Source organism: Intrasporangium mesophilum (assembly GCF_054783095.1).
The window spans coordinates 1-54884 of sequence record NZ_BAAGRF010000001.1; the positions used below are offsets into that span (position 1 = coordinate 1).

The 54884-nt window shown below is 69.0% G+C and carries 57 protein-coding genes (1 of these 57 running past the window's edge); 25 read left to right on the plus strand and 32 right to left on the minus strand.

The window, feature by feature from the left end:
* Window positions 1-164 precede the first annotated feature (164 nt).
* Window positions 165-332 (minus strand): hypothetical protein, encoded by a 168-nt coding sequence (locus ACYVLP_RS00005; RefSeq protein WP_460625296.1) that lies wholly within the window; start codon window positions 330-332, stop codon window positions 165-167.
* A 390-nt stretch (window positions 333-722) separates the two neighbouring features.
* On the opposite strand from ACYVLP_RS00005, the gene ACYVLP_RS00010 reads away from it, so the two are divergent.
* The 4 genes from ACYVLP_RS00010 to ACYVLP_RS00025 all read left to right on the plus strand — a co-directional run bounded on the left by ACYVLP_RS00010 (window position 723) and on the right by ACYVLP_RS00025 (window position 4494).
* The gene (locus tag ACYVLP_RS00010) at window positions 723-911 is read left to right on the plus strand and encodes a hypothetical protein (protein ID WP_460625297.1); all 189 of its coding nucleotides are present in this window, start codon (window positions 723-725) and stop codon (window positions 909-911) included.
* 225 nt (window positions 912-1136) lie between these two features.
* The gene (locus ACYVLP_RS00015) at window positions 1137-2528 is read left to right on the plus strand and encodes a DUF6884 domain-containing protein (RefSeq protein ID WP_460625298.1); all 1392 of its coding nucleotides are present in this window, start codon (window positions 1137-1139) and stop codon (window positions 2526-2528) included.
* Between the two features lie 223 nt (window positions 2529-2751).
* Window positions 2752-3969, plus strand: coding sequence for a hypothetical protein (locus ACYVLP_RS00020; protein WP_460625299.1), 1218 nt, complete (start codon window positions 2752-2754; stop codon window positions 3967-3969).
* A 75-nt stretch (window positions 3970-4044) separates the two neighbouring features.
* Window positions 4045-4494: a hypothetical protein gene (locus ACYVLP_RS00025; RefSeq protein WP_460625300.1), complete on the plus strand. Its 450-nt coding sequence runs from the start codon at window positions 4045-4047 to the stop codon at window positions 4492-4494.
* A gap of 423 nt (window positions 4495-4917) precedes the next feature.
* Here ACYVLP_RS00025 and ACYVLP_RS00030 read toward each other — a convergent pair whose 3' ends face one another.
* The 9 genes from ACYVLP_RS00030 to ACYVLP_RS00070 all read right to left on the minus strand — a co-directional run bounded on the left by ACYVLP_RS00030 (window position 4918) and on the right by ACYVLP_RS00070 (window position 14039).
* The gene (locus tag ACYVLP_RS00030; protein WP_460625301.1) at window positions 4918-5676 is read right to left on the minus strand and encodes a sortase domain-containing protein; all 759 of its coding nucleotides are present in this window, start codon (window positions 5674-5676) and stop codon (window positions 4918-4920) included.
* A gap of 28 nt (window positions 5677-5704) precedes the next feature.
* Window positions 5705-6490 (minus strand): hypothetical protein, encoded by a 786-nt coding sequence (locus ACYVLP_RS00035; protein WP_460625302.1) that lies wholly within the window; start codon window positions 6488-6490, stop codon window positions 5705-5707.
* 262 nt (window positions 6491-6752) lie between these two features.
* Entirely contained in the window at window positions 6753-7040 is a 288-nt protein-coding gene (locus ACYVLP_RS00040; protein ID WP_460625303.1) for a hypothetical protein, read from the minus strand.
* Between the two features lie 200 nt (window positions 7041-7240).
* A complete protein-coding gene (locus ACYVLP_RS00045) occupies window positions 7241-7825 on the minus strand; it encodes a type IV toxin-antitoxin system AbiEi family antitoxin domain-containing protein (RefSeq protein ID WP_460625304.1) in 585 nt (194 codons plus the stop codon).
* A 202-nt stretch (window positions 7826-8027) separates the two neighbouring features.
* The gene (locus ACYVLP_RS00050; RefSeq protein ID WP_460625305.1) at window positions 8028-11333 is read right to left on the minus strand and encodes a family 78 glycoside hydrolase catalytic domain; all 3306 of its coding nucleotides are present in this window, start codon (window positions 11331-11333) and stop codon (window positions 8028-8030) included.
* A gap of 263 nt (window positions 11334-11596) precedes the next feature.
* Window positions 11597-12655: an FUSC family protein gene (locus ACYVLP_RS00055; protein ID WP_460625306.1), complete on the minus strand. Its 1059-nt coding sequence runs from the start codon at window positions 12653-12655 to the stop codon at window positions 11597-11599.
* A gap of 37 nt (window positions 12656-12692) precedes the next feature.
* Window positions 12693-12866, minus strand: coding sequence for a hypothetical protein (locus ACYVLP_RS00060; protein WP_460625307.1), 174 nt, complete (start codon window positions 12864-12866; stop codon window positions 12693-12695).
* Window positions 12867-13146: 280 nt separating this feature from the next.
* Window positions 13147-13719, minus strand: coding sequence for a hypothetical protein (locus ACYVLP_RS00065; protein ID WP_460625308.1), 573 nt, complete (start codon window positions 13717-13719; stop codon window positions 13147-13149).
* Window positions 13716-14039, minus strand: a complete 324-nt coding sequence (locus ACYVLP_RS00070; protein WP_460625309.1) for a PadR family transcriptional regulator — start codon at window positions 14037-14039, stop codon at window positions 13716-13718. The genes ACYVLP_RS00065 and ACYVLP_RS00070 overlap by 4 nt, the downstream gene beginning before the upstream one ends.
* 67 nt (window positions 14040-14106) lie before the next feature.
* Between ACYVLP_RS00070 and ACYVLP_RS00075 the strand changes: the two genes are divergently transcribed.
* A complete protein-coding gene (locus tag ACYVLP_RS00075; protein WP_460625310.1) occupies window positions 14107-14658 on the plus strand; it encodes a hypothetical protein in 552 nt (183 codons plus the stop codon).
* Here ACYVLP_RS00075 and ACYVLP_RS00080 read toward each other — a convergent pair.
* Window positions 14601-14942 (minus strand): ArsR/SmtB family transcription factor, encoded by a 342-nt coding sequence (locus tag ACYVLP_RS00080; protein WP_460625311.1) that lies wholly within the window; start codon window positions 14940-14942, stop codon window positions 14601-14603. The two genes, ACYVLP_RS00075 and ACYVLP_RS00080, sit on opposite strands and share 58 nt — an antisense overlap.
* Before the next feature lie 85 nt (window positions 14943-15027).
* Here ACYVLP_RS00080 and arsM point away from each other — a divergent pair, with 85 nt between their 5' ends.
* Complete coding sequence (gene arsM / locus ACYVLP_RS00085; protein WP_460625312.1) at window positions 15028-15894, plus strand: arsenite methyltransferase; 867 nt, start codon at window positions 15028-15030, stop codon at window positions 15892-15894.
* 42 nt (window positions 15895-15936) lie between these two features.
* Here arsM and ACYVLP_RS00090 read toward each other — a convergent pair whose 3' ends face one another.
* Genes ACYVLP_RS00090 through ACYVLP_RS00100 form a run of 3 tightly spaced genes read right to left on the minus strand, consistent with a single transcriptional unit; the run spans window position 15937 to window position 17810 of the window.
* Window positions 15937-16371 carry an arsenate reductase ArsC gene (locus tag ACYVLP_RS00090; protein ID WP_460625313.1) on the minus strand — a complete coding sequence of 145 codons (435 nt, stop codon included), beginning with the start codon at window positions 16369-16371 and terminating at the stop codon, window positions 15937-15939.
* Between the two features lie 60 nt (window positions 16372-16431).
* Window positions 16432-17049, minus strand: coding sequence for an arsenate reductase ArsC (locus ACYVLP_RS00095; protein ID WP_460625314.1), 618 nt, complete (start codon window positions 17047-17049; stop codon window positions 16432-16434).
* Entirely contained in the window at window positions 17046-17810 is a 765-nt protein-coding gene (locus ACYVLP_RS00100) for an aquaporin (protein ID WP_460625315.1), read from the minus strand. The genes ACYVLP_RS00095 and ACYVLP_RS00100 overlap by 4 nt, the downstream gene beginning before the upstream one ends.
* A 46-nt stretch (window positions 17811-17856) precedes the next feature.
* Here ACYVLP_RS00100 and ACYVLP_RS00105 point away from each other — a divergent pair, with 46 nt between their 5' ends.
* A complete protein-coding gene (locus ACYVLP_RS00105) occupies window positions 17857-18543 on the plus strand; it encodes an arsenate reductase/protein-tyrosine-phosphatase family protein (RefSeq protein WP_460625316.1) in 687 nt (228 codons plus the stop codon).
* A 132-nt stretch (window positions 18544-18675) separates the two neighbouring features.
* Here ACYVLP_RS00105 and ACYVLP_RS00110 read toward each other — a convergent pair whose 3' ends face one another.
* Window positions 18676-21489, minus strand: a complete 2814-nt coding sequence (locus ACYVLP_RS00110) for an ATP-binding protein (RefSeq protein ID WP_460625317.1) — start codon at window positions 21487-21489, stop codon at window positions 18676-18678.
* Window positions 21490-21604: 115 nt separating this feature from the next.
* On the opposite strand from ACYVLP_RS00110, the gene ACYVLP_RS00115 reads away from it, so the two are divergent.
* From ACYVLP_RS00115 to ACYVLP_RS00125, 3 genes are all read left to right on the plus strand, one after another.
* Window positions 21605-22297 carry an alpha/beta fold hydrolase gene (locus ACYVLP_RS00115; RefSeq protein ID WP_460625318.1) on the plus strand — a complete coding sequence of 231 codons (693 nt, stop codon included), beginning with the start codon at window positions 21605-21607 and terminating at the stop codon, window positions 22295-22297.
* Window positions 22298-22337: 40 nt separating this feature from the next.
* The gene (locus ACYVLP_RS00120; protein ID WP_460625319.1) at window positions 22338-23186 is read left to right on the plus strand and encodes an alpha/beta fold hydrolase; all 849 of its coding nucleotides are present in this window, start codon (window positions 22338-22340) and stop codon (window positions 23184-23186) included.
* A 270-nt stretch (window positions 23187-23456) separates the two neighbouring features.
* Window positions 23457-24353, plus strand: coding sequence for an alpha/beta fold hydrolase (locus ACYVLP_RS00125; RefSeq protein ID WP_460625320.1), 897 nt, complete (start codon window positions 23457-23459; stop codon window positions 24351-24353).
* 120 nt (window positions 24354-24473) lie between these two features.
* Here the strand turns inward: ACYVLP_RS00125 and ACYVLP_RS00130 are convergent, their stop codons facing one another.
* The 5 genes from ACYVLP_RS00130 to ACYVLP_RS00150 all read right to left on the minus strand — a co-directional run bounded on the left by ACYVLP_RS00130 (window position 24474) and on the right by ACYVLP_RS00150 (window position 28320).
* Complete coding sequence (locus ACYVLP_RS00130; protein WP_460625321.1) at window positions 24474-25112, minus strand: HdeD family acid-resistance protein; 639 nt, start codon at window positions 25110-25112, stop codon at window positions 24474-24476.
* A gap of 17 nt (window positions 25113-25129) precedes the next feature.
* Window positions 25130-25564: a hypothetical protein gene (locus ACYVLP_RS00135; protein WP_460625322.1), complete on the minus strand. Its 435-nt coding sequence runs from the start codon at window positions 25562-25564 to the stop codon at window positions 25130-25132.
* A gap of 304 nt (window positions 25565-25868) precedes the next feature.
* The gene (locus ACYVLP_RS00140) at window positions 25869-26705 is read right to left on the minus strand and encodes an alpha/beta fold hydrolase (protein ID WP_460625323.1); all 837 of its coding nucleotides are present in this window, start codon (window positions 26703-26705) and stop codon (window positions 25869-25871) included.
* 21 nt (window positions 26706-26726) lie between these two features.
* Entirely contained in the window at window positions 26727-27515 is a 789-nt protein-coding gene (locus tag ACYVLP_RS00145; RefSeq protein WP_460625324.1) for an SDR family NAD(P)-dependent oxidoreductase, read from the minus strand.
* 4 nt (window positions 27516-27519) lie between these two features.
* The gene (locus ACYVLP_RS00150; RefSeq protein WP_460625325.1) at window positions 27520-28320 is read right to left on the minus strand and encodes an alpha/beta hydrolase; all 801 of its coding nucleotides are present in this window, start codon (window positions 28318-28320) and stop codon (window positions 27520-27522) included.
* 207 nt (window positions 28321-28527) lie between these two features.
* On the opposite strand from ACYVLP_RS00150, the gene ACYVLP_RS00155 reads away from it, so the two are divergent.
* The 6 genes from ACYVLP_RS00155 (at window position 28528) to ACYVLP_RS00180 (ending at window position 35159) form a co-directional block, all read left to right on the plus strand.
* Window positions 28528-29520 (plus strand): LysR family transcriptional regulator, encoded by a 993-nt coding sequence (locus ACYVLP_RS00155; protein ID WP_460625326.1) that lies wholly within the window; start codon window positions 28528-28530, stop codon window positions 29518-29520.
* Between the two features lie 137 nt (window positions 29521-29657).
* Window positions 29658-29975 carry a three-helix bundle dimerization domain-containing protein gene (locus tag ACYVLP_RS00160; protein WP_460625327.1) on the plus strand — a complete coding sequence of 106 codons (318 nt, stop codon included), beginning with the start codon at window positions 29658-29660 and terminating at the stop codon, window positions 29973-29975.
* A 66-nt stretch (window positions 29976-30041) separates the two neighbouring features.
* The gene (locus ACYVLP_RS00165) at window positions 30042-30881 is read left to right on the plus strand and encodes a nuclear transport factor 2 family protein (protein WP_460625328.1); all 840 of its coding nucleotides are present in this window, start codon (window positions 30042-30044) and stop codon (window positions 30879-30881) included.
* A gap of 172 nt (window positions 30882-31053) precedes the next feature.
* Entirely contained in the window at window positions 31054-31743 is a 690-nt protein-coding gene (locus tag ACYVLP_RS00170) for a VOC family protein (protein WP_460625329.1), read from the plus strand.
* Between the two features lie 91 nt (window positions 31744-31834).
* Window positions 31835-32305, plus strand: a complete 471-nt coding sequence (locus ACYVLP_RS00175; RefSeq protein ID WP_460625330.1) for a hypothetical protein — start codon at window positions 31835-31837, stop codon at window positions 32303-32305.
* A gap of 67 nt (window positions 32306-32372) precedes the next feature.
* Window positions 32373-35159, plus strand: coding sequence for a helix-turn-helix transcriptional regulator (locus ACYVLP_RS00180; RefSeq protein ID WP_460625331.1), 2787 nt, complete (start codon window positions 32373-32375; stop codon window positions 35157-35159).
* A 57-nt stretch (window positions 35160-35216) separates the two neighbouring features.
* On the opposite strand, the gene ACYVLP_RS00185 is transcribed toward ACYVLP_RS00180, so the two are convergent.
* Window positions 35217-35669 carry a COG4315 family predicted lipoprotein gene (locus ACYVLP_RS00185; protein ID WP_460625332.1) on the minus strand — a complete coding sequence of 151 codons (453 nt, stop codon included), beginning with the start codon at window positions 35667-35669 and terminating at the stop codon, window positions 35217-35219.
* Window positions 35670-36195: 526 nt separating this feature from the next.
* Between ACYVLP_RS00185 and ACYVLP_RS00190 the strand changes: the two genes are divergently transcribed.
* Together ACYVLP_RS00190 and ACYVLP_RS00195 are read left to right on the plus strand one after the other, a co-directional pair.
* The gene (locus ACYVLP_RS00190; RefSeq protein WP_460625333.1) at window positions 36196-37140 is read left to right on the plus strand and encodes a hypothetical protein; all 945 of its coding nucleotides are present in this window, start codon (window positions 36196-36198) and stop codon (window positions 37138-37140) included.
* A gap of 123 nt (window positions 37141-37263) precedes the next feature.
* A complete protein-coding gene (locus tag ACYVLP_RS00195) occupies window positions 37264-38964 on the plus strand; it encodes an alkaline phosphatase family protein (protein WP_460625334.1) in 1701 nt (566 codons plus the stop codon).
* A gap of 143 nt (window positions 38965-39107) precedes the next feature.
* Here the strand turns inward: ACYVLP_RS00195 and ACYVLP_RS00200 are convergent, their stop codons facing one another.
* From ACYVLP_RS00200 to ACYVLP_RS00210, 3 genes are read right to left on the minus strand one after another with little or no spacing between them, the layout of a single operon-like run.
* Window positions 39108-39431 carry a hypothetical protein gene (locus ACYVLP_RS00200; protein WP_460625335.1) on the minus strand — a complete coding sequence of 108 codons (324 nt, stop codon included), beginning with the start codon at window positions 39429-39431 and terminating at the stop codon, window positions 39108-39110.
* Window positions 39432-39471: 40 nt separating this feature from the next.
* Complete coding sequence (locus ACYVLP_RS00205; RefSeq protein WP_460625336.1) at window positions 39472-40854, minus strand: DUF4331 domain-containing protein; 1383 nt, start codon at window positions 40852-40854, stop codon at window positions 39472-39474.
* A 1-nt stretch (window position 40855) separates the two neighbouring features.
* Entirely contained in the window at window positions 40856-41101 is a 246-nt protein-coding gene (locus tag ACYVLP_RS00210) for a hypothetical protein (RefSeq protein WP_460625337.1), read from the minus strand.
* Window positions 41102-41421: 320 nt separating this feature from the next.
* Between ACYVLP_RS00210 and sigK the strand changes: the two genes are divergently transcribed.
* Window positions 41422-42024, plus strand: coding sequence for an ECF RNA polymerase sigma factor SigK (sigK, locus tag ACYVLP_RS00215; RefSeq protein WP_460625338.1), 603 nt, complete (start codon window positions 41422-41424; stop codon window positions 42022-42024).
* Complete coding sequence (locus ACYVLP_RS00220; RefSeq protein WP_460625339.1) at window positions 42021-42881, plus strand: anti-sigma factor; 861 nt, start codon at window positions 42021-42023, stop codon at window positions 42879-42881. Before sigK ends, ACYVLP_RS00220 begins: the two co-directional genes overlap by 4 nt.
* 39 nt (window positions 42882-42920) lie before the next feature.
* Here ACYVLP_RS00220 and ACYVLP_RS00225 read toward each other — a convergent pair whose 3' ends face one another.
* Window positions 42921-43658: a phosphotransferase family protein gene (locus ACYVLP_RS00225; protein ID WP_460625340.1), complete on the minus strand. Its 738-nt coding sequence runs from the start codon at window positions 43656-43658 to the stop codon at window positions 42921-42923.
* A 183-nt stretch (window positions 43659-43841) separates the two neighbouring features.
* Between ACYVLP_RS00225 and ACYVLP_RS00230 the strand changes: the two genes are divergently transcribed.
* Window positions 43842-44732, plus strand: a complete 891-nt coding sequence (locus ACYVLP_RS00230; protein ID WP_460625341.1) for a hypothetical protein — start codon at window positions 43842-43844, stop codon at window positions 44730-44732.
* A 104-nt stretch (window positions 44733-44836) separates the two neighbouring features.
* Here the strand turns inward: ACYVLP_RS00230 and ACYVLP_RS00235 are convergent, their stop codons facing one another.
* The 3 genes from ACYVLP_RS00235 to ACYVLP_RS00245 form a co-directional block, all read right to left on the minus strand.
* Complete coding sequence (locus ACYVLP_RS00235) at window positions 44837-45235, minus strand: SHOCT domain-containing protein (RefSeq protein WP_452270748.1); 399 nt, start codon at window positions 45233-45235, stop codon at window positions 44837-44839.
* A 141-nt stretch (window positions 45236-45376) separates the two neighbouring features.
* A complete protein-coding gene (locus tag ACYVLP_RS00240) occupies window positions 45377-46567 on the minus strand; it encodes a threonine synthase (RefSeq protein WP_460625342.1) in 1191 nt (396 codons plus the stop codon).
* Between the two features lie 119 nt (window positions 46568-46686).
* On the minus strand, window positions 46687-47442 hold the full coding sequence (locus ACYVLP_RS00245) for a hypothetical protein (RefSeq protein WP_460625343.1): 756 nt from the start codon (window positions 47440-47442) through the stop codon (window positions 46687-46689).
* Between the two features lie 181 nt (window positions 47443-47623).
* Between ACYVLP_RS00245 and ACYVLP_RS00250 the strand changes: the two genes are divergently transcribed.
* Entirely contained in the window at window positions 47624-49423 is a 1800-nt protein-coding gene (locus ACYVLP_RS00250) for an SLC13 family permease (protein WP_460625344.1), read from the plus strand.
* Window positions 49424-49607: 184 nt separating this feature from the next.
* Window positions 49608-49907: a hypothetical protein gene (locus ACYVLP_RS00255; RefSeq protein ID WP_460625345.1), complete on the plus strand. Its 300-nt coding sequence runs from the start codon at window positions 49608-49610 to the stop codon at window positions 49905-49907.
* Between the two features lie 28 nt (window positions 49908-49935).
* On the opposite strand, the gene ACYVLP_RS00260 is transcribed toward ACYVLP_RS00255, so the two are convergent.
* The 3 genes from ACYVLP_RS00260 to ACYVLP_RS00270 form a co-directional block, all read right to left on the minus strand.
* Window positions 49936-50592 (minus strand): hypothetical protein, encoded by a 657-nt coding sequence (locus ACYVLP_RS00260; protein WP_460625346.1) that lies wholly within the window; start codon window positions 50590-50592, stop codon window positions 49936-49938.
* 146 nt (window positions 50593-50738) lie between these two features.
* Window positions 50739-51416, minus strand: coding sequence for a nucleoside/nucleotide kinase family protein (locus tag ACYVLP_RS00265; RefSeq protein WP_460625347.1), 678 nt, complete (start codon window positions 51414-51416; stop codon window positions 50739-50741).
* A 6-nt stretch (window positions 51417-51422) separates the two neighbouring features.
* Window positions 51423-52106 (minus strand): DNA alkylation repair protein, encoded by a 684-nt coding sequence (locus ACYVLP_RS00270; RefSeq protein WP_460625348.1) that lies wholly within the window; start codon window positions 52104-52106, stop codon window positions 51423-51425.
* A gap of 68 nt (window positions 52107-52174) precedes the next feature.
* Here ACYVLP_RS00270 and ACYVLP_RS00275 point away from each other — a divergent pair, with 68 nt between their 5' ends.
* Both ACYVLP_RS00275 and ACYVLP_RS00280 read left to right on the plus strand, forming a co-directional pair.
* Window positions 52175-52819 carry a class I SAM-dependent methyltransferase gene (locus tag ACYVLP_RS00275; protein WP_460625349.1) on the plus strand — a complete coding sequence of 215 codons (645 nt, stop codon included), beginning with the start codon at window positions 52175-52177 and terminating at the stop codon, window positions 52817-52819.
* 174 nt (window positions 52820-52993) lie between these two features.
* Window positions 52994-53281, plus strand: a complete 288-nt coding sequence (locus tag ACYVLP_RS00280) for a hypothetical protein (RefSeq protein WP_460625350.1) — start codon at window positions 52994-52996, stop codon at window positions 53279-53281.
* Between the two features lie 88 nt (window positions 53282-53369).
* Here the strand turns inward: ACYVLP_RS00280 and ACYVLP_RS00285 are convergent, their stop codons facing one another.
* Window positions 53370-54884 carry the 3' portion of a phosphoketolase family protein gene (locus tag ACYVLP_RS00285; protein WP_460625351.1) on the minus strand. It continues 867 nt past the right edge of the window, so the window shows 1515 of its 2382 coding nt (coding positions 868-2382); its start codon lies off the right edge, out of view; its stop codon occupies window positions 53370-53372.

A 54884-nucleotide genomic window follows, 5' to 3' on the forward strand; every position in this document is an offset into this window, starting at 1 on the left:
ACTGAACAGATTCGAGTGTCAAGGATCAACCGGCATCGAACTGTCAACCATCAGCCGGAGGTCAACAGGCCCACCACACGTTTCCGCACGTCATCCAAGGCATCGGCGGTCGACGCAGGCCGAGGCGGTTGGTGTTCTGCGACAGATTTGCTAACGGCACCTGGTCACGGACCCCAGACGACTCGTGCGAATGCCGCGACCGCTCGGCCGTCGTCGTCCGGAATCGCGTCTGCGTAGACGTTCAATGTCACCGAGGGATCCTTGTGTCCAAGCCGCTTGGCCACCACATGCACGGGCACACCCTCGCGCAGCAACCGGAGCAAGTGCGACATGACCGAACTTGTCACCGTGCGACACGCCCGAGTGGCCGGACTGTCGTGGACCGAAATCGCCGCAACGCTCGGAGTAACCCGTCAATCCGCCTGGGAGGGGTGGCATGAACTCGACGAGCAGAACCACGCTGCGGGTCAGCCCCAAGGGCGTTCCTGACGAGAGCGGGACGTACGACCTACGGTCGCCTTGCTGCTTGAAAGTGCTTGCGGACCTGTTCGGCCTGGTCGGATGAAAGTCGCCAGCGCGCGTAGGGCACGGACTGCCAGCCTTGTTCGCGCAGCCACTGCCGGATGGCGCGGTCGCTGACATGGAGCTCAGCTGCGAGCTCCCGGGGTGTGACATCGCCTGGCACCTGGTCAGGATATAGGCCTAGGGATAGGGAGGTTCTCATGGAGCCAACGGGAAAGTGCTTCTGCGGATGTGGGCAAGAGACGACCAAGCAGGCCTACTTTGTTCAGACTCACGACCGGCGCGCCGAGACCAAGGTGATCAAGGCCGAGTACGGCAGCATTGCAGCCTTCGTGGTGGCACATGGGTACGGGCCGGACTACCCGGACGGTGGCGGACCACGGTCATAGGCGGCGGTGCCGCTGAAGGAGTCGTCGAGCTCTAGTCCCCCGTCGGCTTGAGCTGCTCTGATCAGCTTCGGCGATGTCCGGGCTGAGCTCGCCGACGCCCATATGTCGAGTCGCAGTCATGGTCGACCGTGTCATCCGACAGGCGGCCACACCCGCGGCCGCACCCAGTACTGAGATCGTGCTCACCGCCGCGCGGCCAAAGCGATGGGGGTGGAGACTGACCCGGTGGCCAACTGGAACTTGCTGACCGCGTGGCTGGGCCAGACCGGCGATACTGTCACGCTGACGTGGTCCGAGCTCGACGAGATCGTCGGCGGGCTGCCACCATCCGCGTCGAAACACCGCGCCTGGTGGTCGGGAGATCGGACACACGTACACGCCTGGCGCTCGGTCGGGTTCAGGGTGACCAACCTGGTCATGGGCCGAGACGTGACGTTCGCCCGAGATCCCGACGCCAACGTCAGCATCGCGGCCGTGTCCTCGACTGCCCCATCCAGCGTCGTGCCCGAGTCAGCCACTCCGACTACGGACGAGCGGCCGCATGCCGACGTATTGCTGGTTACGTGCGTGAAGAGCAAGCTCAAGGTGCCCGCGGCTGCGAAGAACCTGTACGTCTCTGCGCTCTTCCACAAGGAGCGGTCCTACGCCGAGCGGCTAGGCAGGCCCTGGTTCATCCTCTCGGCAGAGCACGGGCTCGTGGCCCCCGACGAGTGGCTCGCCCCCTACGAGAGATACCTTCCCGACACACCCCGGACGTACCGCACAGCGTGGGGAGCCTGGGCGGCCGAGCGGCTTGAGCTTCTCGTCGGATCCCTCGCCGGTAAAGTCATCGAGGTTCACGCATCGGCCCCGTATGTGGACGCCGTCAGAGCGCCTCTCGAAGCCAAGGGCGCTGTGATCCGAGCTCCTCTCGACGGGCTGACCCAGGGCCAACGGCTGCACTGGTACGACGAGCAGGACCTCACACGACAGTCCCCCGTTGGCCTGACTGCCAGCCGACAGAGTTACGAGGACGCCGCCCGCTTCGCGGCGCTACTGATGGACGAATCCAGCGCGGCCTCCCCCGACGAGTTCATCGCAGGGGGAAGCGCCGACATGAAGCAGCCTGGCCTGTACAGCTGGTGGGTCGACGCAACAGGTGCTGCCCACCTGACCAAGGGCCTGGACCTGCTGATCCACCCCGGGCTGATCTACGCCGGTCTCGCGGGGGCAACCCGGTGGCCCAGTGGCCGACGATCGCAGAACACGCTCTGGTCCCGGATCACCGGAATGCACCTCGGCGGACGACACGAGTTCTCCACCTTCCGACGGACTCTCGGGTCCATCCTGGCCCACGCCCATGGAAGCCCGACCATCGACGAGACGGCCCTAAGCCAATGGATGGAGGCGCACCTGAAGGTGGTCGCGATCCCCTACAAAGATGCTGACACGCTGGGGCGGCTCGAACGCGAGGTGCTCGAGGCAATTGACCCGCCCCTCAACCTCCAAGGAATGGACTCCTCATCCGTCCGACGTCGCATCACGGAGCTGCGCCGACCCCACTCCGTAGGACGTCGAAACGTCGTCACTGGCTCGGCTGTCTTGACGAGGCGACCCAGCCGCGGACGGGCGATCTAGCATCTACAAACCCTCGTCGGACTCCCGCTGCTGGGATGGACATCGCCACTGACCATGGAGTTGCTGGTCACCGACACCTGTCTCACCCCTCGCGCAGGCCTCAACCGCGGTTCCGCGAAACCTCCGCAGAGCAGGGTCTCGCTGGCTATATTCGCTGCTGATTCTCTGACTGACCGGGGCGCTTTGCTGGTCAGACGCCTTGACCCAGACCTCCGGAGAGACCATGGCTGAAGACGGGCGGTCCCCGGACGGGGCCGTTGTTCCGCTCGACCCCGACGGGTCTGGGGACGGCACGACGAGCCCGTGGGAGTTGCTGGCCACCGGGCGGGGGGCGCTGATCGAGTGGAGCGCCTCGACCACGGACGGGGGTGAGGGGTGGGGGCCCGCGCTGAACGCCACGAGCGAGCTGGCGCGTCAGTTGACGACGATAGCGTCACGGGCAGGAGCGTCGTCGGCCGTCCTGAATGGTGCATCGCTGTTCACGCTGGAGCTGCCAACGGGATCAACTCTGCAGAACCTTGTTCCCGCCCTGGGCGGAGGCTTCCGCGGGATGGTCCGATCCGGTGGCAGTGCGATTAGCGGCCACGCACGGCTCGTCCCTGTCACCGGTGTCGGTGTCGGGGCTGGGGCGGGTTTGGCGCTCGGTCCGCTCGTTGCGCTGCTCGGTCTTGCGGTCGGAGCAGAGATGCTGGCTCGACACCAGCAGGACAAGAAACTGGACGCGATCCTCCAGACTGGCTTGCGAATCGAGCAAGCCGATTATGAGCGTACTGATGCCCAACTTGCCAGTGCTGTCGAAGCGTTGGAGCAAGGACGCGCGGCGCTGCTCGACAAGATCAGTATCCCGTCTTCCATCGGGCTTGGCACGGCCCGCAACAACCTTCGCGATATCCGACACCGCGCCATGAAGTGGCTCGACGAGTGGGAACGCGGCTTGCGGAAGTTGCCGCCCCGCAAAAACAGGGTTGTCGATCTTGAGGTCATGGACCGTGTCCTTGGCGGCGGGTCAGGACAGCTCAATACTTTTCCGAGACGCGTGGCGATTCTGTATGAATCGCTGTGCCTGGATTCTCGCGCTCAAGTTCTGACGTCTATCGAGTCCGCCCTGGCCAACCCTGAGGTTCACGTCCACCATCTTGAGTCAGAGCTCCACAAGGCCCTCAAGCAGAATGCCGAAGCCCAAGAACGACTGCGTGGGTTGCTCTGGCGTATAGCGGAGCGGCCGGTCCGGCCTGCGTCGTTCTTCGCGTCCGGTAGTAGGGAAGAGCAGGCTGATCGACTGAGCGCCACCTTGTCGCGCTTGGCCGAGGCGGCGGCGCGCCTCCCGGACGCGCCAGCGATCTTGACACAGTCGAACCGCCAGGTGATTCAGCTGCGTCGAACGCCGGATGGTGGAGTCCAAGTCCTTCAGCCTCAGGCCCAGGCCGCGGCCCTCGCCTAGCGGCGATCACGTCGGCCTCGATCCGTTGAGGCCGACGCTGGGCATCGCTGATGTGGTCGGCGCTAGCCTCGGGAGATGAACACGCAGCACATCGGCGCTGCGGGCGAGCTACTCGTGCAGTATCAGTTGCTCAAGTCCGAAATCGACAGCGCTCGGATGACTACTGATGCGGGCATCGATCTGGTGGTCTACGCCCCGAGGGACCGATCTGCCAGCACAGTACAGGTGAAGACCAACGTTGGACCCAGGCCTGCCGGGGGGCGTGGCCCACTGGTGCGGGGCTGGTACTTCCCGCATCTGCTTCCAGCCCAGCTACTTGCGCTCGTCGCGCTCGACACGGACACCGTGTGGCTCTTCACGCTAAAGGAAGCGCGGGAGCTCGCACAGCAGCACTCAGCACGAAGAGTCCGTCAGCTCTACTGGCGTCTGGACGCCCCCGCACCTGGAGCGGAATCGCCACGGCACGAAGGGCAAATGCAGGAGTACCTGCTCAGCCGGAGGGCATCGCAGCTCTTTCCGTCGTGAAGCTGGCGACCTGAGCTGGGCAGTTGTGCTGATCCGCCGCGGTCACGTCCCCGTGCACGCTGACCAGTTGCGGCGAACCCAACGCCACGCGCCTGTGGTGCACCTTGAGGCGTGAGCCCCGGGCCGTGACTAGGCCTGACGCTGTTGCTAACGCGTTGCTACACCCCTGCTCAGCACGGGGCCCGACGAGCCAGGACTGACGGTGCTGGACGACCACGCTGAAGCACAAAACCGCGCCCACGTCGACTGAACAGGACGGTCCGGACGGGACTTTAATCCGCCGGTCGTCGGTTCGAGCCCGACGGGGCCCACCACACTATGACTTGTGCCAGCTGAGGTGCGACGGATCAGTGCCACCTGATGTGCGACACATCGCCTCACCGCCCGCGGCTGCCCGGCTGCGCCTCACAGCTCTGGGCAGCGTCAGCCGACGTGGCTCAGGTGGGCGAACACGATGATGTTGTCGCGGTACTCGTTTCGGCTGTCGGTCGGCCCTCCGCAGGTCACGAGCCGGATCTCGGCACGCTGGAAGTCGCTCTTGTAGACGAGGTCGGTCGGGAAGGCTGTCTTCTTGTACGCGGCGACCCTGTCAATCGTGAAGGTGAGGCGGGTGCCGTCGCGGCGGCCGATCTGCACGACATCGCCGGCCTTGACCCTGCGTAGTTCCGCGAAGACACCCGGGACGCCGGCGGGTGTGTCGACATGCGCGGCGATGACGGAGGGCCCGAGCTCGCCGGGGGTGGGGCCAGCGTCGTAGAACCCGACCTCCTGGGCGGTGTCGGGAACCGAGAGGGTGCCGTCGCGCTGCATGCTGAGCGGCACGAAGGTGCGCGACCGAACCCCGATCGACGGGATTTCCAGAGATGCCGGTGCGGACGCGGCCAGCGCGCCCGGCGCTGTCGACGTGGACCTGCCGCTGGCACCTCTCGGTCCGGCCGGCGTGGCGGTTGGGCCCCCAGGAGAGCCTGGGATGCTCGCGCTGCCGGGGACCGCCGGGCCGGGCGCGGGAGGGTGCGGACCCGACGTGCCCGACCTGCTCATGTCCGGCGGTGTCCCCCGGAAGCCGAGGACGAGCGCGACGACTCCCACGACGAGCAGGACGGCAGTCGCGGCCAGGGCCGCCGCGACACGCGGGGTGACGCGGCGGCCGGGGGCGGGCGGTGTGCGTGCCGGTTCGGTCACGGGACGCTCGTTCCCCGATGGGGGTGCGTCAGCCGCGCGAGCGGTTGGCGCGGCGGGTAGCGAACGCGCCGGAGCCTGCTGCGGCCAGGAGGGTGACGCCGCCGACGGCCAGGAGCATGCCGTTGGTGTTCGTGGTCGCGCTGAGGCCACCACCGGTGTGCATGCCGCCGGCGGGTGCGACGTGCAGGGCGCCGCAGAGCGCCGGGTCGGTCGCCTCAGTGGGCAGCTTCGGGTCGAGGTCGCTCTTGGTGTTGCCGGAGTACTTGCCGTCGTGGTTGTGGTCGACGCCGTGGATCACGACGACGGACTGGCCCTTGGAGATGGCCTCGGCCACCCCGTCGGAGACCTTGATGCTGCCGCGCTCGTAGCTGATGTTGCCGCCGGGTGCGGTGCTGAAGCGGTCGACGGCGAGGCCGCTCTTGGGGCTGGTGTCGCCGGTCTTGGTCAGCGAGACGACGATGTCGCCGTAGGCCGGGCCGCCCTCGGTCGTGTTGATCGTGCCGTCGCCGTTCGTGTCGTCCTTGATGCTGGGGCACTCGTGGCGAGCGGCTGCGGCGAAGTGGATGTGGGCGGCGTGAGGCTGGTCGGGGAGCAGTCCGCTGGCGGCCATCTCGACCTTGATGGTGTTGCCGGTCACGGTCACCTGCGCGGTGCCGGATCCGGTGACCTCGCTGCCGGGCACGGGCCGCAGGTTGGCGCTGACCCATCCGTCTGCCGCGAATGCCGGACCGACCGAGAGGGCCATGGCGGCGGCGGCAGCGAGGCTGGCGCCGGCGATCCGAGTGGTGCGGGTGCGAGTGGTGCTGGTGCGCATCTGTTCTTCCTCCTTGACGAGGAGACACAGCCGTCCATCCTGCTCTGCTTCAGACGGGGGGTCGTTGTCGACCGTCTCCGGTCTGGGGTTCGCCGCCGGCCGGTATCCGGATTGGCTGCACGCCCAGCCAAGCTCCGGTTTCGATCTGCGCCAGGCTGATGGGCTGCCAATCGGCGTCGCTACGCGATCGAGCACGGCTCGCCCCTTGACTCGCACGCCACCGGTCGGCTGCGCGAGCGGGGCAGAGGTGATCCGATCGGGCCTACTCCCAGACTCCGGTCTCGTGGTTCCACGTCCGGTCACGGGCAGAGCCGGTCAACACGGGGTCAGCGAACGCGATAACGACTTCGAGGACCGACGCGAACTGTTCGGGCGTGACTATCTTCTCGGCGTGGACCATGTGCATCGGGTAGCCACGCAGCTCGATCGGCTCGCCGCCTGGTAGTCGAGGCACCGCAACGGTCGTGGGCGACGGCCAGATCGGGTCGCCCACGTTTGCGTCGACCTGGAACGGTAGCCTCGCGCTGGCAAGATGCGCCTCGACATGCACCCGGTCGCGAGTTGAATGCTGCGAGCAGCACGCCGCCCTTGAGCACGCAGCGGTCCCGCAGGTCGCTGACGGAGAGCCGGGCGAGGAACCTTCGAGCGCGTAGAGCAGGAACAGTTCCTGGGTGAGCCGACGCGACCGGCGAGCCTGATTCTGGAGGTCCAGGTAGGCATCGCCCGACGGCGTGCCTCTCGTCACCCGGCTCACAGCAGAATCTCCAGAGTCTCGCGCAGCGCGGACTGCGTGCGTGGAAACGAGCGCGCCAGCGCGATCAGCTCCGACGGCTGTCCGCCTTGACGCAGCCATCGCTTGAGGGCCTCGTTGGCCAGGTCTGCTCCTTCAAGGTGGCGCATCCTGAACGCGTCGATGATGCTCCGATCGGCAGCGTAGAGCCCGATGCTCCGGCCGCCGTCGATGTCCAGCAGGCCACGACCGAGATCGAAAGTGACTGGGTCAAAGTGGCGCCACCTGACTGGTGCAGTTGTTTCCGGGGTCCACGAGCCACGCGGGATCGCGACGTCAAGTTCCGCCGGGATGTCGTCGATCAACTCGTGACGTGCCAGCGCCGACCGCAGACACAGGGTCGCCTCTGGCGCCTTGAGGGCAACCTCGACGAGGTCCTCATCGCCCAGCCAGTCGCTCTTGCGGTAAAGACCGCGCGCGAGCGCGATGATGCTGCCGTCCCCGATGAGGCGTCGAAGCTGGCGCTCGCTGATGTGCTCAAGTGCCTCGGAGTAGCGGAAAGTGTCGGGCAGGCTGAGGAGCAGATCACCACTCGTCGGAGCCATTCCCCAACCTCCCGTCGGAAAACCTCAACACCAGTGCCTCTAGTGTAGAGGATTGCCTCCACCCGTGGTGGCCCACATCAGGCCATCCCTCTCATCAGCAACGTCGGGACTGTGAGGTGATGAGCCGACCGTCCGAGGCGCCAGAACGAACCCCGGCATACTGACCTGCGGTTTCCTGGGGAGAGGGGACGGGGTATGCCGGTTACGTGCCGTTCCCCGGTAGGCGCGGAGCCTCGGTGCAGACCGTCGTCAGGCGGTCGAGGACGGCGGCCGGGGGCTGAGCGGTCGCCGAGAACACGTGGCAGCCGGCCAGCACGTCGGTGAAGGTGACATAGCCGCCCTGGGGTGTCGCCCAGCTCGGCCGGCCGTCGACGTAGACCCTGGTGCGCGAGGTCGCGGTGGTCGGCACGGCGACCGTGGCCCGGGTGTTGCCGGGCACCGACGCGACCAGCGTCGCGGTCCCGCCGTCGCCTTGGTCGAACGCCGCCCCGACCGACCCGCGCACGGTGGGCACACGGAGGGACGCCCACTGCAGGCTCCCGGGTTGCGGCTTGATGGTGAACGCGGCATACCCCGGCTGGTCGGGCTGGATCCCGAAGAGTCCGGCGGGAACGACGAACGCCGGCGACGCTGCCCACGGATGTGAGTAGCTGAGGTTGGACTTCTCCGCGGCGTCCCAGGCCTCCATCGTCGCCCCGGCGCCCAGGGCGATCATGTGCATCCAGCTGTGGGTCCCGGTGGAGGTCAGCAGGTCGAGCGCTGCCTGGCCTTGCCCACCGTCGTAGAGCCCCTTGATCAGGAACCCGGCACAGTAGACGCTGCAGGCCAGTCCGCGGCTGGCGACATAGCTGGCAGCGCGTTCGGCCTGGTCCGGCTGGGCCACCCCGAAGGCGAGCGCGAACGCACTTGCCTGCACGGCGAAGTGCCCGGTCCGCTGCAGCGACCCGTCGGCGCCGTCGTCGTAGGCGCCCTTGACGGGGTCGTAGAGGTAGGTGTTGATCGCGTCTCGCAGCGACGCTGCCTGGTCCGCCCACCGTTGGGCATCGGCGTCGCGACCGATCGCCGTCGCCAGCTGTGACATGTCCACGAGAGCCCGGTAGGAGATCGCGTTGACCACGGTGTTGTGCTCGCGGAAGACGTAGCCGTCGCGCTGGCTCTGCGGCCAGTCGACGATGTCCTCGTCCGTCGAGCCCTTGCATCCGTTGACGCCGTCGGCGCCACACGTCTTGTCGACCAGATGCGTCGTCGGGTTCCACCACTTCTCGGTGGGCAGCTTGGTGACCAGGTTGTCGTAGTAGGCGGCGACCTGCTGCGTGTCACCGGTCTGCCGCCAGGCGTCGTGCACCGCGAGCACGACGAACACCGGCCACTCGGTCGGCCAGGTGCGGTTGGTCTTGAAGTAGTCCATCGAGTAGCGACCCAGGGACAGGTCGTCCATGAGGTACAGCGACGACATCTGCTGGAGGTAGCTGTCGGCCTCGTAGTTCGTGCGCTCCCGCTCGTAGGAGTCGGTGTAGAAGTTCTGGTTCACCGCCTCGATCGTGTTCTTCGACAGGTCGTACACCTGAACCAGGCTCGGGTCGGAGGCCTGGAACTGGGAGGCGGCCGGGTCGAACGGGTACACCAGCGCAAGCGCGCGGAAGGACTGCGGCGTCAACGGAACCGGCGAGTCGACCACCTCGACGTACCGGAACGTTCGCAGGCCCCAGGTGTCGAGGTGCTGCGCTCCGTCCTTGAGGGTCGGGGTGTCCAGATATGTCGCCCCGGAGCGCGTCTTGTAGCGGACCGACCCGTTCTCGACGACCTCGCCGAACCGCAGCTGCACCGACTGTCCGGCGGTGGCGGAGCTGATGTCCCAGCTGACACCGCCGAGCCAGGTCCGGCCGAAGTCGACGATGTAGTGTCCGCCGCCGAGATCGGTGATGGACGCCGGCGCGTGCTCCTGCTGGGTCACCTTCGACATCGGGGCCGCCTGCAGGTTCGGGATCGGACTGCGCTCGACGGCGGGATGCCACGCCGAGGCGTCAAAGCCGGGCTGATCCCAGCCGGAGGGGTACTCCCGCTCGTCGAGGTTCTCCTTCGGCGCCGTGTAGGTGGAGGTGCCGTAGGACCCTGCGTCCGGGTAGACGAGGCTTCCGGACATCGCCTGCCAGTCGCTGCCCGTGCCCAGGACGTCGCGCGTCCCGTCGGCATACTGGATGACGAGGCTGGCAATGAGCCGCGGGTCGGAGGCCCGTGAGTAGGCCTGCGCTGAAAGGGTGTTCGCGCCACCCTGCCGCAGCAGGGAGGTGACGTCGAAGCCGTCGTAGCGGGTCTCGCTGCCCATGGACGCCGTCGGGCCCAGGCCGACGAACGTGCCGTTGACGGCGAACTTGTAGACGTACTGGCGCGAGGCCGACCAGCTAGTCGCCGTCGCGAAGAGGCTCGCCCAGGCGATCGGCTTGTCCGGCAGGGTGACGTCCTTGCGCAGCAGCGCCCACTCGTTGCCGAATCCCTTGAGCAGGCAGGCCTGTCCCTTACCGACCTCGAGCGCCCCGTTGACCACGGAGCCGCAGGCGAACGGGTTGCCCGCGGTGGAGAAGTCGGTGGCGAAGAGCTCGCGCCCGGTGCCGTGCTGGATGACCCGGACGTTGTCGAACCGGCCGGACTCGGTGCTGCCGTTGCGGAAGCCGATGATCCCGCTCGAGAACAGCGCGAGCGTGCGCTGGTCGACCTGGGTCCCGTTGACCGTGGTCGTGATGGTGGACCCATCCACGGCGATCTCGACGTGGACCGGGCGACCGAGGGTGATCATGCCTGCGGGCAGGGCGACCGGGTCCAGCGCCGTGTAGCTGCCGCCGACGAGCCGGTGTGGCACCAGCTGGTTCCGGTCAGCACGGAACTGCCACATGTAGGCGTCGCCACTGTCAGGAGACCGGAAGAAGACCCCGGTCGCGACGGACGTGACGGTGAGGTCGAAGGAGGCGGTGTAGTCGGTCCAGTCCGACGTGCGCGAGGGAGTCCAGACCGGCGTGGCGCCGGACCAGCTCGACCCGGGGCCCGTGCCGAACCAGGACACGTCCGACCACGGCATGACCTCGTCCCCATCGTTCCAGACACGGACCGACCAGAAGTACCGCTCCGAGCCCGCGAGCGCCGGACCGGCGTAGCGAATTCCGGTCTGGTCGGCGGAGACCACCTTGCCCGTGCTCCACACGTCGCCCTGGTGGGCATCGGCTAGGTTCTTCGTGCTCGACACGACGATCTCGTAGGCGTGCTGGGCACGGATGGCGGGCAGCTGCCACGACAGCGTGACCGCCCCGAGGTCCTCGAGATCCGCCGGGCGATCCCGGCCGTCGGCACGCAATGCCGAGGGCGCCTCGTGGTTGCCGCCGGGGGCGGCGTTCGCGCCCAGCGTGGAAGGGGCCAGTCCTGCGACGGCAAGCACCGCGGCCAGGAACGCGAGGATGCCGGTCCGCTTGCGCCGGGACAGCCACGAAAGGGACGGGCGCAGGGAGCGAGTGCTCACGGAGGTCCTCCAGCTCTTCGAGTGAGACGTCGTTGTCATCCACGTCGTGCGCCCATGACGCTAGATGAAATGTTTCAACGAGACAAGGGCTGTCCACTGCTAGTTCGCCATCCCGTGGTGGTCACCTGACTCGTAACGTTTCACAGACTCGCGTACGTTGGTGCTGTGTGGTGCCAAAGGCCCAGCTGGGCGTCCCCCTGGCACCACACAGCCGATCTGCCCTCAGCACCGTCAGCCTGTCGAGGCGGGCCCTAGTGCCCGCGTCAGCTGGTCGCCGCCGGCTCACCGCTCGAGGAGGGCTCCGACGGCTTGGGGACGGGGATGACGACGGTGGCGAGCAGACCGACTAGTGCACCGACGACCGTGGACAGGAGCCGGTTGCCCGCGGCCGTGGACGTTCCGGCGAGGAAGCCGGCGGCTACGGTGAGCACGGTGGTGCCGAGCGCGGTGAGGAACGGGCTGCGCAGCAGGTAGGCCAGCCCGGCCACCATCGCAAGCACCGCGAACACGACGAGGACCGGGTCGGGAACGACGACGGCGAGCGCGATGGTCACCAGGATCGCGCCTATCGTGCCCGCCGTCCGGGCCAGAGCACGGTTGAGTGTGTCGCCTGCGGTGGGCTGGGTGATGGAGAACGCGACGATCAGGGCATAGAGCGCTACCGGGTCTCGCCACGCCTCCAGCACCGCAACCAGCGGACTCAGCACGACCACCCTCCGCAGCGCGAGCCGGACGTAGGCGTTGTGCCGCCAATCGCGCAGTGCCGCAACGATCCCGGATGCCACTCGCGAGACGAACCGCCCGGGCAGCGGAGGGACCTCCGGCGCGGCCGCGGTGCGTCCACGCCGGACCATCCACACCCGAACTGCCCGCAGTGCCAGGGTCGTTGCGGCCGCCGTCACCAGACCGATGACGCCTGCCCAGAAGGTGTGCGCCAACGGCACGTCCCGGACCAGCGCCATACCGACCGAGAGCACGTATGCCGTGGAGCCGAGCGCGCCCACCAAGCGTCCCGTTGGTGCGTCCTGCTGGGCCAGCGTCCCGAGTGCGAACACGACAGCAGACACGACCCCGGCCACCACCGGACTACCTTGGCCGATCAGTGCAAGGGGCGGGGCGAGCGCCACCGCGATCCCAGCCGGCACGGCGACCTGCCGGGTGAGGCTCGGTGGCACCAGCCCTCCGGCGACTCCGGCGAGCGCGGCCACGAAGCCCGCGGGGAAGGCGACGTCACTCAGGCCCACGGCTACTGCCACCAGGGCCCCGATGACCAGGCCGGCCAGGGCGAAGATCGCAGTGAGCCAGACCGTGGGCGCCTTCATATCGCTGACCAGCGCCTGCCTGAGCCTGCTCGCCGCGTCAGCCAACGCGCGGGCCTCCCCCCTCGTCGGGCTGGAGAGCCTGCTGGACGCGGTCGAGCCGAGCGGTGACCCCACTGAGCTGGGCCGCCAGCACGCCGCCCACGACCACGCTCACCAGCGTTGCCGCCACGATGACGCCCATCGCCTTTCGGACCGACAGTGGCGTTCGCATAAACGCATCGAACCGGCGCTCCACAAGATTCATTCGGCCCACGTTCGAATCCTCCTGCAAACGTGACGCGGCGACCGCCTCACGGCCGACTCCGACGTGGAGAAGGCTGTAGAGCTGTTCCGTCTGGTGGAGCCAGGTCCAGCTCTGGCTCTCCTCATGACTGTGGGCCGGCGGGTGGTGAGCCGCGAATGTGTCTTCAGAAGCACCACTGACTGGCATTGTCGCCAGGCGGCACCTAGTGGCTTTGCTCCCGGGACCACCCTGTCCCGGGCCACAGCCGTCACGCTCGCTGGACCGTGCGCAGCGCCGTGAGGGTGTAGGTGATTCTGGACAGGCTGAGCGCCACGGCGACGACGGTTGCTGGTGCGGGTGCTCGCAAGGCGATGACCGTTGCCACAGCCGCTGCGTCGAACGGAAGGAGGACGTATGCCGCCGACACCGAGGCGGTGCGAGTGGCTCGGTAGCGCAGCCGCCCGGTCGACGTGAACAGCAGGGTGACGACCACGGCCAGCAGCACCCCTGCTCCGACGAGTCGCACTGGCATGCCGAGCGCGGACCGCAGCGAAGGCTGGGTCAGGAGTGCGGCTGCCCAGGACGCACCGAAAAGTGGCCCTGTCACGACCAGGGCACGAGCGAACCGCCGACCGGGCGCGCGTGCGGCGAAGGCGGCGCAGATCGTCGCGGCGTCTCCGAACTCGGCGACCGTTGCCGTTGCGGCCTGGTCGGGGTTGAGCGATCGGCGGTGTGCGGCATACGTCTCGGCATAGCCGTCGGCCAGCTCGGCGACGAAGGGCTCAGGCAGCTCGTCCGCCAGAGCTGCGAGCTCGGCCTCGATGAGCGGGTGGGTGGTCATGGCTGTGGTCCGAGCGCGACGCTGATGGCGGTGGACAGGCGATGCCAGTCCCGGCGCTCCGCATGCAGGGCCCGGCGACCAGCGGCGGTGAGCCGGTAGGTGCGACGACGTCTTCCTCCGACGACCGACCAGTCACCGACCACGAGGCCCGCGCTCTCAAGTCGGTGCAACGCTGGGTAGATCGTGCCCGTGGGCAGGTCGACCTCGCCGTCGGTCGAGTCCCGGAGTGAGTCGCGGATCGCGTAGCCGTGTCGCGGACCTGCCTCCAGCGCGGCCAGCAGCATGCCGTCCAGGTGTCCCTTGAGCCGTTCCGCCCTCATAGGTAGCCAGCCTACGCTTCGATGCGTAGCATCGGTATGCATAGCGTTGCTACGCATAGGAGTTGCCATGGCTGGTGAATCGCTGGTGCCGGAAGGGGTCAGCACCTCCTTCCTGGTCGTCCTCGCCGTGCACATCGCCGGCGGCCTGACCTGTGTGGTGTGCATCGCGGGCGCCGCCGTGTCGCGCAAGGGTGAGCGGTGGCACGTGCGCTTCGGACAGACCTACCTCTGGGCCTTGGCCGTGGTGACCGTGACGATGCTGGTGCTGGGGATCATGCGCTGGCCGCGGGACAACCACCTGGTCGCGCTGGGGATCGCGTCCGCTGTCGCCGGCTGGATCGGGCTCTCGATGGCCAGGCGGACGAGACCCCTTCTGCGGCGGCACGCCTGGTCGATGGCGAGCTCGGCGATCCTGCTGTTTACGGCCTTCTACGTCGACAACGGGCCGAACCTCCCGGTCTGGAAGCTCCTGCCTCACTGGGCCTTCTGGGTGCTCCCGGCACTGGTCGGCATACCGCTCACGGCCTTCGCCGTCCACCGCAACCGAGCGCGGCTTGCCGCCTACTCGACCGACAGCAGGGCCGACAGCGCGGCCAGGGCGCCGGGCTGGATCCAGTAGTAGACGTAGGTTCCGCGTCGTTCGCAGTCGACGATGCCGGCGTCTCGAAGGGTCTTGAGGTGGTGGGAGATCGTGCCTGACGACAGGTCGAAGGCGGGTGTGATCTCGCAGACGCAGAGCTCGGGCTTGGCGGCGATCATCGAGGCCATCTGCAGTCGGGCCGGGTCGCCGAGTGCCTTGAACATCGGCGCGATGCGCTGGGCCTGCTCGGCGGTGACCGGGCTCGTCGCCATGCTGCAGCAGGAGGCGTCGGCGGTCTGCTGCGACGAGTCGAGGATGGTCACTCGCCTATCTTGACAGATATCAAATCAGAGCGCCATAGTGGCAGTGGCAGTTGATTCGATGATCATCAAGACAAGGAGACATGCGATGTCCAGCGGTGCGCAGTCCGACGAGCAGGTACGAGAAGCCGTCCGCGAGCGGTACGCCTCGGCGGCACGGTTGTCCCTCACCGGCACTGACTCCGGCGGCTGCTGCGGCGGCGGCTCGTGCTGTGGCGAGGCAGGCAAGGCCACAGCGATCGACCCGATCACCTCGGGCCTCTATGACGAGGCGGACACCCCGTTCGACGCGGCGCTGGCGGCATCCCTGGGCTGCGGCAACCCGACCGCGCTGGCCGAGCTGCGGCCCGGCGAGGACGTGCTGGACCTGGGCTCGGGCGGAGGCCTGGACGTCCTGCTCTCCGCGCGGCGCGTCGCCCCTGGCGGGACGGCATACGGCCTGGACATGACCCCCGAGATGCTCGAGCTCGCTGAGCGCAACCGCGCCGAGGCCGGCATCGACAACGCGCGCTTCGTGCTCGGCGCGATCGAGGACGTCCCTCTGCCGGACACGTCGGTCGACGTGGTCATCTCCAACTGCGTCATCAACCTGTCCCCGGACAAGGACGCCGTGATCGGCGAGTCGTTCCGTGTGTTGCGCCCCGGCGGCCGGTTCGCGGTCTCGGACATCGTCCTGCTGCGCAACATCCCGGACGGCCTGCGCGGGGTGATGGCCCTGTGGACGGGCTGCATCTCGGGCTCGCTGCGGGACACCGAGTTCGTCGACAAGCTCCAGGCGGCGGGCTTCACCGACGCATCGGTCGAGGTGACCAGGCGCTACGACCGGTCCGAGCTCGAAGGAATGGCGGACGAGCTGGACGAGGCGCAGCTGCCGCCGGGCATGAGCCGCGCCGACGCGGTCGAGGCGCTGGACGGCGCGTTCGCCAGCGCGTTCGTGCGCGCGACCAAGCCCTGATCCGGGCATTCAGGACGTTCCAGCCGGTATGACGCGGCTGTATCAGCCCGTGAGCTCGACGGGCTCGACGGCGAGCTCGGCCAGCAGAGCGCGGACGCGGTCCTTGATCTCGTCGCGGATGGGGCGGACGGCGTCGACGCCTTGACCGGCCGGGTCGTCGAGCTCCCAGTCCTCGTAGCGCTTGCCCGGGTAGATCGGGCAGCTGTCGCCGCAGCCCATGGTGATGACGACGTCGGAGGCTTGGACCGCCTCGTTCGTGAGGATCTTGGGAATCTCCGCGGAGATGTCGATGCCCTCCTCGAGCATCGCCTCGCGGACGGCCGGGTTGATCTGCTCGGCGGGTTCGGACCCGGCCGAGCGGACCTCGACGGCGCCGCCGGACAGATGGTGGGTGTATGCCGCGGCCATCTGTGAGCGTCCGGCGTTGTGGATGCACACGTAGAGCACGGAGGGGCGTGGGCTCTGGTCAGCAGTCATCGGTCGGCCTTCCTGGTCGGAGGTTTCGGGGTCGTTGTGGTCGGTGGGAGAGGCTGGGTGTCAGTCGAGGATCTCGCGCAGCAGAGTGGTCACGCGGGCCTGGATGTCGTCGCGGATCTCCCGGACGACCTCGATGGGTTGCCCGGCCGGGTCCGCGACCTTCCAGTCCTCGTAGCGTTTGCCGGGGTAGATCGGACAGGCGTCGCCGCAGCCCATCGTCACGATGACGTCCGCGGCGCCGACGACGTTGTTGGACAAGGGTTTCGGGTACGGCGTCTGCAGCGAGATCCCGCGTTCGGCGAGCACGCCGATGACGAGCGGGTTCACCTCGTCGGCCGGGGCAGACCCGGCAGAGCGGACGTGGACCCGGTGCGCCGACAGGTGCTCGGCCAGGGCCGCGGCGAGCTGGGACCGGCCGGCGTTGTGGACGCAGACGAACAGCAGTTCGGGCACCGTCTTGGCAATCCGGCCCTCGGCCTGCGCGGCCGCCATGAGTTGCTCACGCGCCTGCTTCGCGACGAGGATCGGCAGGAATGTCGGAATCTTCGAGACCGGCTCAAGGACGTCCCTGGCAGCGGTCACCGCCGCGGCCACGCTCTCGCGGGAGAACACTCCCTCGTACGCGTAGGACAGGTCGTCGATGATCGCGACGTACGGGTCCTGGCCGATGATGGTCATGAGGGGCTCCTTTCGCTGAGGTTCTCGGCCGTACTGACGGTGTGAGGCAGGACAACGTTGTCCGCTGCTCGGCTCGCGTCCGGGTAGAGCCCGAGGGTCACTACGACGCCGACGACGAGCCCGACGAGCTGGGCCGCGATGAACCAGGCTGCCGATCCGGGGGCGATGCCCGCGAAGGTGTCGGAGAAGATGCGGCCGACGGTGACGGCGGGGTTGGCGAAGGAGGTCGAGCTGGTGAACCAGTACGCGGCGCCGATGTAGGCACCGACAGCCGGAGCGGCGACCACCGCACGACCGCTGCGGGCCAGGGCGAAGATCAGGGCCACCAGGAACGTCGTGGCCACGACCTCGGCGAGCAGATGCCCAGCGGAGGTGCGGTCCTTCGTCGAGACCGAGGTGCCGACCTCGAACATCAAGTTCGCCAGGACGCACCCGAGGATGCCCCCGACAACCTGCGCCACGGCATACAGGCCTACGTCCGGAAGGCTGAGGCCATGGCCGGTCGTGCGGCCCAAGAACCAGTCGGCCAACGACACGACGGGGTTGAAGTGCGCACCCGAGATCGGCCCGAACAGCAGGATCAGCACGGTCAGCCCGAGGACGGTGGCGGTGCTGTTCTCCAGGAGCTGCAACCCGGTGTTGCCCGGCGAGAGCTGCTGGGCGGCGATGCCCGATCCGACGACGACCGTGACGAGTAGCGCTGTGCCGATGAGCTCGGCGAGCAGGCGGCGGGTCAAAGGCGGCTGGGCGAGGGTGCTCACGGCCCCATGTTGACGCCGACAAAGCAGATCAGTCAAACTTGACTCAATGGATACTGAGCAAATCCGGGAGCTGGTGCGGCGTGCTGAGGCGCATGCCGCCCTTGGTGACGTGACCCGGCTGCGGATCGTCGAGCTGCTGAAGACCGGCGATGTCTCAGCGTCCGAGGTCGGCGCTGCCCTCGGGATCCCGTCCAACTTGCTCGCCCACCACCTCAACGTTCTCGAGCGGGCCGGGCTGGTCCAGCGCCGACGGTCCGAGGGAGACGCGCGACGCACCTACCTGTCCCTCGTCCGGCAGTCCACCTCGCTCGACGGCGCCGGGACGACGGGTGCCGCGGCGGCAGCGAGGCGGGTGTTGTTTGTGTGCACGGCCAACACCGCGCGGTCCCACCTGGCAGCCGCACTATGGCGACGTGCGAGCCGAGTCCGGGTGGCCTCCGCCGGCACCCATCCCGGCGAACGGGTCAACCCGCGGGTGGTCGCTGTCGCCAAGCGGCACGGGCTGAGGCTCCCGGAGATCACGCCCCGCCTCCTGTCAGACGCCATGCGCGAGGGTGATCTCATCATCACCGTGTGCGACCGCGCCCACGAGGAGCTCGGCGACCTGGGCTGGGCGCACTGGTCGATCCCCGACCCGGTGGAGCGCGACGCCGACGAGGCATTCGAGGCGGCATACGAGGACCTGGCGACACGGGTGGACGCTCTGGCCCCACGAGTAGTCAAGACGTCCTGAACCTCGGCCAGCCTTCGTGCTGGGGCATGGTCTTGGCCGACCGAGCCGGAGAGGCTCGCCCGTGGCAAGGAGCGTGGTCGCCGCCCCGCCGACGACTGGCACCGCTACTCGGGCGAGTTGCTGCTTGGGAGGCTACGCATCGGGGGACGCAGCCAGCGCGTCCCGGAGCTGCGCTCGTGAGCTGATGCCCAGCTTGGGGAAGAGGTTGTACAGGTGAGCCCCGATGGTCCGGTGGGAGAGATAGAGGCGTTCACCGATCTGGCGGTTCGAGAGTCCTTCGGCGGCCAGCTGGGCGATCTGCAGCTCTTGTGGGCTCAGCTGTGTCCAGGCTTCGGGCACGCGCTGTCGGGCCCGCTCACCTGTGGCACGCAGCTCCCGCAGCGCCCGACCGGAGGACACGCGTTGGCCTAGCGCATCGAAGACCTGAGCCGCCGCACGCAGAGGGACGCGCGCAGCGGTGTTTCGTCCCTGTCGGCGAAGCCATTCCCCATACGCGAGCTGCGCTCTTGCGAGGTGGTACGGCGAGTCTCCTGCGGCGCGGCGAACCGCGAGCTCGAAACGCTCGGGGGCGCCCGCGTCCTCCAGCAGTGCCTTCGCGTATGCCAGCTGGACCTGCAAGCTCTGCGCGCCGGTGGCGGAGGCGATGTCCTGCCACTCGCGCAGGTGCCCACGCACCAGGTCGAGGTCGCCGTCGCCATGGACCGCTGCCTCCGTCAGGTCGGCGAGGGCCCAGCCTCGGACAAACGGCTGGTAGGCAACGTCGGCCGGGGTGAAGATGCGGAGCAGCTCGGCATAGGCCTCGGCCTGGCGGTCACCAGCGAGCGCGGTTCGGCCACGGGCGAATGCGACCAACGCCAGCAGCGGGTGGGCGCCCATCGGCAGAAGGGCGCCCTCCGTATGGGCGATCAGCGTGTCGGCTCGGTCCTCGTCACCCATGCCGGCGGCGGCGACGGCATGTGCAAGGTTCGCAACGAGCGCGTAGCGCAGCTGACGTGTTTCCACGGCGATCTGTGCCGCCTCTGCCGCTGCGGTCATGGCCTCGCGAACGGCCCCACGGCGAGCCTCGACCCATGCCTGCAAGGTGAGGGTCTGCGCGAGCCAGACGAGACGTCCATCAGCACGGTGCGCTTGGACGCCGGCCTTGAGCAGCGGCAAGGCGAGGGAGTCGGACCAGACGGCGGACGCGGCCTCGCCCAGTGCCGTCAGGTCACGAGCGGCGGCGACCTCCAGGGGCGACGTCCGCTCGAGCTGCTGGATGACTTCCGCCCCCCGATTGACCGGGTCGACCAGCGCCAGGGCCGTCAGGCGTTGCGGATGGTTGAGCGGCACTGCGAGCGCGGCCACGATCGCTGACACCTGCTGCCTCGTGCCGTCGTCCAAGGGGCCCAGGAATGCGCGCATGCCCACGGTTGCGATCGCTGCGAGGGCCGCGCGGGCCTCACCATCGGCGGCGAGGCGCTCTGCGATCTCGGCGAAGCGCGGGATCGCGGCTGCGCCGGACCAGGCGTTCGACATCGCTTCCAGCGCGAAGGACGCACGCGCGGCTTCGTGTGCGGGCAGGCCGAGCTGCAGCGCCTCTCGGTAGAGGGTGAGGCTTTCGACGCCCCCACCTTGTTCTATGGCGATGTCGGCCGCGCCGAGGAGCCGTTGTGCACGCAACGACGGGTCCGCTGTGAGCGCGGCAGATCGTCGGAGCGCCGCAGACGCGGCGTCAAGGCTGCCCCGCGATGAGGCGCGAGCGGCCGTCCTGGCGAGAGCCTCGGCGAGCCTGTCGTCCGGTCCCTGCGTGGCCGCGGCCTCGTGCCAGACGGCCCGGTCAGGATCCCCGGTGAGTGTGGTCGCGAGCGCCCGATGTGCTTGGCGGCGTTCATCGTTGGTGGCCGACCGATGCACGGCGGATCTCATGAGCGGATGCCGGAACCGGAACCTGCCGGACTCGAGGCGGCCGAGGCCGGCGGCTGCAGGCCCGTCCCAGTCACCGGCCATCACTCCTCGCTCGAGTAGGTTCTCGGCGGCACGGCTCAGCTCGGACACGTCGCGGTCGTCCAGCGCGGCGAGGAGCAGCAGGGCCCGTCCAGATGCGTCGAGGTTGTCGAGCCGGGCGGCGAACGTCGCTTCGAGCTTTGCCGTGAGTGGCAGCGGCTCCCACGGTGCCGTCGATTCAAGACCAGCCGACGCGCGCGGCAGCTCGATCAGGGCCAGAGGGTTCCCCGCAGCCTCCGTCAGGATGCGCTGCTGCAGCTCGTCACTCAGCTCGACGCCGCTTCGCTGCAGTAGCGCCAGCGACGCCGCATCGCCCAGACCAGCCAGCTGCAGCTCGGGCAGGTCGACGTCATCGAAGGTGCTGGCGACGCCGTCGCGGACGGCGAACAGGAGCACCACGACCTCCATCTCGAGGCGCCGCGCGACGAACGCCAACACCTCTGCCGACGACCTGTCGAGCCAGTGGGCATCCTCCACGAGGAAGAGCAGTGGTGTCCGCGCAGCGCTCTCGGTGAGAAGGCCCAGGGTTGCGAGCCCCACCAGGAACAGGTCGGGCGCAGGCCCATCGGCGAGACCGAACGCGACGTCCAGTGCACGTCCCTGGGGTTCCGGGAGCTCGCCACGTTGGTCCAGGAACGGCAGCAGCAGCTGATGGAGGCCCGCGAATGCCAGGTGCGTCTCCGACTGCGTGCCGGTCGTCGTGACGACGCGGGCCCCGTGATCACGTGCCCGCTCGGCGACGGCGCCGAGCAGGGCCGACTTGCCGATCCCCGCCTCTCCGCGGACCACCAGGGCGCCGCCGCTCGTGCCGATCCGGTCGATGAAGGCATCGAGCTGCCGCAACTCCTTTGCACGCCCGACCAGTGATCCTCGCGCAGTCGAACCGGCGTTCGCGTCCACTCCAGCAGAACCCGCCGTCCCGCTCTCTTCGGCGCCGACCTGCACGCCGCGATCACTCACCATTCATCGGATTCTGCCGTGAAGGCAGTCATGTGACTTAGGCGAGCCCGCGGGCTGGGTCCATAGCGTCGAGTCTCCCGCGGGCCTCGCGGGATCCACCGGAACGAAGGAGAGCATCGTGAGCAACACCACCCCAGCCATCGTCCTTGTCCACGGAGGGTTCGTCGACGGCTCAGGCTGGCGCGCGGTCTACGACCGCCTCCACGCCCAGGGTCACCGGGTTGCGGTCGTGCAGAACCCGACCCTCTCGCTCGAGGGCGATGTGGCCGCGACCAAGCAGGTTCTCGACAGTCTCGACGGCCCGGCCGTCCTCGTCGGCCACTCCTACGGCGGCGTCGTCATCACCGAGACCGGCACCGACGAGCGAGTCGCCGGGCTGGTCTACATCGCCGCGTTCGCCCCCGACAAGGGCGAGTCCGTCAACACCCTGATCGCGGACCCACCCCCGGGCGCGCCGGTTCCGCCGATCCTGCCCCCGCGGGACGGCTTCCTGTTCCTGGACCGCGACAAGTTCCACGAGTCGTTCGCCGGCGACCTGTCGGCCGACGAGGCGGCCTTCATGGCCGACTCGCAGGTCCCGTGGGGAGTCGGCGCGCTCGGTGGCGAGGTCACGGATCCCGGCTGGCGGGTCAAGCCCAGCTGGTACCTCGTCGCGTCCGACGACCGGATGATTCCCCCGCCGGCCCAGCGCGCCATGGCCGACCGCGCCGGCGCCAACGTGCGCGAGGTCCCCGCGAGCCACTCGGTCTACGTCTCGCAACCCGAGGCGACCGCGGACCTGATCCACGCCGCCGTCGAGTCGCTCGGCTGAGCGCCGCCCTCACACCAGTCCAACCGAAAAGGAGATCACCATGGGTACGAATGTCTCTCGCCGCCAGGTGTTGGCGACCGGCGCAGCACTGGCAGGTTCAGCTGCGCTGATGGCCACCGCCGGGGCGGACGCGGCGGTCGCGGCCGGCACGCAAGCTGCCGACCGGGCGCCGAAGGTCAAGCCGACCATCGTGCTGGTGCACGGAGGCTACGCAGACTCATCCTGCTGGAACGACGTCATCCTCGAGCTGCAGCACGACGGCTACACCACGATCGCCGGGTCGAACCCGCTCCGGGGAATCCCCACCGACGCCCCGTACATCGGGAGCCTGCTGGATTCCATCAGCGGGCCGATCGTGCTGGTCGCCCACTCGATGGGCGGCACCGTCATCACGAACGCCGCCGCCGGCAAGAGCAACGTCAAGGCCCTGGTCTACATCGCAGCGTTCGTGCCCGACGTGGGCGAGACCCAGGCCGACCTCATCAACAAGTTCCCGGGTAGCGAGGTCCTGCCGGTGAGCGTCCCGGTCCCGTACACCAAGGCCGACGGCACCACCGGAACCGACCTGTACCTCAGCAAAGACGGCAAGGCGGCCTTCGCCGCCGACCTGTCGACAGATGCGTTCCGAGTCCTGCAGGCCACACAGCGGCCGTTCGATGCGGACTCCTTCATCTACCCGACCCAGGCCGCCGCCTGGCGGACGATCCCGTCGTGGGGGCTGGTCGCCGGCCAGGACAAGGCGATCCCGCCCGCGTGCGAACGCTTCATGTACAGCCGCGCGAACGCACGCAAGGTCGTCGAAGTGTCGAACGCCTCCCACGTCGTGATGATCAGTCACCCAAATGCCGTCGCGGACCTGATCCAGGACGCCGCCAAGGCGACCAGCTGACCTCGCCGTAGGTGCCCCGGCCGCCACCATGGGGCGGGGCACCTGCAGGTCTCACGAGCGCTCGATCGGCTCAGCGACGTCGCAGCGCTCACGGGTCGGTGACCCAGATCGGCCCCGCTGACTCAGCTGGCCGGGTCGGTGCGCCCCCCATATGGTGGACGGGTCCCACTCGCGTCGGAGGTCCACAGGTCCCTCGCCGCACAGGCCACACGGCTCGCGGGCGAGCGTACTTCCGACACGACCAGCTCGATCGACGTTGGAGTGAAGCCCGTGAAAACCACCACAACTCACCGGCGGTCGCGACGCACGTCCGCCCTCCGTAACTCCGATCGCCTCCACCAGCGGTCGTGGCACTGGCTGCTCGCCGCACTCGCCGGCGTCGTGGCGGTCCTGCTCGCGTCGGCGATCCCAGCGTCGGCGACCGCGTCGGCGACCGCGTCGCCGAAGGCCGGCTCGAAGCCCACGATCGTGCTCGTCCACGGCGCGTGGGCTGATGGCAGCGGTTGGGACAAGGTCACCCGCCAGCTGCAGTCCGACGGTTACGCCGTTCGGGTGCCCCCCAACCCACTGCGCAACCTGCTGAGCGACTCCGCCACTATTGCGGACTTCCTGTCCACGCTCACCGGACCCATCGTGCTGGTCGGCCACTCCTATGGCGGGGCCGTCATCACGAATGCCGCGACCGGCAACGCCAACGTCAAGGCGCTCGTCTACGTCGACGCCTTCGCGCCCGACGAGGGCGAAACGGTGTTCCCGCTGGTCGGCGAGGGCTCGGCGCTGAACGCGCCACCGGACACCGTCTTCGACTTCGTGCCCTACCCGGGCGCCCCAGCCGGGGACGTCGACCTGTACCTCAAGCACGACCTGTTCATCACCTCGTTCGCCTCGGGCGTGCCGTCCCGGGAGGCGAACGCACTGTATGCCGCCCAGCGGCCGATCGCGTTCAGCGCGGGCACAGTGCCAAGCGGGCCCCCCGCCTGGAAGACGATCCCGTCCTGGTACGTCCTCGGCACCGAGGACCAGATCATCACACCGACCGCCCAGGAGTTCATGGCCACCCGTGCCGCGGCCAGGATCACGCGGGTCAAGGCCGGCCACCTCAGCATGATCTCCAGGTCGCCCGCCGTGACCAGCGTCATCGAGCAGGCGGCGCGTTCGACCCAGTGACCCGACCGGAGAACTGGGCGAACACGGGGGTCGGACGCGGCATGGACGCGGACCGGGGCGGGGCGGCCTATGTGCACGCCCCGCCCTCACCGACCCGCGCCACAGATGACACGAACCGGGTCAGCTGACCGGCGCAAGCTGCTTGCGCGAGTCGCTCTCGTCGACGGTGCCGGTGAGCTCGTCGAACGTCTGGGGCAGGCTCTTGACGACGAACGCGACCGCGATCTCCAGCACGCCATAGAGCATCGCCGAGAAGCCGATCGCGAACACCGCCGCCAGCAGCGTGATGTCAGGACGCGTCAGCAGGTACAGCGCGACGACGACCTCGAGGATGCCGGCGACCAGGATCAGGCCCCAGTACGGCAGCACGCTGCGGCCGCTGACCGAGCCGACGATGGCCATCGTGCCGCGGAAGAGCAGCAGCCATCCGATCGAGAAGGCGACCACGAGCAGGGCCGGGCCGGGCCAGATGAACACGCCGACGCCGACGAACGCCTCGACGATCCCGAGCACGATGGACCACGTGCGCAGCGACCCGTCGACCGGGATGCTGAACATCGTGAAGATGCCGCGGACGATCAGGACCGTCCCGACGAAGACGACCAGGCTGCCCACGGTCCACTGCGTGAACACGACGATGGCGCCGGCGACGATGCTGATCACTCCCGTGGCCAGCAGCACCCACCATCCCTTGCTGACGGCCTCGATCTGGCCGCGGGTCCAGGTGCGGAGCTCCGTGGTTGGGCTGGTGACGATCATGGGTATCCCTTCTTTCCTCAGTTGTGCTGCAGCTGGGCAGCGAGATCGTCGGCCTCCATGCGGGCCAGGGTTGCCTGGAGGACGGCGTAGTCGGCCTCCTCGACGGCGGCGTACGTGTAGTCGATGACGTACGACGCGTATGCCGCGGCCTCGTCTGCGTCCACCTGCGCGGCCCGCAGGTCGTGCTTGGCGGACTGCTCCTTGATGCGCTTGCGCATCTTCGTGAGGTTCTCGTCCCACGCACGACTCACGTCCGTCCACCACGCCGAGACCTCGGCCTCGGTGGCGGCCACGGACTCACGCAGCGCCTCAGCGTTCTTCTTGGACGTGGCTTCGGCCTTCGCAACCTCGTGCTCGAGGTCGGCCCGGGCCTTCGTCCGAGCGTCGGATGCGTGCTGTTCCAGTTCCTTGGTGCGCTCGGCCAGGCGGCTGAGCTGTTCTGACAGTGACATTTCCGGTTCCTTTCCGTTCCAGGCTGTGCTGGTCGGCTGGTTGGTTGTTTCGGTGGTGGTTGCCGTGGTGCTCATGGCTTCCTTCGTGTGGTGAGTGCTCCACCACCACTGACTTTCGCCAGGTCCCGGGCGCATCGCACCAGGGAGGGACCCTGGTCAACCCCACGGGGGGCGCGAGATCGTCGCGGAGCTGGAACCGGAAAGCCCCGCGACGCAGCCACCCTGAAAGTGACGACCTCAGAGCAGCCGGCATGACGCAGCGCCGGCACCGGATGAACCGGCGCCGGCGCTGGGCACTGCCTTCTCAGCCCGCCGAGGCCGCCTGCTCGACCAGCTTGACGAACCTCGTCGAGTAATGGGTGAAGCCACCGGCGTGGCTGGCGTCATCGAACGTCACGACGGTCGAGCCGGCCCGGGCTGCCATGTCCCGCTGGAGGGCCGGGTCGATGACCCGATCGGCGGCCGACACGGCATACCACGACGGCAGGTCGCGCCACGCGACCGGGCCGGACGGCGTGAAGAGGATGCCGAGGCTCGTCGGGGTCTGGGCAGCTGCCATGGACCCTGCGAGCTTCGGGTTGAGGTCCTGGGCGAAGTCGTCCCGGAAGTTGGCCGGGTTGATCGTCGCGAACGAGTTCTGGTCGACGATCAGGTGGCCGGGGGCCAGGAAGGCGGCCGGTGCGTAGCCGACACCGAGTCCGGCGATGCTCTCGCCCTCGTCCGGGACGAAGGCTGCGGTGTAGACCAGCCCCGTCACGTCGGCGCGCCCCGCGGCGGCGTTGGACACCACGAACCCGCCATACGAGTGGCCGACGAGGAGCTTCGGTCCGGGGATCGCGTTCAACGCCGCGCGGACGGTCGCGACGTCGTCAGCGACGCCGGTGAGCGGGAGCGCAGGCGTCACAGTCGTGTAGCCGTCCTTCTCCAGTCTGGCGGTGACCTCGCTCCAGGCCGAGGGCGCAGAGAACGCGCCGTGGACGAGCACGATCGTGGGCCTCTGCGGGCCGGCCTGGGCCGAGGTCTGCGGGGCGAGGCCGACGAGCGCCACGAGGGCTGCGACGGTGGCGGCGACGAGGGCGAGCGCGCGGCTCCTTCGACGTGTGTGGTCAGCGGACGGCATACGGATCGACCTGTGGGACATGGGTTCTCCTCGAGCAGACGGTCAGAGAGTGGCGATGAGGCCGCCGTCGATGGTGACGTCGGCACCGGTGATGTTGGCCGCGGCGTCGCCGGCGAGGAACGCGACGAGGCGGGCGATCTCGACGGGTTCGGTGAAGCGGCCCGTCACCGAGGCTGCCGCCGCGTCCGCCGCGACGTGTGCGGGGTCGGCGCCGCTCCGGGCCGCGAGGGACGCCGCGACCCCGTCAGGGCCGAGCCAGAGATCGGTGGCGACGGGACCAGGGCTGACCGTGTTGACTCGGATGCCCTTGGGGCCGACTTCCTTGGACAGGGCCTTGCAGAAGTTGGACAGCGCCGCTTTGGCGGCGCCGTAGTCGACCACGGCGGGGTCGGGAAGGAACGCGTTGACCGAGCTCGTCGTGACGATCGAACCGCGGCCGGCGGCGAGCATCATCGGGAGCGCCGCGCGCGTCGTGCGGACGGCTGACATGACGTTGAGGGTGAAGGCCGTGACCCACTGGTCGTCGGTCACGGACCGGAAGCCATCAGGGCGTGGCGTCACGGCGCCGACGTTGTTGACGAGGACGTCGAGCCTGCCCCGGCCGGCCGCCGCGTCGATGAGGTGGGCTGGTCCGTCCGGCGAGCCCAGGTCGGCGGCCACGAACTCGACGCGCCCGGATCGGGTCAGCTCGGCGAGCTCCGGCGTCGACGTCCTGGCGCCGGCGATGACGACCGCGACCCCCTCCTCGACCAGCACCCGTGTGACGGCAAGCCCGATGCCCTTGCTCGCGCCGGTGACGATCGCGACCTGCCCGGCGAGCCCGACGTCCACGAGCTCAGAGTCCCTGGTCGGCCAGCCAGCCGAGGACCGCCGTGGCCACCTCGTGCGACCCGCTGTCGATGGTCAAGGAGTGCCCTCGGCCCTCGAACTGGCGCAGCTCGGTGACGGCCGTCGAGTCCCGGTACTGCTTGAGCGTCGAACGGGTGACGACGTCCGGGACGGTGTGGTCGGCCGTGCCCGAGATGAGCAGCAAGGGACCTCGGTCCACGTTGCCGGTGTCGACCTTGGCCTGGGAGTGCATGACGAAGTTCGCTGCCGCTGCCTGGAACAGCGGGCGGGCGGGCGACGGGATGGTCCACTTGTCGTAGAGGGCATCCGACTCCTCTTCTGACACTGCGTTGCCGAATCCGTAGCGGAACTCCTTGCGCGTCAAGGAGATTGCCTTGTGTAGGTTCGCCGGGTTCTTCAGCGCCGGGAGCCCCGACCGGAGCTGCGCCAACGGGAGCGGGAGCACACCCTTGATCTGGGCAGGGTCGATCGCCACCGCCGCGGCGCCGGCCCCCTGCCCCAGCAGCTTCTCGGCGAACAGCCCGCCGAACGAGTGGCCGATGATCACCGGCTCACGGTCGAGCGACTCGATGAGCTCCGCGTAATGGGAGGTCACGTCGTCGATGCCGAGGTCCGCCACCGCATCCGGGTCCGTCCGAGCCCCCTCCACCGTGTCAGCCTCGTGGGGCCAGCCCGGGGCGACGGGGTCGTAGCCCGCCTCCCGGAACAGGTCCAGCCACGTGCTCCAGCTCGTCGCGTGGAGCCAGAGGCCGTGGATGAAGACGACGGGACGCCCGTCAGCACTCATGGTGGGACCTTTCTCGAGGGCGCCCGCTGCCAGGTGGCGCGTCCTTCACAGCCTCGCGCCGCCCGGCGGGTCCCGTCCAAGACCTGTTCGGCACGGATCGATAACCGCCGAATGCTCGCTCGCCGCGAACCATGGTCAGTAGCGTGCGTGAGAAGAGCGCGAGAGACGACCGAAACGGGCGCGGGCGCGCGCGCGAGAAGAGGTGGGATGGACCTGGACCTGCGTCTGGTGCGGTACTTCGCGGCAGTGGCCGAAGAGCTGCACTTCGGGCGAGCCGCCGCACGGCTCTACGTCAGCCAGCCCGCACTGTCAAAACAGATCCGCAAGCTCGAGGAGCAGCTCGGCGAACCGCTGCTCGTCCGCGACAGCCGCCACGTCGCCCTGACCCCTCGTGGCCAGCGCTTCTACCAGGACGCCCAGCGCCTGCTGGCCATCGCCGACACGATGCAGCAGCCGCCTCAGGCGCGGGGCATGCGGACCGCGCATGTCTTCGAGCTCTCGACCAGCCGGACCGTCGCGGACGCGTTCGCTCGCGCACACCCCGAGGTGCCGCTGCTGGAGCACGCCATGGACAGCATCACCCAGCTGAACGCCGTGATGGATCGCCGACTCGACGTCGCGATCCTCCGGGTCACCCCGCGAATGCTGGTGTCCCATCCCGACGGCTGGTGTCATCGGCTGCTTCGGATGGAACCGCTCGTCCTGGTCGGGCCGAAGGACGACGAGCGCAAGCCCACCGCGTCGCTCTACGAACGTCCCGTCGACGTGTTCGGGGACCCGCCGGAGTCAGGCACGTACAACGCCCACGGGCAGTACCTCACATCGCTCGAGCACGATCTCGGACTCAGCATGCGATGGCTCGGCACACCGGGAGCCTTCAGCCACTGCCTTGCTCACGTCAGCCGAGCCACCGGACCGTCGCGCTACCTCGAGTTCTTCAGCTACGCACAGAAGTACGTCGAGGCGGGTCTGCCGATGTACTGGCCGGAGGAGGTCCAGCCGTACTACCCCTGGTCTCTGGCCTGGCGCAAGGACGACGACTCGCCGGCGACGCACCAGATGCTCGCGGTCGCGGCCGACGTCGCCCGGCGAGAAGGCTGGCTCGACCTGTCAGTCCGCGAGGGGCCGGAGCCGCCCTTTGCACCCCCCTGGCTGCCGCCCGATGAGCCGGTGCGGACCGAGGCGTTCCGCGGCAGGTGAGGTCGAGGCGATCATCGCCGAGGATGACGCAGGTCGGGGCGCGGCAGGAGCTGGCTGCCCGACGCCGGGCCGCGCCGCTTCGGGCACGGTGGCGGCAGGGCTTGTGCGACCGATCGGGTTGCCGCAACAGTTGTGTCATGAGCGAGCCCGAGCCCGGTCGTCTGGGCGAGTCCGCGAATGCGCATGAGTCCAGGGCGATCGAGGAAGTCGTCGCCCGGCTGAGCGAGCGCTTCCCAGGTGTCGCGCTCGAGGTGATCGAGGCCGCCGTGCGAGTCGCACACGAAGGGCTCGAGGGTCCGGTTCGCGACTACGTTCCGGTGCTGGTCGAGCACGCCGCGCGTGATCGCCTCGCCGCCTTCGCTGACCCAGAGGACTCGCCGCCGCCGAGAGCGCCCGATTCACGGGCCGATCTCGGTGCAGCGCCAGAAGACGGCGACGAAGTGAGACAGCCCTGACCGCCTGCGAACACCTGGGCGTCGATGGTGGCCCTGATTGGAACGCGAGCGTGGGACGCTGGTCGTATGCCGTGGGCACCTGAGCTGTTCAGCGCGCCGGCGCTCGAGCGGCTTCGCGGGCGCCGACGACGCGAGGAGCTCGTTGCGGTGCCCTTCTTCTACGGGCTCCTGGCTGGAGAGCTCGACGCGCTGGTGGACTCCTTCGCGGGTGAGCCCGAAGTGCACGACCCGGTCCGGGGACGGATCAGGGGCGTCCGGGCGTTCGAGTCCTACGTCCGCGAGATGACGGCATGGTTCAGCCGGGAAGAAGTCTCCGTCGAGGATCTCGGTCATGTCGTTCTCGACGGCAGCGGCTTCGAGGAGGTGGTCCTGCACTTCATCGGCGAGGCCGGCCCGGTCGAGCTGCCGGTGGCTGTCGTCGCCGACCATGCCCCGAACGCACGGCTCCGGGAGCTGCGGATCTACTACAGCAGCCAACCGCTGACCGGCCGGCGGACGCACCGGCCGCCCCTCTTGCAGTCCGACCCCGACCTCGACGTCGCCGACGTTGTCGGCCAGTACCTTCGGGCGCTCTCGGGGGGCGACCTTGCCGCCGTCGTCGACGCGTTCGAACCCGACGCCTTCGTGCGCCAACCGTCGAGCCCCCGCGACGAAGACCATGGCCGAGACGCCGTTCGCGCCTTTCACGCGCAGCTGCTCACTCGCACCGGCGGCATCCGGTGGGACGGGTGCGCCGTCGTCGACGACGGGCAGACCTGCGCCCTGGAAGGCAACCTCGTCGGCTGGGGAACGGTCGAGCTGGCGCCGCAGGCGGCGCTCGGCGTCTTCGCACGCGGGGAAACCGGGAGGCTCGCCGCGCTGCGGCTCTACGACGACGTCGACCTGTCGGTCACCTCGTTCGGGTAGGCCACGAGGTCGTCGAGAATCCGCCGGCGTTGCTCGGCCCTGGAGCTGCCGAGTCAGTCTGCGCCCATCCACCGCAGGTGGCCCGGGTGCGGACCAGTGTGTATCCCTGGTGTGACGCCACGATGGGATCGCCACAGTGGTGATGGAAAAGCATCAACTCAAGGAGGAAGTCATGGACACCGCAGCGACCACCAACGAGACCACCAACGAGACCACCACCAGCCCGACCGCGGGCAACGTCGACCTGAAGCTCGAAGCTGTCGTCATCCCCGTCGCGGACGCAGACCGGTCGAAGGGGTTCTACGAGAGCCTCGGTTGGCGGCTCGATGCGGACTTCGGCTTCGACAACGGGTTCCGCGTCGTCCAGTTCACACCCCCGGGCTCGCCCAGCTCGATCCAGTTCGGCACCCGAATCACCTCCGCCGAGCCGGGCTCGGCCCAGGGCCTCTACCTCGTCGTCTCCGACGTCCAGGCGGCGCGCGACTCGCTCGCGACTCGAGGTGTCGATGTCAGCGAGGTCTTCCACCCCGAGGCACCCGGGGCCCAGTTCCAGCCCACGGGCTCAGACGGGCGGGCTCCAGGGCCGGCGGGCGAGCGAGCCAGCTACGGGTCCTTCGCGACCTTCAGCGACCCGGACGGGAACGGCTTCCTGCTGCAGGAGGTCACGACGAGGCTGCCCGGTCGGGTCGACGCGACTGAGACGTCCTACGCCTCCGTCACCGACCTGGAGGGCGCCCTGCGGCGTGCGGCGGCCGCCCATGGCGAGCACGAGGCCCGCATCGGGGAAGCGGACGAGAACTGGCCGAAGTGGTATGCCGCATACATGGTCGCCGAGCACGCCGGCGCGCCGCTGCCGTCCTGAGCACCCCTGACCTTTCCCCTGGTGGCGCCACCACATACGGGCCGCCACCGGGGAAACGCAACCAGCCGCACGACTCGTCAACGGAGAACCAATGCCAACCATCAGCCTGCACCAGAACACGACCGCGACCCCCGAGCAGTTCCTGTCCGGCCTGACCGACTTCGGGCCGGGCCGCGCGCAGCTCTTTCCCAACAGCACCGACGACTATCTGGTCGTCCACGCCCTGGGTGCGACAAGCGCCGACGTCACCGAGGGCTCGAGAGGCATCTGGGAACGTCTGCTGTACGACTGGTCCGACCCCGCCCGGGTCGTCATGACCACGACAGACTCCAACACGTGGGGCGGCGCCTCAGGCCACACCTACACGTTCACTCGGCGACCCGACGGGACCACCGATGTCGACGTCGTCGTCGTCCGAGAGGGCAAGAACCTCAAGGGCCGCCTTATCGGAGTCGTCATCGGGATCGGCGGAAGGCGCATCCTCGGGAACGCGCTACGGGCCACTGCCAAGGCCATCGAGGCTCGGAGCAGCCAGACGAACGGCACCGCTCACACCGCGTGACCGCGGGCGAGCGGCATACGTTGGTGAGCCGGCGGCGAACCTGAGCCTTTGCCCATAGTGTTGCCGGATGGCAGCATCGCCGGCGCCCGTCTTCCTGGGGCGCTCGCCAGAGCGTCGCGAGCTCGACGTCGCGCTCGACCGAGTCCGGGGCGGCGAGAGCGCGGCGCTGGTCATCCGTGGTGAGGCGGGCATCGGCAAGACCGCACTGCTGCGGTACTGCGCCACTCGGGCCGACGGTCTTGCCGTCAGGGAGGTCGCCGGGGTCGAGTCGGAGCTGCACCTTCCCTTCGCCGCACTCCAGCAGCTCTGCGGCCCCATGCTCGATAGCCTGGCATCGCTCCCGCCCCCGCAGTCCGACGCCCTGCGTGTCGCCTTCGGGCTGACCACAGGAACACCACCCGATCGCTTCATCGTGGGATTGGGTGTTCTGGGCCTGCTCGCCGACGGTGCCGTCGAACAGCCGCTCTTGTGCCTGGTCGACGACGCACAGTGGCTCGACGAAGCCTCCGCCCAGGTCCTCGGGTTCGTCGCCCGCCGCCTGCGGGCAGAGTCCGTCTTCCTGCTCTTCACGGTCCGGGAGCCAGTGGACGAACCGGTGCTGGCGGGCATCCCGGAGCTCTTTGTCAGCGGGCTCTCGACGGACGACGCCCGGGAGCTGTTGGCCGCGGCGATCCCGGGCCACCTGGACGAGCAGATCCGTGACCGCCTGATCGCCGAGACGAACGGGAATCCCCTTGCGCTGCTGGAGGTTTCCCGCGGGATGAGCAGGGCCGAGCTGCTCGGCGGGTTCGCGCTGCCGAACGTCGGAACCACCTCGACCCAGTTTCAGGACCACTACCGGCGACGCATAGAGCAGCTCGAGGCCCGGACCCGACAGCTGATGCTGCTCGCTGCAGCCGACCCGACCGGCGACGCGACGCTGGTGTGGCGGGCGGCGCACACGCTCGGGCTCGGACCGGACGCTGCGACCGCGGCTGAGGCCGAGCAGCTCCTCGAGATCGGCTCGGCGGTGCGGTTCCGGCACCCGCTGGTGCGCGCGGCCGCGTATGCCGCCGGGTCGGCACAGGACCGCCGGGACGCCCACGTGGCACTGGCCGCCGCGACAGACACTCAGTCGGACCCCGAGCACCGGGTCTGGCACCTGGCCGCGGCCGCCACCGGTCCGGACCCGGCCCTGGCCGCCGAGCTCGAGCAGGCGGCCGAGCGGGCCGAGGCATGCGGCGCCGTGCCGACCGCAGCGGCGCTGCTGCAGCGTTCGTTCGGGCTGACGGCAGACCCCGGGCAACGAGCGGACCGGGCGCTGGCAGCCGCCCACGCGCACCTGGATGCCGGCGCGTTCCGCGCCGCGCGCGGGCTTCTGGCGGCGGCCGAGGCCGATGCGACGACCGATCTCCAGCTCGCTCGCGTGGAGCTGCTGGAAGGGCAGCTCGACCGGGCGTCGAACTCCGGCCGCGATGCACCCGGTCACCTGCTGCGCGCCGCGCGGCGTCTCGAGTCCCACGACCTCCGGCTCGCCCGGAACACCTATCTCGAGGCCTGGGGCGCGGCGCTGGTCGCAGGTCCGCTCGCAACCGCCGAGGGTCAGCTGCTCGACGTGTCTCGGGCCGCGCTGAGGGCCCCGCCGTCGGCGACAGGCCCGCTCGCCGCCGACCAGCTGCTCGAAGGCCTTGCGACCATGGTCACTCGGGGGGTCAGCGCCGCAGCTCCCAACCTGCGCGAGGCCGTCGACGCCTTCCTCGCCGACCGGGTCTCGCCCGACCAGTGGCTTCACTGGGGCGTTCCCGCCGCCAACGCGGCGCTCGCACTCTGGGACCTTGACGCCTGGGATGCGCTCAGCGCTCGCAACGTCGAGCTCGCCCGCGCCTCCGGCGCGCTGGCTTCGCTGGCCGCCGCGCTGAACGTACGCCGAGTGGTGGCCCTGTGGTGCGGGGACGTCGAGGCGGCTCGCTCACTGGGTGTCGAGGAGGAGGCGGTCAAGGAGGCGACGGGGATGCGGAGAGCCTCGTACGGCGCCCTGTTCCTCGCGGCATACCAAGGCCGTGTCGACGCGGCCGTACCGCTGCTCACCGACGTCGCGGACGAGACACTCGCCCGCGGTGAGGGTCTCGGTCAGCAGATCACCGACCGTGCCGCGGCGATCCTGCACCTGGGTCTCGGCCACTACGCCGAGGCGCGCGTCGCCGCTGAACGTGCTGCTGCTGAGGAGCTCGGTCCGTTCACCGGACAGGCGCTCCCCGACCTCGTCGAGGCCGCCGCACGCACCGGCGAGCATGCCCTCGCCGCCGACGCGCTAGGGAGGCTGACGGCATACACGGCGGTCGAGGGGTCAGACTGGGCCGCGGGCCTCGAAGCCCGCTCGCGGGCGCTGACCAGCGCGGGCGGCGACGCCGAGCGGTACTACGCAGAGGCAGTCCAGCGCCTGAGCCGCACGAGGCTGGCGCTCGAGCTGGCCCGGACCCGCCTGCTGTACGGCGAATGGCTCCGTCGCGAGCGCCGCCGGGTCGAGGCACGGGACCAGCTGCGCGCCGCGCACGAGGCGTTCGACGGGATGGGCGCCGATGGGTTCGCGGCCCAGGCCCGGCGTGAGCTGCTCGCCACGGGCGAGAAAGTCCGCAAACGCGTGGTCGACACCGCGAACGACCTCACCCCGCAGGAGGCGCACATCGCCCGGCTCGCCCGGGACGGTCGCACCAATCCCGAGATCGGCGCCGAGCTCTTCATCAGCGCCCGAACGGTCGAGTGGCATCTGCGGAAGGTGTTCGCCAAGCTCGGCATCACATCGCGCCGGGGTCTCCGAGAGGCGTTGCCTGGGGACCAACACGCCGTCAGTCGCCTTCGCTTGCCCTCTCGTTGATCGTCACCAGGAACAGCCGGGCGTCCGCACCACCGCGAGGGCGGCTCGGCGGCCGCGTCAGGTCGCGGCGTGCATGCCGTCGAGCTGTACTGCGTACCACGTGCCGCCGTTCATCGCGACGTCGTGGCACTTCACCTCGTGCTTGCCCTCGTGCGCGTAGAAGTACAGCGGGTGCCCGGCATACGTGACCTGAGTCTTGCCGTCCGTGCGCGTCGTGGTGCCGAGCAGGCCCGCCTGCACACCAGCGCCCGCGGCGGGAGCCCCCTCGGTCAGCACCGGTGGCCACGCGGCCGCGCACGCGTCATAGCAGGCCGGCGTGGATGTCTTCTCGACGTCGAAGGTGTAGATCGCCTGGCCCGTGCCGTCGAACAGCACCGTGCCGAACTGGCTCTCGCCTCCGGCGATCTGGGTGCCGTGCATCATCGGTGCCGATGAGGACGACGAGGAGGTCGTTGACGAGTCGTGGGTCATCGAGGTCGCGCTCGCGGCGGGCGTGGAGGGGTGGTTCATTGACTCGCTCGTGCTCGAACCGGCTCCGGAGGGTGCATTGTTCGCCGTCGTTCCGCAGCCCCCGAGCAGCAGGCCGAGGAGGCCTATGCAGATGAACGTGGCACGTGTGGCTCGACGCTGAGTTCTCATCTCCCCAGTCTTTGACCCGGTCCGCGCGGGCGGCAATGGGGCCGGGCATGACGGAGTCCTTACGGATGGGTGCGAGTCCGCAAAGGCGCACGGTCTCGGCAGCGGGCCCAGCTCGGCCCCTCGCAGGTACCGAAACGCCATCACCCGCGCCGGTCGAGGTTGCGCGGAGACGCCCCGGTATCAGGCGGTTCGCACACCGCGTCTGGACCACATGTCGAACAACCAACCAGCCGCCGGTGCATCACCCGGTGGCGACAACCACCGCGCGCCGGATGGAGTGGGACAAGCCCTGCTCGACCGGCCAGCTCAGGCATCCCAGCCTGACTCGAACGAGCCTCCGAACCAGCCGTCACGAGTCGCGACGTCACAGACTCTGCCACCGCCGGAGCATCAGACCATGCGAACCAGCGGATGGCGCGTCGAGGTCCTGGGGCGCATCGCCGAGATCCTCCAGGAGGTTGACCTCGCCGAGCGGGATACCTGCCCTGCAAGGCAAGTGAGAGACGCAATGGACGATGCTGCCGGAATCGTGTCGCGAAGCACGACGACGCAGCGTCGGCTCCGCCGCTGGTGGAGCGGAGCGGACGTGCAGGGTGCGTGGCTGGCGATCCATCGGGGGGCGGCCCTGATGCCACTTGTCGTGTCGAACAAGCGGCTCGGAACCCAGTACATCCACGCTCGCAAGCGTGCCCTGCAATGGACCGTGCGGGAGCCGTACCAGATTGCCGTCACCGATCAGGAGCTGGTCAAGCGCGTCAACAGTGGAAAGGCGACCGGCCGAGACAGAGAGCTCCTCAGGGCCATCCTTCAGGAGACCTACGCCCTCAGCGACGACACGCACCAAGCGGTACGCAGCTGGAGGAACCGCATCTTGGTGACGACGTTGGTCACCCTGGCCGCGCTCACCATCCTGCTGGCCGTCGTAGCCCTGTTCCCCACCATGCTTCCCATGTGTCCTGAGCTGGCCCCGGCCAGCAAGACGGTGTGCCCGTCGGGATGGCGGGTACCAAGCGGCGGCGACGCTGCCAAGGTGGCGGTGGTCGGGATCCTCGCCGGCGGGTTCCTCGCAGCCGTGTTTGCGCTGCGCAGCACGGAGCCGAGCTCGTCCGCCTACCGGATCACGCCGGCTCTCAGCTGTCTTCGTCTCTCGCTGGCGGGCCTGACCGCCGTGTTGGGCGTGCTCATCGTGCAGAGCGGGACCGTGCCCGGCATCACCGTTCTCACGTCGACCAGCCAGATAGCTCTCTACGCCGTCGCCTTCGGCTTCTCGCAGGAAGCGGTGACCAAGCTCCTCGAAGGTCGCGCCAAGGCCGTTCAGCAAGCCGTCACCCCCACGGGGTAGGGCGGGCAGTCTTCGCGCAAGTTTCGCTCAGAGTTCCCAGTCCAAGAGGTCCGCTCGCAGCCGCCGATCTGCTTTGCTTGGTTCGCGTCGCCACCGCAGCTGTCCCTCTGCAAGGAGTAGTCGATGCGACTTGGAACGCGGATAGGAATTTTGGGAGCGGCGAGCGCAGCGGCGCTAACTGTCGCGATGGCGGTGCCGGGAGGTGGCGCGAACGCTCTCGCGCGCAATGATGCGCTCGGCGGCTACTCGCACCTCGTCGTGATCTACGAGGAGAACCACAGCTTCGACAACCTCTACGGCTTGTGGGGCAAGGTCGGCAACCAGAAGGTCAACGGCATCCCGCAGGCTGACCGTGGCACCACCCAGGTCGATCAGACCGGAGCATCGCTCACCTGCCTGCTCCAGAACGACAACAACCTCGTCCCCATGACGACGACCGTCAAATGGCTCGACGGAACATCGCACCCTGGTCTGCAGTCGAAGGAGTGCTCGGGAACGACCGCCCGCGGCGCGGCTTTCGACAGCCACTTCACCACGAGCGCGCCGTTCTCGGTCAACGCCTACGTCAACGCTGCGGACAAGACCTGCCCGCCGCCGACCGTGTTCGCCGCGAGCGGCGTCGAGAAGGGTGACCCAGCCGGCCTGGAGGGTGGCTGCACGCGCGACATCGTGCACCGCTTCTACCAGGAGCAGTACCAGCTCGACGGCGGCAAGCAGGACCGGTACTCGACCGGCAGCGATGCGGTCGGCCTGACGCAGGGCTACTACGACACCACCCAGCTTCCGGTGTACAAGTACCTGCACGGCGCCGGCGCCCCGAACTATGTGATCGCCGACAACTTCTTCCAGTCCGCCTTCGGCGGGTCCTTCCTGAACCACCAGTACCTCGTCGCGGCTCAGGCGCCTGTCTGGGACACGGCGCAGAAGCCGGTCCCGGCCGGAAAGAACAGCGTCATCGACGCCGCCGGGTTCCCGAACAACGGCTACCCGCTCTATGCGCCGCAGTCCGGGGTGTCCTACGTGGACGGACCGCTGACCCAGGCGTGCGGGCAGTCGACCACTGTCGCGGGTTACGCCTGCGGCAACTCCGCCGTGAACACGATGCAACCGTCCTGGGCGCCGAGCGCCGGCGGCTCCAACGTCCTGCCGGGCATCAACGACGTCGACCCGAGCAAGCCCTTCTACGAGGCCAACATCGGCGACCGGCTCAGCGCGAAGGACGTCTCCTGGGCGTGGTACTCCGGCGGCTGGAACGACGCCGCTGCCGGCCACGCGGATCCCCTGTTCCAGTACCACCACCAGCCGCTCAACTACTTCCAGAACTACGCACCGGGCATGCCTGGCCGGGCGCACCTCAAGGACGAGAGCGAGTTCCTCGCCGCGGCACAGGCGGGCACGTTGCCTGCGGTGTCGTTCGTGAAGCCGATCGGCGAGGAGAACGAGCACCCCGGCTACGCCAGCACCCACAACGGCGAAAGCCACCTGGTGGACCTGCTGCAGACCATCCTCAACGGTCCCGACGGCAAGGACACTCTCGTCGTGGTCACCTACGACGAGTTCGGCGGGCAGTGGGACCACGTCGCCCCACCTGGGCAGGGGCCGACTGCCGCTGACGGTCCTTCGGACCTGTACGGGCCGGGCACCCGCATCCCGGCGCTCATCATCGGTGGCGGATTCACCCAGTCCGGCGTCGACCACCAGTCGCACGACACCACCTCGATCCTCGCCACCATCGAGCACGCCTACGGCCTCGCGCCTCTCACCGCGCGCGATGCGGCCGTCACCGACCTGCGCCACGCGCTGACCGTCGGGGGCACTCGCTAGGACGGAACGGCATACGCCTGAGATCTGGTCGGGCCCCGTCGTCTCGGGGTCCGACCAGCTCCTGTCGTTCGGCTTGCACTGCTCGGCGAGCGACTGCGCGCGGCGCTCCCCCGTAGGGGACCATCGCCCGGCTGGCCGATGGCTCAGTCGGGCCACGTCGCGCGCGTCACTCCCCCTCCCGACACCGTCGCCGTCATGGCCACGGGCCCCGCCGGCAGCGGGAAGAGCTCGTAGTCACCCTCGTGAACTGACGGGTAGACGAGTGTGGGTGCCACGCCGTATGCCGTCGGGCGCGGCACGACCGCCACGTGCGGGTAGTGGTGATGACCGCCTCGCTGGGTGCTGCCGGCGGGCCGGATCTCGACCTCCAGCCCGACGGTGTGGGTCGGCATCCGTACGACGAGGGCACCGACATCGCCGCCGATGTCGAGCAGCACCGCACCCTGGCCCGCGTGCGGGTTCTCCACGGCTGCAGCGAGATTCGTCTCATGTGATGAGGTGTCCATGTCAGGCCGCCGGTGTGCCGGGCGTGCTCTGGAAGCCGCCGGCGGGATCGGGCATGTAGGGGAACGCCGGCAGCACCGCGAGGTTGGTGTTCGAGGTGCCGTCGGTGAGCAGCCCGGCGGCCGCGTCCGGTGTGAAGGTCGCATCCACGAGGGGGATCGTGGCCCCGGCCACGGCCCTGAGCTCGATCGCGACGACGTTGTCGACCAGGCGCCGCCCGTTGGGGAAGCCCGCGGGGTCGCCTCCGATGAGCCCGATCGGGTTGGGGCTGGCGCTCGGTGGGATCGCGAGGTTGAGCCGGAGCAGGTCGGCCTGTCGCGTGCCGGTGAAGTTCTGGAAGCCGGGCACGACGCCCCCGGGTATGCCGGTGAGCAGGATCGCGAGCAGGTCGGCCCGGTCTTTCGTGTACGCCGCAAGCTTCGGAAAGACGCCGGGATAGAGGACAGGGAGCAGGCGAGCCAGCTCCGGCTGAGCCACGTACTTGGCGAACTGCGAGTCGTTGCGCGGCGCCGCTGAGTTCCACCGGTCCTTGTGGGCCATCGGGGTGATGACCTCGTTGAACAGTGGGTTGCCGAGCCGCGAGACCTGCTGGAACGGCCCGACACCGATGGAGCGGCCTGCATCCGCATCCCAGATCCGGGCGACCTGCCGGCTCGCGGTCGCCCACACGCCGATGACCGACGCGGCGTCCATCGCGTTCGTGGGGGTGTTCCCGTTTCGGCTGACGTCAGAGATCGGGACCTGGATCGCGATGGTGTGCACGTTGAGCGACTGGAGCCCGTTGACGCCCGGTGCGGCAGGCAGCGGGATGAGGTGCAGGTTCTGGAACGGCCGGAGGGCCCCGAGGTCGAACACGCTGCCGAGGTCGACGAAGAACGCGTCGCCGCGCTGGCCGGCAAACACTGTCCGGCCCCCACGGATCGGGTGCACGGCCGCGGCGGTGAACGTCGCCCCGTAGTTGGGCGTGCTACGCCGGCCGACGTTGACGGGCGGGCACGTCAGGCCTGAGGCGAGCTGCTCGGGCGCACGCCCTCGGGCGACTCGTGTCACCGAGTAGAACTGCGGGCGGTTCCAGTCGGGATCGGTGATCGAGGAGATCGGTCCGGTGTTGTAGAGGAACGTCTCTGAGTTGCGGACCGTCGTGCTGAACCGGAACTGGTACGTGACGTCCGCCTGGGCGTCTCCCCGGTTGCTGACCTTGATCTCGTAGAGCACGTCGTCTCCGAACTCGTAGAAGTTCGGACCGCCCTGCGGGTTCTGGAACGGGATGAAGTTGGCGACGAACGTGACAGTTCCGGGCTTGTCCGGGCTGACGAACGCGTAGACGTCGGTGTTGTCGGCGACGGGGTCCTTCGAGACCTCGGGCGCTTCGCGGTGGGATGACATGTCACCGCCTCCCAGCAGCACGCGTGAGGCGTTGCACGAGCGCTGGGTCGTGGACGACCCGCGCCTCGGTGCCGACGTAGAGCACGAGGGTTCCGGAGCCAGGGTCGCTGACGTGGGCGACGAGAGGCTCGGTGCCCGAGCGCTTCGACGTCGACGAGGCCGCGAAGGCACCGGCGGCGGGCGTGACGACGACCGTCGTGACGGCGCCGGCCCCGGCGAGGAACGAGCGGCGTGAGGGTTTTGCCATCGGGACTCCTTCGAGACAGGACCGTGCCGGCGCCCGTGGCGGCCATCGTCGGATCGGCCGACGTGTGCCCCATGTGCCTAAAGGTGTTCCACGGCGCCCCGGTCGCAGGTGGTTCGGCGCGACATCCGAACCGGATTGGTGTGAAAGGCGACCCATCTGACGAGCCCGCGGCTCCGAACAACGTGCGCAACCGGCATACCCGATCCGCACCGGTCCCGACAGACCGCCACGACCGTCGCCGGTGGGCTCAGCTCGCTTTCGAACCGCCCTTCTGGCAGTTCCTCGGCGCGGCGTGACCGGTCGAGCGAGAGGATGGAGCCGTGGCACGTTTCTCCGTGGCTCCCGCCGGCGATGACTCGCCGGAGGAGGCTGCGCGCGCCCCGGAGCTGGAGCTGCTGCTGCGCCGTTCGGCGCAGGGCGACGAGCCGGCATTCGGGCGGCTGTACGACCTGGTCGCGGCACGGGTCTATGGCCTGGTCCGGCGCGTGGTGCGCGATCCCGCCCAGTCCGAGGAGGTCACGCAGGACGTCTTCCTCGAGATCTGGCGGCACAGTGCCCGGTTCGACGCGACCAAGGGCAGCGCGCTGTCCTGGATGCTGACGATCGCGCATCGCAAGTCCGTCGACCGGGTGCGGTCCGCGGAGGCGGCGCGCGACCGCGACGAGAGCTACGGCGCCGCGAACCAGGACGTCGGCCACGACTCCACCGCTGAGCTGGCGGTCGAGCGACTCGACGCCCAGCGAGTGCGTCAGGCCCTCGACACCCTCACCGACACCCAGCGGGGGGCCCTCGAGCTCGCCTATCTTTCCGGCTACACCCACACCGAGGTGGCGGCCATACTCGACCTGCCGCTCGGCACGGCCAAGACGCGGATCCGGGATGGGCTCATCAGACTGCGAGACACGCTGGGGGTGACGACATGAGCGACGACATGAGCGACGACATGAGCGACGACATCCACGCGCTGTCCGGGGCGTATGCCGTTGATGCCCTCGACGACGTCGAGCGCGCGCGGTTCGAGCGTCACCTGTCCGGCTGCTCGGCCTGCCAGGCCGAGGTGGCCGGTCTCGCCGCGGCTGCCGGCGAGCTCGCGGTGGTGGCCGAGCACGCTCCGCCACCAGGCCTGCGGGCCAAGGTCATGGCAGACATCGCGCTGGTGCGACCGCTGCCACCGCTCGCGTCGTCCGCGATGTCGCCCGGGTCACCCGACCGGCCCGCGTCCTCCGACCAGCCAGAGACTTCTGAGCGGCCCGAGCCTGATGACGGGCCCGAGGCTCCCGCAGCAGCCGGGTCAGCCGAGGAGCCGCCGATCGGGGATGAGCTGCTCGCACGCCGCAGGCGCCGGCTGTGGCGTGGCCTCGTCGCCGCCTCGGTCGCACTCCTGCTCGCGATCGGCGGGTTCACGATCTGGCGCGCGTCGACGAGCCAACCGGGCCAGACCGTGGCCGACCAGGTGCTCGCAGCGCCGGACGCGACCCGGACCACCAAGCGGTTCCCCGACGGGTCGACGGCGACGGTCGTCCGCTCCGACGAGCTGGGCAAGGCCGTCCTCGTCACGTCCGGGATGGCGGCGCCCCCGAGCGGCAAGGTCTACCAGCTCTGGCTGCAGGACCCGAACGGCCACTTCGCCTCCGCCGGGATCATGCCGCCTGGATCCGACCAGGTCGTCGTGCTCGACGGCGATGCCCGCACGGCGACCGGCGCCGGCATCACCGTCGAACCGGCCGGCGGCTCCAGCCAGCCGACCACCACCCCGATCGCCCTGTTCGCCTTCACGTGACGCGGCACACTCGTCACACTCGTCACGCGCTGCGGAGCCTCACATCTGTGACTTCAGCACGTCGACCTCGCAGCCCGGGGCAGCGGGGTCGAACCCGTGCTCGACAAGCCAGCGGATGACCGTCAGGCTGCGCAGCGACCACCAGGCGCGGATGACATCGAGGTCGACGTCCGCGCCGTAGCCGGCGACGACATCGCCGAGGTGCTCCGGGTGTCCGAGCGTCAGGCTCGCCAGGTCGTACATCGCATCGCCTCGACCCGCCTCCGACCAGTCGAGCACGCCAGTGACCTCGTCACCGTCGACGAACACATGGGCCACCTGCAGGTCACCGTGCATGAACACCGGCGCCCACGGTCGGAGCGCGGCCTCGGCAACCTGGCGGTTGCGTGAGACCAGGTCCGCAGGAAGGACGTCGTTCGCCAGGAGCCAGGTGCATTCGCTGTCCAGACTCGATGCCTTCTCCTCGAGGCTCAGCCCGGGCCAGGGAGGCATCGGCGCATCGTGCAGCATCCGGACCGTCGCACCCGCCGCGGCCCATGCAGCCGGCGACGCGCTCGACGGCTCGCCGAGCCGGCCGAGCGCCGTTCCGGGGAGCGCGCCGAGAGCGAGCACGGGTGGCTCGCGCCACAGGACCTTCGGAACCGGGACGGGCGCCATCGTCATCGCCTCGACCTCGACCTCGGTGCGGCTCTGGTCTGCGTCGATCTTGAGGAACACCGCGCCGACACGGAGAGTCGCACGCTCGTGATGGGCGACAACGACCTCGATCTCGTCCACACCCGCCAGTGTCGCGCACGGGCCACGACGTCCTCACCGGCTTTGTCGGCTGCGCTGACTCCGGCAGCCCGAGTCTGGCGACCCGTCGTTGTATCTATCGCTCGCCGGTTCGCGTCATATTCGTGGGCACCCCCGGCCGGCGTGGTGCTCACGGTTCCGATGGACAGCTCGAAGGAGAGCGCCATGAAGATGCCAACAACTGACACGTTCGAGCGGCCGCCCGCTGGGATGGCGAAGGACGAGCCGCCAATGCTCTTCCTCCACTCGTACCTCGCGATTCGCACCGCAGTGGGGGTGATCGGGATCCTGCTCCCGATCGTTCTCGCCCTCGGGGACTGGTTCTTCGTGAGCGCCGGGATCGGCGCCAAGGGCCTGCCTCCGGTGGACAGAGCAACCAATGGCTGGGACCTGCTGCACCTGCGCGGGTCGATCAGCGCGTACTACCACACCGGGGTGGGCGACTACTTCGTGGCCGGTCTTGCGGTCGTCGGGGCCCTGCTCATCCTGTACCTGTCCGGGCAGTGGGGCAAATGGGACTTCTGGCTCAGCCTGGGAGCCGGTATTGCCCTCCTTGGTGTCGTCTTCTTCCCGACCGCGCGTCCCGGCAAGTCGATCCCGACCGGGGACTTTGTCCCGGCCCTGGCGTGCGGGGACAAGCCGACCCCGACCGACTGCTCACCGATCCAGACCTACTTCGGCGAGACGGTGACAGCCAGCATCCACTTCGGCTGCGCGGTCATCTTCATCGGCCTGCTCGCAGCGATCTCATTCGTCTTCGCAAAGCGCATGAAGACGTACGAGGAGAAGAACAAGTACCGCTACGTCCAGACCACCTGTGGATGGCTCATCATCGCCGCCATTGCCTGGGTCGCGATCGGGCACTGGCTGAACTTCGACATCGCCGGCCTGACCCCGCTCTATGTCGGTGAGCTCCTGTCCGTCTGGGCGTTCGGGACGTCGTGGCTCTTCAAGGGGCTGTCCCTACGGGCGCTCCTGTCCCGTCGCACGCCCGTCGTCCCGCCGCCCGAGCCGACATCGCACGACCCGGAATCCGCCGCCCCTGCACTGCACTAGTGACCCGTCTGTGACGGCCTGGGGCAGCCCAGGGGTGTCACTGAAGCGCCCCGCACCAGTTCCCTTGTGCGAGAACGGTTCGGGGCGCGCTTCAGTGAGCAGGATCAGGCGGTGCCGAGGGCTTGCGACTTCAGCTGGTCGAACTCCGCCTGGGTGATGGAACCGTCGTCGAGCAGCTTCTTGGCCGACGCGATCTGGTCAACGCTCGATCCGCCCCCGCTCGTGGCGACCACGGAGCGCACGTACTCCTCCTGCTGGGCGCGCAGCTGCTGCTGCTGTTCCATGGAGCGCTTGGTCATGCCGCCACCGCGGGCGATCAGGTAAACGAACACGCCGAGGAACGGCACCAGGATGATGAAGATGATCCAGATCGTCTTTGCTCCGCCGCCCATGTCGTCGCTGCGGAAGATGTCTGCGAACACATAGAACACGCACATGATCCACGCGAAGAAGAGGAAGAACTCGAACATCGCGAGCAGAAACGACCCGTTGTCGTTGAACATCTGACTGCCTTCCGGTGTGGTGAGTGTTGACGAGGTGTCTCAACAGCGACACGTGGGCCTCCGCTGAGCCCCGACTCGCCAACGTGCGTGATCATTCGACCGCATCCGGCGTCCCCACGCTTCACCCCAATCGGGGGGTTCTCAGGGCTTCGCAGCCGCCGGGACCTTCGCCGGGCCGGTCTTCAGGCCGCTGCCGCACAAGGGGACCACGACCTCGCCGGTGCGAAGCGCCACGAGGGCGTCCTCGTCCGGACCGGTCGTGCCTGGCGCGGAACGCGCCCGGCCGAGGGCCGCGTAGCAGACGGCGGACGTCGGTTCGACGAAGAGACCCTGCGCCGCGAGATCGGCCTGAGCGACAAGGACCTGGTCGTCGTCGACCGTGACGATCGTCCCCCCGCTGTCGCGGACCGCGGCGAGAATCTGCGCGCCGCGCGGTGGTGCGGTGATAGCAATGCCTTCGGCCACGGTCGGGTGCGTCGGGACCGGGGAGACCTCCTCACGCCCGGCCGACCATGCGACCGCGAGCGGCGCGCATGCGCTGGTCTGGACGGCCACGATGCGCGGGACCCGGTCGATCAGCCCGTGGTGGTGCAGCTCAGCAAACGCGAGCGCGCAGCCGAGCACGAGGGTCCCATTACCCACGGGAACCATGACTACGTCCGGCACGCGGCGGCCGAGCTGCTCCCAGATCTCGTAGCCATACGTCTTGACACCGTGGACGAAGTAGGGGTGGTAGACGTGGCTGGCATAGAACACCCCTGGCTCGTCAGCCGCCTCGCGTGCCGCAGCCGCGGTCGCTGCCCGGTCGCCGTCCACGAGGACGACCTGGGCGCCGTGCGCGTACACCTGGGCCAGCTTGCCGGGAGAGGTGGCGGCGGGGACGAAAACCCGGACGGGCACACCTGCACGGCCCAGATAGGCCGCGGCGGCGGTGCCGGCGTTGCCGCTGGAGTCGGCGATCGCGCCCCGGACACCGAGGCGCCTGGCAGCGGTCGCCAGGACGACGGCGCCACGATCCTTGAACGAGGAGGTCGGCATCAGGAAGTCACACTTGAGAGACACGTCCTGATGGGCGAGCGACGGCACGACCGGGGTGAACCCCTCCCCCAGTGACACGTGCGCGTCGAAGGGGACCGGCATGGTGCTCGCATAGCGCCACATGGAGCTCGGGCCTGCCGGCAGTGCGGCCAGGTCAAGTCGCGTGTCGAACGGCGCCACATCGAGCACGCCTCCGCACTCGCACCTCCACTGCAGTGACGCAGCCGGGTACGTCGTGTCGCATGCGCTGCACACGAGATCAGGCAGCACCTGCGGGTCGGTCTGGACTCCCATGCGGGGCAGTCAAACACGGATCCGTTGAGAGCGGCAGGAGGCACGAGTCCACGCGCGAAGGGCGCGACTCGTGCCTCCTGACCAGACGGATGTGTCCTGCCTCAACTACGTGGCGAGGACTAGGGATTCGCCACCTTCAGCTTGTTGCTCAGTTCGGTGACTTCAGCCTGGAGCGTGCGAACTTCGTTGAGAAGCGTCTCCAGGTTGGCGTTGGCGCTGATGGCTTCACGTGTACCACGCTCCAGCCAGCTGCTGGCCTTCGATGCGCCGCCAGTGACGCTGTTCTTCACCGCGACCGTCCAGGTGTCCTCGGAAATCTGCGCGATCGCGTTGAGAATCGCCTGCTGCTGCTCTGGTGTCATGATGCTTTCCTTCTGGTATGCCGCCCACGTCATGGAAACGTGCTCGCGGTTGCCGGTGTCTGGGCCCTCGCTTTCGCCGGAGAGGCCGTTGCGGTTGTCCTTGTAGGCAGTGACCTGGCCCTGGGCTGAGTCCGCAAGCGGGTCAGCGTCCATCCGGACCACATGGATGTGCCTCTGCCACTTCTTCGGAATGGCCTCGCGGAACCACGCAGCGCAGCCGAGGCTTCTGGCGAGCGTCTCCAGCGTTCGGGCCTGCACGTTGTTCAGCTTCTCGGCGTCGAGGTCCACGACACCGGCCCGGGTGTGGGTGAAACCCGAGTCAGGGTCCCGAAACAGCTCTTCCGTGCTGCCATTGGGCTTGCGAACCAGCTCGCCCTGGAAGCTGCCCGCCCTGAGGATGGGCTGGACGAGGATGTCGGGCCCGGTGATCCGGGCCAGCTCCTCGAGCATGTCCTTGGTCGTTGCGTCGGTCCAGATCCCTCTGAACCCCACAACGTCGAATACGGCGACCATCTGGTGTCCTCCTGTGTGAGGCTGGCCTCGAGGCAGGGGCGCCCCACGAGGCCACATACCAAGTCAGATGCATGGCGACCGCGAACAAATACGCCATCAGGGTCGACGCCGCCGGAGGCAGCGGGCACACTGAGCGGCAGGACTCGGGCGGGACGTCCGACTGTCAGCAGCCGGAGGACCCGTGAGCGACGCGACCTGGAGCCTGGTGGTTCTGGCCGTGACGGTCGCGCTGTTCATCTGGAACCGGTTGTCGGTTGGCCTGGTTGCGGTGATGTGCGCGCTGGCGCTCTACGTGACCGGCGTCGTGGACGCCACCACCGCGGTGTCCGGCTTCGGCGACCCCGTCGTCGTGTTCATCGCGTGCCTGTTCGTCGTGGCCGCAGGGCTCGAGACGGCGGGCGTCACCGCGTGGGCCGGACGCGCGCTGGTGCGCCGGGCCGGCTCGGGACGCACGGTCCTGATGATCTCGTTCATGCTGCTGGCCGCTGTGTTCTCGGCGTTCGTGACGCCCAACGGCTCGGCAGCGGCAATGCTGCCGGTCGTGGTCCTGGCGGCACGGCATACGGGGCTGTCGCCGTCACGCCTGCTGATGCCGTTGTCGTTCGCGGCCATCGCCGGCGCGATGCTCGTGCTGTCGGGCGGTCCGACGAACGTCATCGTCTCGGATGCCCTCGTCGCCGCGACCGGCCAGAGCTTCGGCTTCTTCGAGTTCGGTCTCATGGGCGTGCCGCTGCTCATCGTGACGATTGCGGTCAGCGTGCTCTTCGGAGAGCGTCTGCTGCCGCACCGCAAGCCGGAAGAGACCGTGGCCGACGTGTCCGACCACCTCGAGACGCTGCTCGAGCACTACCGCCTCGAGGAGGGTTTCACCCGCATACGGGTCAGTCCGGGCTCTGGCTTCACCGGGACGGCCCCGGACCAGATCGCGGTGCCCGACGGGCTCACCGTCGTGGGGGTGCAGCACGCCGACGGGGCTCCCGGCGACGTCGGCGAAGTCGTGCGCGCAGGTGACGTCGTGGTGGTCAGCGGCGACACCTCGGATGTCGCGCAGCTCGTCGCGTCCGGAGACGTCGAGGTGGTCGCGACCCCGCTCACCAGGCAGACCAGGGAGGCGCTGCTCGGCCGCGAAGCCGGCGTGGCCGAGGTGGTCGTCCCGCCACGGTCGGCCTTCATCGGGCAGCGCGTCTTCCCAGGACAGGTGCGCTCGGGGCTGACGGTGCTGGCCGTCCGCCGCTTGGGGCGGGACCGAGGCCCGCAGGCCACCAACGCCGCCGAAGGCGACCTGCTCCTGCTGCACGGACCGTGGGCTGCGGTCTCGGCGCTCGCGAAGGACCACGACGTGCTCCTCGTGACCGACCCCGACCTGGTGCGTCAGCAGAACGCGCCGCTCGGTGCGCCGGCCTGGCGGGCCCTCGGCGTCCTTGCCGTCACCGTCGCGCTGCTGGCGACCGGCGCCACGACTCCCGCGATCGCGGGACTCGTCGGGGCCGGAGGCATGGTGCTGACGGGCGTCCTCACGCCGCAACAGCTCTACCGCGCGGTGTCCTGGCAGACGGTCGTGCTCATCGGTGGGCTCATCCCGCTGTCGGTGGCGATCACGACCAGCGGCGCCGCCGACATCGTCGCCGGACACATCGTCGACCTCGTGGAAGGTGGAGGGCCCCGGCTCCTCCTGGCAGCGCTGTTCGTCCTCACGCTCGCGCTCGGCCAGGTGATCTCGAACACCGCGACCGTGCTCGTGATCACGCCGATCGCGCTGGCCGCCGCCCACGATGTCGGCATCGCCGCCGCCCCGGTGCTCATGCTCGTGGTCGTCGCGGGCACGACGTCGTTCCTCACGCCGATATCGACACCGGCCAACATGATCGTCATGGGCCCGGCCGGCTACCGGTTCGGTGACTACTGGAAGCTCGGTCTCGCGACGACCGTCGGCTGGTTCGTCCTCGCGATCACGCTCATCCCGGTCTTCTGGCCCACCTGAGCCTCGACCAGGTGGGCGTGGAAAGCCGGACGAGCCGGCGACGCCCGTTCGAGGTATTCGGGTGGAGGTGATAGGTCGCCGCATGGCGCGACCGGATACCTCGACCCGGATACCTCGACCCGGATGACCCCCAATCGTTGGGACAGGCGCACGGGTGAACAGCTCGTAAGGGAGGATGGCGCACATGGCCAAGCCCCATGCTGGCCCCCGGTTCTTCAAGCGACGCGGCCACGAGCTCACCGTCAAAGACTCCGAGGGTGTCAAGCACCAAGCCCACCTGGAGCGAGTGGATGCCGACTCCGGGCAGCCCGTCACTCAGGACGACGGAGCGTTCGCGTTCGGATACTGCAAGAGCTGCGACTGGACCGGCCCCGCGCGCCGGGCCCGCGACAAGGCTCGCCGGGACGCGAAGGCGCACATGGACGAGTGCCCCGAGGGCAAGGGCAAGATCCGCATCGGCATCAGCGAGGGCGACCCTCGATAAGCCCACGCATCGTATGCCGCAGGCGCTCCTAGGGTGAGCTGGTGCGGCTCGGATCCGGCGGCGTCTCAGTGCCCTTCGCGCTGCCCCTGGGTGTGGGCTCGCCGCCGGGGCGGCTCACCAGACGGGTGTGGATCTCGTGGATGCGCGCATGCAGCACCTCCTGGCGGGCCAGGTGCTCACGGTGGAGCTCGGCGATGATCTCCTTGGTCGGCTTGCCGCCCATGAAGTCCGGGTGGTGGCGCCAGCACAGGTAGAACTGCCCGCCCGCGGCGGGATGGTTTCCGACGCGCCAGCAGCCTGGGTGGTGGCAGTTGTACTTCTTGACCAGCTGGTAGACCCCCGTGCTGACCGCGCCGACCAGCGTCAGCTCGGCGATGTCGGACCCGATGCCGGACCAGAACCCGTAGTAGGGCCCGGTGAGGTCCGTCAGCCCGGTGTGGACCGCCAGCCAGCTGTCCACGTCTGTCGCGTGGACGATCCACACCACAGCAGCCCCCAGCAGGGCCACGGCGATGGCGATCAGGGCGCCGAGACGAAGCCTTCTCTGGCGCCCGAAGCTGACTCGCTCCGGAGCCGGCGCCGGCGCCGGCAGCGGGAGCCGGTCAGACGACGCGTCCGGTCCAGCCGAGGCTGAGGCGCCTTCCGCCGGAGGCGGCGACGAGGGTGCAGGACTGTTCGTGGACATGGCTCCCACAGACGAAGGTGCGATGAGGCGATGCCGTCTCGGTAGCCGAGGCTACGCCCCAGTATCGCAGCCCCTCCCGCCCACAGTTGGGTCCGCACCAGCCGCCGCCCGTCCGCTGCCCGTCCCGATGCCCGCCCCGCCGCCCGTCACGCGTCGGTCGTCAGCCAGCCACGAGGCGAGTTCACGACGAGCCGGTCGGCCCGGTCGGCCGACCCCACCACGAGCGCGGCGTTGGTCTCGTCCGAGCCCATGACCCACTCGGTGGCGTCGTCTCGGCTCTTGCCGAACTGGACATGTCGGTCGATGAGACGGCTGACCCGCACCTCGTCGTCGGCCGCGACGTACCAGACCTGGTGCAGCTGCGCCCGGGCGCGGATCCACGGCTCCTGGTCCAGCAGCAGGTAGTTGCCCTCGGTGACGACGAGCTTCGCGGACGGAGCGATGACGAGGGATGCTGCCAGCGGCTGCTCGAGCGTGCGCTCGAAGCCCGGAACGTAGATCACCTCGTCCGGATGGCTGCGCACACGCTCCAAGAGGTGGGCGTACCCGGCGACGTCGAAGGTGTCGGGGGCTCCCTTGCGGGACAGAGCGCCGAGACCTCGCAGCTGCACGTCAGCCAGATGGAACCCATCCATCGGCAGGTGGGCGACCCAGTCAGCGCCCCGAGTCCGCGCCACCTGCGCGATGAGGGCCTCGACGAAGGTCGTCTTCCCGGCTCCCGGGGCACCCGCCACTCCGAGGACCACGCGTCGCCCGTCGACGACGAGGCCCGCCGCAAGCTCGGCGAGCCTCGAGAGGCCGGGTGAGCCACCGCCTGACGTCACGGCGCGCTACGAGTCCCGGCGGCGCACCATCTCGGCGATCCAGACGGGCGCGAACGGCGAGGTGCAGTTCGGCGGGGTCGGGTAGTCCTTGAGCACCTCCAGCCGCTCGCCGATGTCCATCGCACGGGCGCGAAGCTCGGGATGCTCGATCCCGATCTGGGCGAGGCACGTGTTCATGGCCCACTGCAGGCGCGAGGGGGCCCCCTTCATCTCGGCCTCGATGACGTCGAGCAGACCAGGCAGGTCGAGGCCTTGCGGGCTCTTGGCCACCCGGTCGGCGGTCAGCGCCCAGCCCGCGCTCGCGACAACCGGATCGGTGTCGGCGAGCCAGGAAACACGCAGCTCCTCGCAGTGCGGGCTCTTCTTCACGACGTAGCCCACGAGCCAGTCGTGCACCTTGGGAGTGCGCGCCTCGCGCAGCATCGCGTCCAGCTCGTCCCGCCCGAACGCCTTGGGCCGGCAGATCAGGATCGCCAGGAGCTTCGCCGCTGTGTCGTCGGTCTGCCAGAGCGCGAGAGCGAGGTCCTGCTGTGTCTTGAGCCGTTTGGCGAGGGCACGCAGCTGGCCGAGGTTGACGGCGTGGTCGTCCCCGTGCCTCGTGTTGACCTCGAGCGCCTTCGGGTCCTGCATCGCGGCCAGCTCGGCCATCACCTCGGCGACCGTCACCTCGCCCACTGTCGTCCCAGCCATCTCAGCCTCCCTGTCGCGGTGGTGCCTCCCTCGAACTCTAGAGGCGGCCGAGGTCTACCGTCCCAAGGGTGGACCGTGCTCGGATCGGCTACGGGCTCATGTACCGGCTCCGCCTACGGCCTTGGGAGATCGATGCAGACCCGCCCGAGCTCGTGGCCGCGGCGACGGCACCGCGCGAGGTCCGCGGGCAGGCGTCGCCGCGCGCGCTCGACCTGGGCTGCGGCTCCGGTCGGCAGAGCCTGCTGCTCGCCCGTCACGGCTGGGACGTCGTGGGCGTCGACTTCGTCGAGCAAGCGGTCCACACGGCACGCCAGCGCCTCAGCGAGGCCGGCCTGCCCGGACGATTTGTCGTCGGAGACGTGCGGCGTCTGGACGAGCTCGACCTGGGCGGTCCGTTCGACCTCGTGCTGGACCTCAAGTGCTTCCACGGGCTGAAGGCGCCCGACCGCGAGCGGTACGTGAGGGCCGTGGCCTCCGTCGTGACGCCCGGCGGCACCTACCTGCTGTTCGCGCTGCCACCGAGCACCACTCGGCGGCTGCTCGGCGCGCCAGCGGGCGTCGGGCAGCAGGAGGTCGCCGAGCTCTTCGAGGCTGACTTCACCATGGTGGGCGCGGGACGGCGGTCGGCCGGCCTCTTCACGCCGGTGGCGTACCGGATGCGCCGTCGGGGCGCCCTCGGAGCGCAGACGGACCAGGCGCCTGACCGGCCTTGACCGGCCTTGAACGGCGCCGACCGGCACCACGCAGCGCCCGACTCCGAGAGCCAGCCCAGAACGACCTGCCAATCTCCTGAGGATCGGAACGACACGCCGCGCAGCCTCGAACGCGAGCCCCGGAACCGGCGTCTCCGTCTGGGGCTCAGACGGGGCCCCAAGGAGGAAACGGCCATGCGAACTCGTCTTATCGCGGCCATCGGAGTCAGCCTCGCCAGCATCGCCATCGCGGGCGCGGCACCGGCTCTGGCCAGCGGCAACCCGGCCGGCACCGGCCCCCCGAGCCAGTCCTGTCAGGACATCGAGGCTGCCGGGGGCACCACCCCGGGGAACGCCGCCTCGTCACCGGGATCGCCCTTCAACGAGCCCGGCATCAACTCGACGCTCGGAGGCACGGGCGGCCAGAACTACAGCCCCAGCTCCCAGTACGACGTGGCCTGCTACCACGTGTCCCAGCACTAGGCGGAAGTCGAAACCACCGCCGAACGTGACGTATGCCGTGGGCCTCGCCCCACGGCATACGTTAAGCACCGCTGCAGCGGCGACCCGCTCAGCCGCGCTCGTCCTCGGGCGTCCGCACCCAGTCGCGCACCTCGGGCATGTCCTCGAGGTGGTCGACGATGTACGTCTCGTGCCGCTCGAGCTGGGACTCGCACCATGACTTGAGGTCGCTCGCGCCCCGCACCTGCCGGCGCGTGTTGTTGATCGCGTCGATGACGAGGTGGTAGCGGTCGACCTCGTTGCGGACGACCATGTCGAACGGCGTCGTCGTCGTGCCCTCCTCGCTGAAACCGCGCACATGGAAGCGGTCGGCGTCCGGGCGCCCGTGGACGAGCTGATGGATCGCGCCGGAGTAGCCGTGGAAGGCGAAGACGACGTCGACCGAGTCGGTGAACAGCTCCGCGAACCGCACGTCGTCCATCCCGTGCGGGTGGCTCCGCTTCCGGGGCAGGGTCATGAGGTCGACGATGTTGACGACACGGACCCGCAGCTGAGGCAGACGCTGCCTCAGGATCTCGGCCGCAGCGACGACCTCCATCGTCACCACGTCCCCTGCGCAGGCGAGCACGATGTCCGGGTCCCGCGACCCGTCGTCCGTGCCGGCCCAGTCCCAGATCCCGCCTCCCGCCGCGCAGTGCGCGAGGGCCTCGTCCATCGTCAGCCACTGCGGCTGTGGCTGCTTGTCGATGACGATGAGGTTGACGTAGTTGCGCGAACGGAAGCAGTGATCGGCAACGGACAGAAGGCAGTTCGCGTCCGGCGGCAGGTAGATCCGAGACACGTCCCCACGCGCGTTGAGCACGGTGGTGATGAGTCCCGGACCCTGGTGCGAGAAGCCGTTGTGGTCGTTGCGCCACGTTGTCGACGTCAGCAGGATGTTGAGGCTGGGCACCTTGGCGCGCCAGTCGAGGTGGTTCGCCTCCTGCAGCCACTTGCAGTGCTGCACGGTCATCGAGGCGCTGACCATGGCGAACGCCTCGTAGGTCGCGAACAGCCCGTGTCGGCCGGTGAGGTTGTACCCCTCGAGCCAGCCGTGACAGGCGTGCTCGGACAGGACCTCCATGACCCGGCCCTCGTGCGAGATCTTCTCGTCGTCGTCGACGATGCGCTCGGCGAGCATCCGGTCGGAGACGTCGAACACCGCGCCGATGCGGTTGCTGTTCGTCTCGTCGGGACAGAACAGCCGGAACGTCGTCGGGTTGCGGCGGTAGAGCTCGCGCATCATCTCGCCGAGCGCGCGGGTCGACTCGGCGCGTACCGTCGCCGGCGAGGGCACGTCTCGGGCGAACTCGCGGTAGTCGGGGATGTCGAGATCCGTCGTCAGCACGCCGCCGTTCGCGTGGGGCGACGCGCTCATGCGCAGGTCACCGGATGGATTCGCCTGCAGCACAAGTGGAACCGGCGCCCCGTGCTCGTCAAAGAGCTCCTCCGGACGGTACGACTTCAGCCACGCCTCGAGCTGCTCGAGGTGGGCCGGGTTCTCCTTGACGCCTGACAGCGGCACCTGGTGGGAGCGCCACGTCCCGGTGACGCGGACGCCGTCGACCTCCTCCGGACCGGTCCA

What these genes read in the sequence shown, in the direction of transcription:
- ACYVLP_RS00210 (WP_460625337.1), bottom strand. Translation starts at nt 41,101, where the DNA reads ATGGCAAAACCCTCACGCCGCTCGTTCCTCGCCGGGGCCGGCGCCGTC.
- ACYVLP_RS00130 (WP_460625321.1), bottom strand. Translation starts at nt 25,112, where the DNA reads ATGATCGTCACCAGCCCAACCACGGAGCTCCGCACCTGGACCCGCGGC.
- ACYVLP_RS00190 (WP_460625333.1), top strand. Translation starts at nt 36,196, where the DNA reads ATGCGAACCAGCGGATGGCGCGTCGAGGTCCTGGGGCGCATCGCCGAG.
- ACYVLP_RS00110 (WP_460625317.1), bottom strand. Translation starts at nt 21,489, where the DNA reads ATGGTGAGTGATCGCGGCGTGCAGGTCGGCGCCGAAGAGAGCGGGACG.
- ACYVLP_RS00045 (WP_460625304.1), bottom strand. Translation starts at nt 7,825, where the DNA reads ATGGCTCCGACGAGTGGTGATCTGCTCCTCAGCCTGCCCGACACTTTC.
- ACYVLP_RS00140 (WP_460625323.1), bottom strand. Translation starts at nt 26,705, where the DNA reads ATGTCCCACAGGTCGATCCGTATGCCGTCCGCTGACCACACACGTCGA.
- ACYVLP_RS00070 (WP_460625309.1), bottom strand. Translation starts at nt 14,039, where the DNA reads ATGAGGGCGGAACGGCTCAAGGGACACCTGGACGGCATGCTGCTGGCC.
- ACYVLP_RS00255 (WP_460625345.1), top strand. Translation starts at nt 49,608, where the DNA reads ATGGCCAAGCCCCATGCTGGCCCCCGGTTCTTCAAGCGACGCGGCCAC.
- ACYVLP_RS00010 (WP_460625297.1), top strand. Translation starts at nt 723, where the DNA reads ATGGAGCCAACGGGAAAGTGCTTCTGCGGATGTGGGCAAGAGACGACC.
- ACYVLP_RS00120 (WP_460625319.1), top strand. Translation starts at nt 22,338, where the DNA reads ATGGGTACGAATGTCTCTCGCCGCCAGGTGTTGGCGACCGGCGCAGCA.
- ACYVLP_RS00175 (WP_460625330.1), top strand. Translation starts at nt 31,835, where the DNA reads ATGCCAACCATCAGCCTGCACCAGAACACGACCGCGACCCCCGAGCAG.
- ACYVLP_RS00180 (WP_460625331.1), top strand. Translation starts at nt 32,373, where the DNA reads ATGGCAGCATCGCCGGCGCCCGTCTTCCTGGGGCGCTCGCCAGAGCGT.
- ACYVLP_RS00020 (WP_460625299.1), top strand. Translation starts at nt 2,752, where the DNA reads ATGGCTGAAGACGGGCGGTCCCCGGACGGGGCCGTTGTTCCGCTCGAC.
- ACYVLP_RS00075 (WP_460625310.1), top strand. Translation starts at nt 14,107, where the DNA reads ATGGCTGGTGAATCGCTGGTGCCGGAAGGGGTCAGCACCTCCTTCCTG.
- ACYVLP_RS00025 (WP_460625300.1), top strand. Translation starts at nt 4,045, where the DNA reads ATGAACACGCAGCACATCGGCGCTGCGGGCGAGCTACTCGTGCAGTAT.
- ACYVLP_RS00220 (WP_460625339.1), top strand. Translation starts at nt 42,021, where the DNA reads ATGAGCGACGACATGAGCGACGACATGAGCGACGACATCCACGCGCTG.
- ACYVLP_RS00035 (WP_460625302.1), bottom strand. Translation starts at nt 6,490, where the DNA reads ATGCGCACCAGCACCACTCGCACCCGCACCACTCGGATCGCCGGCGCC.
- ACYVLP_RS00065 (WP_460625308.1), bottom strand. Translation starts at nt 13,719, where the DNA reads ATGACCACCCACCCGCTCATCGAGGCCGAGCTCGCAGCTCTGGCGGAC.
- ACYVLP_RS00165 (WP_460625328.1), top strand. Translation starts at nt 30,042, where the DNA reads ATGCCGTGGGCACCTGAGCTGTTCAGCGCGCCGGCGCTCGAGCGGCTT.
- ACYVLP_RS00105 (WP_460625316.1), top strand. Translation starts at nt 17,857, where the DNA reads ATGGATACTGAGCAAATCCGGGAGCTGGTGCGGCGTGCTGAGGCGCAT.
- ACYVLP_RS00230 (WP_460625341.1), top strand. Translation starts at nt 43,842, where the DNA reads ATGAAGATGCCAACAACTGACACGTTCGAGCGGCCGCCCGCTGGGATG.
- ACYVLP_RS00090 (WP_460625313.1), bottom strand. Translation starts at nt 16,371, where the DNA reads ATGACTGCTGACCAGAGCCCACGCCCCTCCGTGCTCTACGTGTGCATC.
- ACYVLP_RS00060 (WP_460625307.1), bottom strand. Translation starts at nt 12,866, where the DNA reads ATGCGAACGCCACTGTCGGTCCGAAAGGCGATGGGCGTCATCGTGGCG.
- ACYVLP_RS00280 (WP_460625350.1), top strand. Translation starts at nt 52,994, where the DNA reads ATGCGAACTCGTCTTATCGCGGCCATCGGAGTCAGCCTCGCCAGCATC.
- ACYVLP_RS00185 (WP_460625332.1), bottom strand. Translation starts at nt 35,669, where the DNA reads ATGAACCACCCCTCCACGCCCGCCGCGAGCGCGACCTCGATGACCCAC.
- ACYVLP_RS00150 (WP_460625325.1), bottom strand. Translation starts at nt 28,320, where the DNA reads ATGAGTGCTGACGGGCGTCCCGTCGTCTTCATCCACGGCCTCTGGCTC.
- arsM (WP_460625312.1), top strand. Translation starts at nt 15,028, where the DNA reads ATGTCCAGCGGTGCGCAGTCCGACGAGCAGGTACGAGAAGCCGTCCGC.
- ACYVLP_RS00155 (WP_460625326.1), top strand. Translation starts at nt 28,528, where the DNA reads ATGGACCTGGACCTGCGTCTGGTGCGGTACTTCGCGGCAGTGGCCGAA.
- ACYVLP_RS00160 (WP_460625327.1), top strand. Translation starts at nt 29,658, where the DNA reads ATGAGCGAGCCCGAGCCCGGTCGTCTGGGCGAGTCCGCGAATGCGCAT.
- ACYVLP_RS00245 (WP_460625343.1), bottom strand. Translation starts at nt 47,442, where the DNA reads ATGGTCGCCGTATTCGACGTTGTGGGGTTCAGAGGGATCTGGACCGAC.
- ACYVLP_RS00260 (WP_460625346.1), bottom strand. Translation starts at nt 50,592, where the DNA reads ATGTCCACGAACAGTCCTGCACCCTCGTCGCCGCCTCCGGCGGAAGGC.
- ACYVLP_RS00170 (WP_460625329.1), top strand. Translation starts at nt 31,054, where the DNA reads ATGGACACCGCAGCGACCACCAACGAGACCACCAACGAGACCACCACC.
- ACYVLP_RS00270 (WP_460625348.1), bottom strand. Translation starts at nt 52,106, where the DNA reads ATGGCTGGGACGACAGTGGGCGAGGTGACGGTCGCCGAGGTGATGGCC.
- ACYVLP_RS00005 (WP_460625296.1), bottom strand. Translation starts at nt 332, where the DNA reads ATGTCGCACTTGCTCCGGTTGCTGCGCGAGGGTGTGCCCGTGCATGTG.
- ACYVLP_RS00095 (WP_460625314.1), bottom strand. Translation starts at nt 17,049, where the DNA reads ATGACCATCATCGGCCAGGACCCGTACGTCGCGATCATCGACGACCTG.
- ACYVLP_RS00240 (WP_460625342.1), bottom strand. Translation starts at nt 46,567, where the DNA reads ATGGGAGTCCAGACCGACCCGCAGGTGCTGCCTGATCTCGTGTGCAGC.
- ACYVLP_RS00235 (WP_452270748.1), bottom strand. Translation starts at nt 45,235, where the DNA reads ATGTTCAACGACAACGGGTCGTTTCTGCTCGCGATGTTCGAGTTCTTC.
- ACYVLP_RS00055 (WP_460625306.1), bottom strand. Translation starts at nt 12,655, where the DNA reads ATGAAGGCGCCCACGGTCTGGCTCACTGCGATCTTCGCCCTGGCCGGC.
- ACYVLP_RS00195 (WP_460625334.1), top strand. Translation starts at nt 37,264, where the DNA reads ATGCGACTTGGAACGCGGATAGGAATTTTGGGAGCGGCGAGCGCAGCG.
- ACYVLP_RS00205 (WP_460625336.1), bottom strand. Translation starts at nt 40,854, where the DNA reads ATGTCATCCCACCGCGAAGCGCCCGAGGTCTCGAAGGACCCCGTCGCC.
- ACYVLP_RS00135 (WP_460625322.1), bottom strand. Translation starts at nt 25,564, where the DNA reads ATGTCACTGTCAGAACAGCTCAGCCGCCTGGCCGAGCGCACCAAGGAA.